A 54,938-nucleotide genomic window follows, 5' to 3' on the forward strand; every position below is an offset into this window, starting at 1 on the left:
TCGTCGCGGAAATCCGGGCGCTGCCCGACGCCCGGGCGAAACTGGCCCGCTACGCCCGGCACCTCAGCGCGACCCAGGCCCGGCAGGTCGACATGATGATCGCCCTCACCGGCGCCGCCAGCGCCGACCCCGACGCAGCCGCCATCTGGCGCAAGAACGTGGCGGAACGCCGGCGCGGCATGGCGATGTTCGCGGCCGAACTCGTCGCCACCGGCTCCGTGCGACCCGACCACGACGTCGACAGCGTCGCCGACGTGCTGTGGCTGGCGATGGACTTCCGCAACTACGACTGGCTGGTGCGGCAACGCGGCTGGCCGGTCGACCGGTTCGAACGCTGGTACGTCGACACCGTCGCTGCCGCCGTGCTGGCCTGAGCCGCCCCGGCCCGCCGAACCGCACCCCCGCCGTCGGGTCTGGGGTGCGCCGTCCGGTCCGGGGGCACGTGGGCATCGATCGAGTCGATGGATCCGAAATGTCTGGAAAGTCCGGATCGGCCGGCCCGGAATCCCTGCCCGCCTCCGGGCGTTGTACATGGCTAGACGCGGTGAGCCGGCCGGAGCCCGTGCCGGTGGAATGCCGGACCCCGCCCGTCGGTTACACCCCCCGAGCCGCCCGAGCGCTCCGAGCAGGTCGCCGCCGCTGACCGCCGGGCCGGGCAGACCCCCGCGGCGCCCCCGTGCCGCACACCCCCGAACCAGAGGAGTCGCATCATGCGTACCGATCTGATCCGCAAGACCGTTCTGACCGCTGCCGGTATCGCCGCCACCGCCGGTGGCATCGCCGGCCCCGCCGTCGCCGCCCAGGCCACCCCGGCCGAGCGCGCCGCCGCCCAGGTCACCACCGACCGCAAGCACGGCGAGCGAGAGCTCGACGTGCGCTACGAAGCCCAGCCCAACTTCTACTTCTGCGGCCCCGCCGCCGCCCGTAACGCGCTGAGCGTGCAGGGCAAGAACATCGACGTGCACGCCATGGCCAAGGAGATGGGCACCACCGAGTCCGGCACCAACTCCATCAACGACATCACCCCCGTGCTGAACAAGGAGACCGGTAAGGACGTCTACAAGTCCACCGAGATCCCCATGGACAAGGCCCGCGACCGCGACAAGGTCGACAAGCTGCGCGCCGACGTGGTACGTACGGTCGACGACGGCCGTGCCGTGGTGGCCAACATCGCCGGCACCGCGACCGACACCGACGGCAACGCCCACTCCTTCGAGGGCGGCCACTACATCAGCGTGGTCGGCTACCGCGACGACGGGAAGATCGTGACGATCGCCGACTCGGCCAACCCGACCCAGGCCTCCTACCGGATGGACGTGGACGAGCTCGCCCGCTGGATCGCCAGCCGCGGCTACAGCTCCTGACCGAACACGAAGGGCCCGACCCCCACCGGGGTCGGGCCCTTCGGCGCGTCCGGGTCAGCCGCCGGAGTCGTCCAGTTCGGCGCCGTCCGGCGGGGTGTCGTCGTCGCGGCTGGCCAGCCACCCGTCGGGCAGGAACACCTTGCCCGGGGAGTTGGTGCGACCGCGCGGCTGGCCCAGGTTCTCCACCGGGAACGGTACGGCCGGGTCGAGCTTGCCGAGCAGGTCGTCGAGCTGTGCCAGGCTCTCGATCATGGCAAGCGAGCGGCGCAGCTCGCTGCCGATCGGGAAGCCCTTGAGGTACCAGGCGACGTGCTTGCGGAAGTCGGTGCAGCCGTCCCGCTCGCCCCGGGCCGGGTTGCGGGCGCCGGCCACGAACTGCTCCACCAGCAGCTCGGCGTGCCGGCGCATGGTCACCGCCACCTCGCCGAGCGAGGGCAGCCGCCGTTCGGGGCTGCCGTTGAACGCGGCCTCCAGGTCGGCGAAGAGCCACGGCCGGCCCAGGCAGCCGCGCCCGATCACCACGCCGTCGACGCCGGTGTGCGCGACCATCCGCAGCGCGTCGTCGGCCTCCCAGATGTCGCCGTTGCCGAGCACCGGCACGTCGAGGGCCGCCTTGAGCGTGGCGATCGCGTCCCAGTCGGCGGTGCCGGAGTAGCGCTGCGCGGCCGTACGCCCGTGCAGGGCGACCGCCGCGACGCCCGCGTCCTGTGCGGCAAGCCCCGCCTCGACGTACGTCAGGTGGTCGTCGTCGATGCCCTTGCGCATCTTGACCGTGACCGGCACCCCGGCGGGTGACGCGGCGTCCACCGCGGCCTTGACCAGCCTGGCGAAGAGCCGGCGGCGCCACGGCAGGGCCGAGCCGCCGCCACGGCGGGTGACCTTGGGTACGGGGCAGCCGAAGTTCAGGTCGATGTGGTCGGCGAGGTCACGCTCGACCACGATCCGCACGGCGGCGGCGGTGATCTCCGGGTCGGTGCCGTAGAGCTGGAGGCTGCGGGGCTGCTCCTCGGCGCCGAAGGCGATCATGCGGAGCGTCTTGGGGTTCCGCTCGACGAGCGCCCGGGTGGTGATCATCTCGCAGACGTAGATGCCGCCGCCCTGCTCGCGGCAGAGCCGGCGGAAGCCGACGTTGGTGATCCCGGCCATCGGCGCGAGCACCACCGGCGGCCACACCTGGTGCGGGCCGATGGTCAGCGCGGGCAGCGTCGGGGCAGTCACCGCACAAGTGTAAGGAAGGGCCCCTTCTTAACGTCTCCGGTAGAGCAGGGGCCCCTTCTTAACAGGACCCATATCACAGCCGGCCCGCCACGAGACGGTTCTCCACACCAGGGCCCGGTGTCCACAGGGCGGGCGAGCGGGCCGGAAGAGAAGCGGTCGAGCGCGCAGGCTGCCGCGCATGCCTGAACAGCCACCCGAACTCAGCGACCTGGCGGAACGCCAGCAGCAGATCGTCACGCGGACGCAGCTTCTCGGCGTCGGATTCGACGACATGTACCTGTACCGGCAGACCCGGCGCGGCCTGTGGCAGCGCGTCCTGCCGGCGACGTACGCGCTCGTCAGCGGCACCCTCACCGACGAGCAGCGACGCATCTCGGCGGCACTCTACGCGGGCGCCGACGCACAGCTCACCGGCCTGGCGGCCCTCATCTGGTACGGCTTCCGGCACAGCCCGCGCACCGCTGACGTACACCTGATCCTGCCGCACCACGTGCGACGCCGCTCGGCCGGTCACGCGGTGATCGCGCGGGCCCTGGAGCTTGATCCGCGCGCCCGGCGGGCCGCGCTGTACCCGGTGTGCTCGCCGGCCCGGGCGGTGGTGGACGCCGCCCGCGACCTGCGCCACCTGCGGCCGGTACGGGCGACGGTGGCCGAGGCGGTGCAGCGCGGTTTCACCGACCTGGCCAGCCTGGACGTGGAGATCCGGCGGGCCCGGCGCAGCCGCACCGCCCTGATCCGGAAGGCGTTCGCGGAGATCACCGACGGGGCCCGCTCGGCGCCGGAGACGGAGCTGCGGGAGTGCCTGGGCAGCAGCCGCGTGCTCACCGAGATCCTGTGGAATCCGCGGCTGTCGGCGGCCGACGGCGCCCGGCTGCCGACGCCGGACGGCTACCTCGCCGAGTGCGCGGTGGCGCTGGAGGTCGACTCGCGGGAGTACCACCTCGGCCCGGCCGACTGGGCGCGGACGCTGGACCGGCACAACGAGCTGAGCCGGCACGGGGTGCTCGTTCTGCACTTCACGCCGGCGCAGATCCGCCGGGAGCCGGGCCGCGTGCGGCGCACGGTGGAGGACGCGTACGCGGCCCGGCGCGGCGTGGGCGGCGGAACCGGGGTACGGGCGGAGCCGATCTCCCCCGGGTGACGGGTGTTAAGAAGGGGCCCCTTCTCTACGCCAGGCGTTAAGAAGGGGCCCTTCCTTACACCGCTCAGCAGCCGGGGAGGCGCTCGATCAGGTAGCGCTCGACCTGGTCCAGCGAGACGCGCTCCTGGGCCATGGTGTCCCGGTTCCGGACCGTCACCGCGTTGTCGTCGAGCGTGTCGAAGTCGACTGTGACGCAGAACGGCGTGCCGATCTCGTCCTGCCGACGGTAGCGGCGGCCGATCGCCTGCGAGTCGTCGAACTCGACCACCCAGCGCTTACGCAGGTCGGTGGCGAGCTGCTTGGCCTTCGGCGACAGCGCCTCGTTGCGCGACAGCGGCAGCACGGCGACCTTGACCGGGGCGAGCCGCGGGTCGAAGCGCATGACGGTGCGCTTGTCCACGCCGCCCTTGGTGTTCGGCGCCTCGTCCTCGTCGTACGCCTCGAGCAGGAACGCCAGCACCGCGCGGGTGAGACCGGCGGCCGGCTCGATCACGTACGGCATCCAGCGCTCGCCCTTGCCCTGGTCGAAGTACGACAGGTCGACGCCGGAGTGCTTGCTGTGCGTGGACAGGTCGAAGTCGGTGCGGTTGGCGATGCCCTCCAGCTCGGCGAACTCGCTGCCGCCGAACCGGAACCGGTACTCGATGTCGACGGTGCGCTTCGAGTAGTGGGAGAGCTTCTCCTTGGGGTGCTCGTAGAAGCGCAGGTTCTCCTCGGACAGGCCGAGGTCGAGGTACCAGTTCCAGCGCTCGGAGAGCCAGTACTCGTGCCACTGCTCGTCGGTGCCGGGCTCGACGAAGAACTCCATCTCCATCTGCTCGAACTCGCGGGTCCGGAAGATGAAGTTGCCCGGGGTGATCTCGTTGCGGAACGACTTGCCGGTCTGCGCGATGCCGAACGGCGGCTTCTTGCGGGCGACCGTCTCGACGTTCTTGTAGTTGACGAAGATGCCCTGGGCGGTCTCCGGGCGCAGGTAGTGCATGCCCTCGTCGCTCTCCACCGGGCCCAGGTAGGTCTTCATCAGGCCGTTGAACATCTTCGGCTCGGTGAAGGTGCCCTTGTTGCCGCAGTTGGGGCAGTTCAGCTCCGTCAGCGAGGTCAGCGGCTTGCCGTGCTTGGCCTCGTACGCCTCTTCCAGGTGGTCGGCCCGGAACCGCTTGTGGCAGGACTGGCACTCGGTGAGCGGGTCGACGAACTCGGCGATGTGGCCGCTGGCCTCCCACACCTTGCGGGCCAGGATGACCGCCGAGTCGAGGCCGACGACGTCGTCACGCTGCTGCACCATGGTGCGCCACCACTGCCGGCGGACGTTCTCCTTCAGCTCGACGCCGAGCGGACCGTAGTCCCAGGCCGACCGGGTGCCCCCGTAGATCTCGCTGGAGGGAAAGACGAAGCCCCGGCGTTTGGCGAGGCTGGTGACGGCGTCGATACGGTCGGCTGGCATGTTTCCTCCTACGCCGGCTGGCGGTCGGCGCGGTTGAGATGGATGGAACCGGGCTGTTCGGGACAACGGTACGACCGCGTTCGTCCCGGGCCCAGCAGAATACCGGGGGCCGGTCAGCTCACCCCGCAGACCTCCACGCCGCCCGTCTGCTGGTCCGGGGCCAGCGTCACGGTCTGCGCCTCCCGCCGGCCGCCGGCCAGCGTGACGTCCACCGGCACGGTGAGCGTGGTGATGTCGACCTCGCCGACCCGGTAGCCGGAGATCTGCGGCTCGGTGGCGACCCGCCGCTCGAACTCCCGCCGGGGCTCGCGTCGGCGGAGGTCGTCGCAGAGCGTGTCGTACGCCTTGGACCACTCCCGGGCCACGAGCGCCTGGTAGTAGTCGCTGGTGACGGCCCGGCCCTGCTCGCCGATCGCCTGGGCGTTGCTCACCGCCAGGCCGACCACCGCCGCGCCGCCCCCGCCGCAGCAGATCAGCACGGCCAGCGCGCCGGCGCCGAGGCCGAGCCAGAGCCGGGTCCGCCCGCCCTCGGTGGGCGGGGCGGCGAACGGCGGCGCGGCGCCGGGACCGGGCGGCGGCGCGGGTGTCCCCGGGTCCGCCGGCGGCGCGGGCGGCACTGACGACGGGGGTGGCGCGGCCGGTCCGGGAGCGGTCATACGCGCCAGGGTAGTGCCCCGGCACTCACCGGTAAGGACCTGCGGCCCGATCGCTGGCGACGACGACGATCTCCCCATCGGGGGCGGCGGCGGCGAGCGTCTCGTACGCCGACGGCTCGTCCACCGATCGGGCGAGCAGCGGCACGGCGGTGACCTTGACGTCGAACCCGCCGAGCGCCCGCCGGTACGCCCCGACCGACTCCCACTCGGTGAGCAGGCACCAGTGGTCCGGGTCGTCGAGCGCCCGCAGCAGCTCGCCGCGCAGGTAGCCGGGGCGGGCGGCGAGCGCGGCCAGCGCGGCGTGCGCCTCCCGGGTGAACTCGTCCACCGTTTCGGCTTCCACCACGAACCGGTTGGTGACCAGCACGGCGTTCCTCCTCGTAGAGTTTGTGGCATGCAGCGTACGCAGAGTCCCGTGCTGTCCCGGTTGGCACGGCTCAACCCGACGGCGGTGTTCCTCGCCGTACTGGCCCTGATGCTGGTCGGCCTCTTCGCGCCCGGCCCGGCGGGCGGCGTCCTGCTGCTGGCGCTGGCCGGCGGCCTGGTCTGGCTGATGTCGGTCACCTGGCCGGTGCAGGCCCCGGCGACCCGCATTCTCCGGCTGGTGATGCTCACCCTGTTGATCACGGTGGCGCTGGCGAAGCTCATGGTCGGCTGACTGCGGGAGCAGAGCCGAGCTGACCTGCGCTGACATGCAATCATGCGTTTTTGACAATAGTTTTCGTTGTCGCGGACAGTTGAGCCCATGACCGTTCGCGCACCTCGCCGTATCCTGACCGCCGCAGCCGCCGCCCTGCTCGCCGCCGCCGGCCTGACCGCCTGCGCGGACGGCACGGGCGCCGCGAGCGAGCCGGGCAAGGTCGGCGTGGTCGCCGCGTTCTACCCGCTGCAGTTCCTGTCCGAGCGGATCGGCGGCGACACGGTCACGGTCAGCAACCTGACCAAGCCCGGCGCGGAGCCGCACGACCTGGAACTCAACCCGCGGCAGGTCGGCCAGGTCGTCGACGCCGACGTGGTCGTCTACCTCAGCGGCTTCCAGCCGGCGGTGGACGAGGCGGTGGAGCAGAACGGCGGCGACCGCGCGTTCGACGTGGCGGGCGTCACGCCGCTGCGGGACGCCGCCGCCGGTGGTCACGACCACGACCACGAGGGTGAGGGGGAGGCCGGGCACTCCGGGGAGGGCGGCGGCAAGGACCCGCACGTCTGGCTCGACCCGACCCGGCTGGCCACCATCGGCGACAAGCTCGCCGAGCGCCTCGGCAAGGCCGACCCGGAGCACGCCGCCGACTACACCGCCCGCGCCGGCGCGCTGCGCGCCGAGCTGACGAAGCTGGACACCGAGTTCACCGACGGGCTGCGCACCTGCACGCGCCGGGAGATCGTGACCAGCCACGCCGCGTTCGGTTACCTCACCGAGCGCTACCGACTGGAGCAGATCGGCATCAGCGGGCTCACCCCGGAGTCCGAGCCGTCCCCGCAGCGCCTCGCCGAGGTCGCCGAGGAGGCCCGCGAGCACCAGGCCGGCACGATCTTCTTCGAGACGCTGGTCAGCCCGAAGGTCGCCGAGACGATCGCGCGCGAGGTGGGCGCGAAGACGGCGGTGCTGGACCCGCTGGAGGGCCCGCCCGCCGACGGCGACTACCTCTCCGCGATGCGCGCCAACCTGCAGACCCTGCGAACCGCCCTGGACTGTTCATGACCTCACCCGTGATCGAGATCGCGCACGCCACAGTCGGCTACGACGGCCGCCCGGTGCTGCGCGACGTCTCGCTGACAGTGACCGCCGGAGAGGTGGTCGCCGTGCTCGGCGCCAACGGCTCCGGCAAGTCGACGCTCGTGCGCGCCGCGCTCGGCCTGGTTCCGGTCGGCGCCGGGTCGGTCGCCCTGTTCGGCACGCCGCAGCGCCGCTTCCGGCAGTGGCACCGCATCGGGTACGTGCCGCAGCGGCTCGGCGCGGGCAGCGGTGTGCCCGCCACCGTGCGCGAGGTGGTGGCGTCCGGGCGGCTGGCCCGCCGCGGCGTGCTGCGGCCCGCCGGGCGGGCGGACCGGGAGGCGGTGGCGGCGGCGCTGGACGCGGTCGGGCTCGCCGACCGGGCCGGTGACCCGGTGTCCACGCTCTCCGGCGGCCAGCAGCAGCGCACCCTGATCGCCCGCGCGCTCGCCGGCGGGCCGGAGCTGCTGGTGCTCGACGAGCCGACCGCCGGGGTGGACGCGGCCAGCCAGGAGGCGTTCGCCGGGGCGCTGCGCTCGTTCCGCGACGGCGGCGGCACGGTGCTGCTCGTCGCGCACGAGCTGGGGCCGCTGCGCCCGCTGATCAGCCGGGCCGTGGTGGTGCACCAGGGCGGCATCGCCCACGACGGCGCGGTGCCGGAGCCGGCCGGCCACCACGCCGACCCGGACCACGAGCACGTGCACCCGCACTGCGACGAGGAGCCCGCCGGGCTCTGGACAGGCATCTGAGATGGACCTCTTCCAGTACGACTTCATGCTCCGCGCTCTGTTCGGCGCGCTGATCATCGGGTTGGCCGCGCCCGCGCTCGGCATCTACCTGGTGCAGCGGCGGCTGGCGTTGATCGGCGACGGGATCGGGCACGTGGCGCTCACCGGCGTCGGCGCGGGCCTGCTGCTCAACCGCTCCCCCGTGCTGGTGGCGGTGATCGCCGCGACGCTCGGCGCGATCGTCATCGAGCTGGTCCGGGCGTACGGGCGCACCTCCGGTGACCTGGCGCTGGCGCTGCTGTTCTACGGCGGCATCGCCGGTGGCGTGGTGCTGGTCGGGCTCTCCGACGCCAGCAGCGGGGCGCTCAACGCGTACCTGTTCGGGTCGCTGACCACCACCTCGCAGGGCGACCTGGTCACCATCGGCGTGCTCGGCGCGGCGCTGCTGGTGACCATGCTGGTGCTGCGCCCGGCGCTGTTCGCGGTCTGCCACGACGAGGAGTACGCGCGCGTCTCCGGCCTGCCGGTACGCGCGCTGAACCTGATCATCGCGGTCGGCACCGCGATCACGGTGACGATCGCCATGCGGGCGGTCGGCGTGCTGCTGATCAGCGCGCTGATGGTGGTGCCGGTGGCCACCGCGCAGCAGGTGACCCGGGGCTTCCGGTCCACCATGGCGGCGGCCATGGCGCTGGGGCTGTTCGCCGCCGGCGCCGGGGTCTGGGTAGCGGCAACCGCGGACACCGCGCCCGGCGCGTCGGTGGTGCTGGTGGCGATCGGCTCGTTCCTGCTGGTCGCGCTCGGGGCGGCCGGTGTGCGGGCGGTGCGGCGCCGGACCGGGAACGACCGGGTCGCGCCGCAGGCCGAGCCCGCCGAGCACGAGGTGCTGCTCGGATGAGGCCCTACCGGCTGACGCAGCTGGGATTGGTTACCGTTACAGGGTGACCGGCACGAACGGGTACGACGCCTTCGAGGGTGCGGGTGACCTGCTGCGCGCGCTATCGGCCCCGATCCGGCTCGCGATCGTGAGCGAACTGGCCGAGGGCGAGCGCTGCGTGCACGAACTGGTCGAGAAGCTCGGCGCGCCGCAGCCGCTGGTCTCCCAGCACCTGCGCGTGCTGCGCGGCGCCGGGGTGGTACGCGGGTCGCGGCGCGGCCGGGAGATCGCGTACGCCCTGGTGGACGACCACGTCGCGCACATCGTGGCGGACGCGGTCAGCCACGCCGGTGAAGGGCCGTCCTGAGGCGCGAAACTGTCTCGTGCCGGGGCGCCCGCGTCGTGGCAGGCTGTCCGGCGTGAAGATTTACGCCGACCGCTTTCCCACCGCTGTCCGCCAGTTCCTCACCGACCTGCTCGTGGTCGCCTGGGTGTACGCGGCGATCCGCTTCGCGATGTGGCTGCACGACGTGGTCGAGAAGCTCGCCGTACCCGGGCAGAAGCTGGAGGGGGCCGGCGGTGGACTCGCCGACAACCTGGCCGACGCCGGCGGCAAGGTCGGCCGGGTGCCGATCGTCGGCGACGAGCTGACCGCGCCGTTCACCCGGGCCGCCGACGCCGCCCGCGCGGTCGCCGAGGCCGGCCGCGACCAGCAGGAGCTGGTCGGGCAGCTGGCGCTCGGGCTGACCATCGCGGTGCTGGTGTTCCCGCTCGGCCTGGTGCTGTTCGGCTGGCTGCCGCTGCGGGTGCGCTGGATGCGCCGGGCCGGCGCGGCGAAGGCCCTGGCCGGCTTGCCGGCCGGCCGGGACCTGCTGGCGCTGCGCGCGCTGGCCGGCCAGCCGCTGTCGAAGCTGACCCGGATCGCGCCGGACGTCGCCGAGGCGTGGCGGCGCGGCGACGACGAGACCGTCGACGCGCTCGCCGCGCTGGAGCTGCGCGGCCTGGGGCTGCGCGGACGCTGAGGCGCGCGACGCCGGGCCGCCCGCGCCCGGCGCGTGGGCGGGGCACGGACGGCTGGTGAGCCGGCGGCCGGCCAGCCGGCGCACGCTCAGCCGGCGGCGGTCGGCGGTCAGCCGGCGGGCGGGATGCGGCGGCGGACGTCCTCGGCGGCCGACGGTCCGGGTTCCCAGCGCGCCACCCAGGGCAGGTCGGTGGGCGGCGTGAGGACGCCGTCCTCCAGCGAGGCGTACCGGCCGGCGACGATGCGCTTGGCGGCGGCCACGTCGACCGAGTCGGTGTTCGACCACAGGCCGGTGAACAGCTCGTCGACGCGCAGCCGGGCCTGGCGGCAGAACAGGTCGGCCAGTTCGACGTTCTCCGGGTGCGCGTCCCGCTCGGCGTGGGCCCGGACGCAGACCGCGCTCATCGCGAACAGCTCCGCGCCGATGTCCACCACCCGGCCGAGGAACGCCTGCTTGCGCTCCATCTTTCCCTGCCACCGCGACATGGCGTAGAACGTCGACCGGGCCAGCTTGCGGGAGGTCCGCTCGACGTGGCGCAGGTGCCCGGCCAGCGGCCCGAACTCCTGGTACGCCCCGGGCGTCTGCCCCTTGCCGACGGCGAGCGTGGGCAGCCACTTCGCGTAGAAGGCGCCGGCCCGCGCGCCCGCCTTGGCCTTGCGGCCCAGCCCGGCGTCGGGGTCGATGATGTCGCCCGCGACGGACAGGTGCGCGTCGACCGCCTCCCGGGCGATCAGCAGGTGCATGATCTCGGTGGAGCCCTCGAAGATCCGGTTGATCCGCAGGTCGCGCAGGAGCTGCTCGACGGCGGCCGGCCGTTCACCCCGGGCGGCGAGCGAGTCGGCCGTCTCGTACCCGCGTCCGCCACGGATCTGGATCAGCTCGTCGGCGATCCGCCAGGCCATCTCGCTGGCGTAGAGCTTGACCAGCGCCGCCTCGATCCGGATGTCGTTGCGGTCGTCGTCGGCGAGCATGCAGGACAGGTCGAGCATGGACTCCATACCGTACGTGGTGGCGGCGATGAACGACAGTTTCTTCGCCACCGCCTCGTGCTCGGCCACCGGGCGGCCCCACTGGACCCGGTCCGCCGCCCATTCCCGGGCCACGTTCAGCGCCCACTTCCCGGCGCCCACGCACATGGCCGGCAGCGAGAGACGGCCGGTGTTCAACGTGGTCAGCGCGATCTTGAGGCCCTTGCCCTCGCCGCCGATCACGTTCTCCTTCGGCACGAAGACGTCGTGGAACCGGGTGAGGCTGTTCTCCAGGCCGCGCAGCCCGACGAAGGAGTTGCGCCGCTCGACGGTGATGCCGTCGCTGTCGCCCTCCACCACGAACGCGGTGATGCCGCCGCGCCGTCCCTCGCCGGCCGGCACCCGGGCCATCACCACGAGCAGGGTGGCGAGCGTGCCGTTGGTGGCCCACAGCTTCACCCCGTTGAGCCGGTAGCCGGTGCCGTCGGCGGTGGGCTCGGCGGTGGTGGCGAGCCGGGCCGGGTCGGAGCCGACGTCCGGCTCGGTGAGCAGGAACGCGGAGACCTCACCGGCGGCGAGCCGGGGCAGGAAGCGTTCCTTCTGCTCGGGCGTGCCGAACATCTTCAGCGGCTGCGGCACGCCGATCGACTGGTGCGCGGAGAGCAGCGCGCTCACCGCCGGGTTCACCGAGCCGACGAGCATCAGCGCCCGGCAGTAGTGCAGGTTGCTCAGCCCGAGCCCGCCGTACCTGCGGTCGATCTTCATACCGAACGCGCCCAGCCCGGCCAGGCCGTGGAACACCTCGTCGGGAATGCGGGCGTCCCGCTCGATCGCCTCGCCGTCCACCTCGGACCCCAGGTACGCGCGCAGCGCGCCGAGGAACTCGTCCGCGCGGGCCACGTCGGCCGGGTCGGGGCGGGGCCAGGGGTCGATCAGGTCGAGGCGGAACCGGCCGAGGAACAACTCCTTGCCGAAGCTGGGCCGGTCCCAGGCCGACTCGCGGGCCGCCTCGGCGACCTGGCGGGCCTCCTTCTCGGTGACCTGGCCCGCCTCCGTGGGCAGCGGCCCCGCGCCGTCGGGGGACTCGGGCCGGCTGTTCTGTGTCGTGGTCACGGCTGCCTCCTCGTCGGTCCGGCTGCGTCGACGCGCTCGACGAAAACGACGCTACCCCCGGGTGTTACCCAGGGGTAGCGCCGTGTGCACGTCCGATTTGGCGGACGGTCAGTCGGTCAGCGACTGAGGGCTGTCGTCCTCGTCGTCGATGTCGTCCTCGCCCCAGTTGCGCCGGCTGAACGGCAGGACCGCCCAGAAGGTCAGGAACCAGACCCCGGTGAGCGCGCTGAGCAGGAACGCGATCGGCCGGTCCAGCACGAAGTCGCTGACCAGCAGGACTGAGCTGACCATCGCGATCAGCATGAAGGCCAGGCCGCCGGTGGCCATCCGGTGGGCGAAGCGCACCAGTTCCGGCTTGCGTCCCTGGCGGAACAGCGCCCGGTGGAACGCGACCGGAGAAATGATCATCGCGGCGGACGCGGCGGCGGTCAGCAGCGCCAGAATGTAGATGTCACGCTGGAACTCGGTGGTCCGGTCGAACCCGGCGCTGAACGGCAGCGTCAGCAGGAAGGCGAACAGGATCTGCACGCCGGTCTGCGCGACCCGCAGCTCCTGCAACAGATCGGCGAAGTTGCGCTGCCAGCGCTGCTTCTCGGATTCCTTCGACACTCTCGGACCTCCCCGGGAGACGGCACGGCCGGCGGGGAAACGCCCACCGGCGCACCGCCTGTGCCCTGTTCGGGCGATCGCGAAACCGGCTCAGGAGCCGCGGCGGATACGTCCTGCGTACCGTGCCTCCAGCTCGGCGTTGTGCTCGTCGCCGCCGGTGATGTTCGCGGACAGGTAGACCGGCGGACGCTCCCCCGCCGCGACCAGCCGGGCCACCACCTCGGTGACGATCTGCTGGGCCAGCAGCGCCGCGGTGATCGACGAGACCGCGCCCACCGCGCCGCCGCCCGGCAGCGGCAGCGTCGCGTCTCCGTACGGCGCGCCGTTGTCCAGCACCACGTCCGCGAAGTCGGCGAGCTTGCGGCCGGACGGGTGCCGCGAGGTCATCCGGCCGGAGTGCTGCGCCGAGGTGATCGCCACCAGCCCGTGCCCGCGTTCCTTCACGATGGACGCGAACTCGACCATCGCGCCGTTCACGCCCGAGTTCGAGGCGAGCACGAACACGTCCTGCGGGCGGATCGGCGCCAGCTCGTAGAGGCGGTGCGCCACCGCCGGGTCGCGTTCCAGCTTCGGGCCGAGCACGTCGGCCGGGTCGCCGCCGACCAGCACCAGGTCACGCAGCGCGATCCGGTTGGTGGGCACCAGGCCGCCGGCCCGCCCGGCGATCTCCATGGCCAGCGCCTCGGAGTGCCCGGTGCCGAACGCGTGCACCACTCCGTCGGCGCGCAGCGCCGCCGCGATCAGGTCGGCCGCGTCCGCGACGTTGCGCCGCTGCTCGGCGGCCACCCGGCCGATCGTCTCCGTCACCACCGCCAGGTACGCCTCGGCGCTCACCGTCATGCCTCCTCCGTTCCTGCGCACCGGGCGAGGATCGCCTCGGCCAGCGAGCCCGGCGCCTCGTCCGGGATCCAGTGGGTGACGCCGGGCAGCGTCACGAACCGGTAGTCGCCGGTGACGTGCGCCGCGCACGCCTGCGCGGCGGTCCGGCCGATCGCCACGTCCTTGTCGCTCCAGACGAACGTGGTCGGCACCCCGACCGGGGCGACAGCCTTCATGTCCGCCCCGGTCATCGCGCGGTACCAGTTCAGCGCCGCCGTCAGCGCCCCCGGCTCGCGCATCGGCTCGGCGTAGCGGGCCACCGCACCGGCGTCGCCCACACCGCTGAGCATCCTGCGCAGCGCGGCGGCGTTCAGCGCCAGCAGTACCCGCTCCGCCGTACCGGGCTTGCGGAACAACGCGATGTAGGCGGACTTGATTTTCTGCCGGGGGTCGGTGGCGAGCGCGTGGCCCATCGCGGCGGGGTGCGGCACCGACACCGCTGTGAGCGTCCGCACCCGCTCCGGGTGCGCCGCCGCCAGGCCCCACGCGACGATCGCGCCCCAGTCGTGGCCGACCAGGTGCGCGCGGGTCACCCCGAGCGCGTCCAGCACGCCTGCCGCGTCGGCCACCAGCTCCGGAATCCGGTACGCCCCGGCGTCCGCCGGCCGTGCGCCGGGTGAGTAGCCACGCTGGTCGAGCGCGTACGTGCGCAGCCCGGCGGCGTGCAGCGCGGGCGTGACCGCGTCCCACTCGCCGGAGTGCTGCGGAAAGCCGTGCAGCAGCAGGACCGGGTCACCGCCCTCGGGGCCGCCGGCGCGTACCTCGAACGTCAGTCCCCGCGCATCCACCAGCATGATCGCCACCATACCGACACTCGCCCTGCTGGGCCGGTGCCCGTGGTCGGTGCTAGCGTCTGCGACGAGACAACTTCACATCCGACAGGGGAGCGCACAGCGCTGAGAGTGCGGGCCGGTGCCCGCAGACCCTCGAACCTGATCTGGGTAATGCCAGCGCAGGGAGTTCGGTCGACCTCCAGCCGCGTCGCCGTCCGGTGACCACCGGGCGCGGCGTGCGTCTTCTCCTGGTTCACCTCGACGAACTGGGAGCCAACCGTGAACCACACCGACAGCAATCGCTGGCGTACCGTCGACATCGTCGTCGCCTCGGTCATCGCCGTCGCCTTCGGCGTCGTCTTCTGGGCCTGGGGCCTGCTCTGGAGCGCCACCGACGCGGCGTTCGCGTTCTTCCCACCGGCGCAGGCAGTGCTCTACGGCGTGTGGCTGGTCCCGGCGGTACTCGCCGGCCTGATCATCCGCAAGCCGGGCGCCGCCCTGTACTGCGAGACGGTGGCCGCGATCATCTCCGCCCTGCTGGGCAGCCAGTGGGCGAGCATCGTGATCCTCCAGGGCCTGATGCAGGGCATCGGCGCCGAGCTGGCGTTCGCCGCGTTCCGGTACCGCTCGTTCCGCCTGCCGGTGGCGGCGCTGGCCGGCGCGCTGACCGGCCTCGGCGCGGCGATCTTCGACTTCGTCTACTGGAACAAGGCGTACGACTTCGCCTCCTACCGCCTCCCGTACGCGCTGATCACGATCGTCAGCGCCACGATCGTCGCCGGCCTGGGCGCGCACGTCCTCACCCGCGCGCTGGCGAACACCGGCGTGCTGGACCGCTTCCCCGCCGGCCGCGACCGCGCCCTGGTCTGACCACTCACCCACCCACCCCACCCCGCCCCGGTGATCAAGGAGTTTGCGTCCGCCGGGCACGGTTTTCCGGACGCGAACTCCTTGATCACGCAGGCTGGGCGGGGAGAGGGGGTGGTGGTCGGTGAGCGGGCTGGTGCTGCGGGGGTTCGGGTGGCGGCACGGGGGGCGGAAACGCTGGGCTCTGCGCGGGGTGGATCTGCGCGTGGAGAGCGGCGAGCGGGTGCTGCTGCTCGGGCCCTCCGGGGCCGGCAAGAGCACGCTGCTGGCGGCGCTGGCCGGGCTGCTGCCGGAGGACTCCGGCGAGCAGGAGGGCGGCGTCGAGATCGACGGGCTGGACCCGCGCAAGGCGCGGGAGCGCGTCGGCATCCTGTTCCAGGACCCGCAGACCCAGCTCGTCATGGCCCGCTCCGGCGACGACGTCGCGTTCGGGCTGGAGAACCGGGGCGTACCCGCCGGGGAGATCTGGCCCCGCGTCGACGAGGCGCTGCACCGGGTCGGCTTCCCGTACCCCCGGGACCGCCCGACCGCCGCGCTCAGCGGCGGTGAGCAGCAACGGCTCGCCCTGGCCGGCACGCTCGCGCTGCGCCCCGGACTGCTGCTGCTCGACGAGCCCACCGCCAACCTCGACCCGGCCGGCGCCGCCCTGATCCGCCAGGCCGTCGCGAACGCGCTCGACGCGGACACCACGATGATCCTGGTCGAGCACCGGGTCACCGAGGCGTTGCCGCTGGTCGACCGCGTGGTGGTGCTGGAACCGGGCGGCGGGGTGCGCGCCGACGGACCACCCGCTGCGGTCTTCGCCGCGCACGGCGACGCGCTGGCCGCCGCCGGGGTCTGGATACCCGGCCACGTCGCGCCACCCCGGCACGCCACCACGCCGCCCGGCGACGTGCTGCTCACCGCCGAGCGGCTCGGCCTGCCACCCCGGCTGGCCTCCACCGACCTCCGGGTACGCGCCGGCGAGGCGCTCGCCGTCCTCGGCCCCAACGGGGCCGGCAAGTCCACGCTGGCGCTGCTCCTGGGCGGCCTGCTGCCACCCGGGACGGGGACCGTCACCGCGTCGGCGGAGCTGGCGGGGCGGGACGCGCGCACTCCACCGCACCGCTGGCGGGCGCCCGCGCTGGTGCGCCGGATCGGTTCGGTGTTCCAGGACCCGGAGCACCAGTTCGTCACCGCCACCGTCCGCGACGAGCTGGCGCTCGGGCCGCGCCGCACCGGTCAGCCCGAGACGGCGGTGACCGCCACAGTGGACGAGTTGCTGCACCGGCTGCGGCTGGACCGGCTGGCCGGCGCCAACCCGTACACCCTCTCGGGTGGCGAGGCGCGGCGGCTGAGCGTGGCGACGGCGCTGGCCACCGCGCCCCGTCTGCTGATCTGCGACGAGCCCACGTTCGGCCAGGACCGGCGCACCTGGCTGGAGCTGGTCGACCTGCTGGCCGAGCTGCGCGACGCGGGACACGGCCTGGTCACTGTGACCCACGACGAGGACTTCGTCGCCGCGCTGGCCGACCGGACGCTCACCCTGGACCGTTCCGCCGCCGGGGCGTCCTCGTGATCAACCTCGAACCGGTCGCCGCGCCGGGCGCCCCGCTGGCGCGGCGCAACCCGGTGGCGAAGCTGGCCGCCGCGATGGTCTTCACGCTGATCCTGGTGGCGACGCTCGATCCGGTGGCTCCGGCCGTCGCCATCGCCGTCGAACTCGCGGTGCTGCCGCTGTTCGGCGTCCGCTACCGGGTGCTGGCCCGCCGCGCCTGGCCGCTGCTCGCCGGTGCCGTCGGCATCCTCGTCACGCTGGTGCTCTTCGCCGCCGACCGCTCCGGCCCGGTACTGCTCCAGGCCGGGCCGGTGCTGGTCACCGAAGGTGTGCTCGTCACGGCGCTGGGTCTGGTGCTCCGGATGCTGGCCGTGGCGCTGCCCGGCATCGTCGTGTTCGCCACCACCGACCCGACCGACCTGGCCGACGCGCTGATCCAGAACGCGAAGGCGCCCGCCCGGTTCGCCATCGGGGCGCTGGCCGCGTTCCGGATGGTGCCGCTGCTGGAGCAGGAGTGGCGGATGATCAGCATGGCGCGGCGGGCCCGCGGCGTGGACGCCGGCCGCAACCCGGTGGCCAAGCTGCGGCTGTTCGGGTCCACCGCGTTCACGCTGCTGGTGGGCGCGATCCGGCGGGGTACCCGGCTGGCAGTGGCGATGGACGCCCGGGGCTTCGACGCGGGTACGCCGCGCACCGTGGCCCGCCGTCAGCGCTTCGTCCTCGCCGACACGCTGTTGATCATTGGAGCGGCGCTGACTGCCGGCGCGGCGCTGACGCTCAGCGTGCTGCTGGGCACCTTCCGCCCGCTGATCGGCTGACCTCCTCCCTCCCGCCCCGCCGATCAGGAGATCGACGATCTCCTTCCGTGATCGTGGTCAATATTGTTAGCCTGGCCCGGTGCTTGATCACCTGGACATCGCGCTGCGTTGCCTGATCGGCGTGGTCTTCCTGGCCGCGACGTTCGGCAAGGTCCGCAGCCGCGCGTCCTGGCGCGAGTTCGTCGCCTCACTCGCCGCCATGCGGGTGGTGCCGACGCGGCTCGTCCCCGCCGTCGCCGGTGTGGTCGGCCTGGCCGAAGCCGCCGTCCCGGTCCTGCTGCTGGTGCCGCCGACCCGTCGGCTCGGCCACGTGCTCGCGGCCCTGCTCCTGGTCGCCTTCAGCATCGGGATCGCCGTCACGCTGAGCCGCCGGCAACGGGTGGCCTGCCGCTGCTTCGGTGCGACTGGTGCACCGCTCGGCCGGCGGCACCTGCTCCGCAACGGCCTGCTGATCACTGCCGCGTCGGTGGGAGTGGCAGCCGCCGGCGCCACCGGCGACGTGCCCCCGGCGGGCGTCGCCGTGGCTGCGGTGGCCGGTGCGGTGGGCGGGCTGCTCTTCGTGTGGTTCGACGACATCACCGACCTCTTCGTCGCCCAGCCTGCCCGGCCCACCGCCGGACGCCGTGGCGTTCCCGACGGCGGCCACAGGGGTGCCGGTGGACCAGTGACCCCGAGGTAGTCGAGCACTCCGACAAGCACGAAGGAGCAACCCCATGGCGTATCTCGCCGCTGCCGTCATCGTCGTCGGCATCATCGGCCTGCTGAACCTGATCCTCGCCTTCGGGGTGATCAGGCGGCTCCGCGAGCACACCGTGCGACTCACGGCTCTTGAGGCCGGGCACGGGCACAGCGACCAGATCATGCTCGGCGCCGGAAGCACCGTCGCGCCGTTCCAGGCGGTCACCGAGGACGGCGTGACAGTCACCCGGGACGGGCTGACCGGGCGCACCCTCGTCGCGTTCTTCTCCCCGGACTGCACCCCCTGCCGGGAGCGCATGCCGCAGTTCATCCGGTACGCAGCCGAGCACCCCGGCGGCCGGGACCACGTCGTCGGGGTCGTGGCGAGCGACCGGGACGCCGCCGGCGAGTACGTCGCCGCGCTGACCCCGGTGGCACGGGTCGTCGTCGAATCCGACGGAGGGCCGCTCTGCACCGCCTTCGGGGTGCAGGGCTTCCCGGCGATCGGCCTGATCGACGAATCCGGCGTCGTCGTCGCCAGCGGCTCCCTGATCGAAGACCTCTCGGCCCCCGTGGCCGGATGAGTCCACCGGGCGACGCCGACCCCCTCGGCCGATCGGCCGGATCGCCCGAGGACCCGCCGGGCAGCGCACCTCACGCGACCGGTCGACGGCGGCGGCCGCTGCTGGCCGCTGCCGTCATGGGCGCGCGCCTGGTCCGACGCGGGGCGCTCCTGGCCACGACCGCCTACGGCCTTGTCACGTTGGCGAGCGGGGTACTGCCGATCGTCACCGCCTGGCTGCTCAAGGTCGTCCTGGACGCGGTCGGCAGTGGGGCGGCCTGGGGCACCGTACTCGGCGCCGGGGCCGGGCTGGCCGTCGCCGGGCTCGGCACCGCCCTGCTGCCGCAGCTCGGCGCCTATCTGACCGGTGAGATCGGACGGAACGTCGCCCTCGTCGCCGACGACGAGCTCTACCGTTCGGTGGGACGCCAGGTCGGGTTGGCGCGGCTGGAGGACCCGGTCTTCCTGGACCGGCTGCGGTTGGCCCAGGACGCCGCGGCCATGCCGGTCCAACTGGTGGAGGCAGCCTTCGGCCTGGTGCGTGGGGTGCTGCTGGTCGGCGGCTTCGTCGGATCGCTCGCCCTGCTCAGTCCGGCCCTCACCGGGCTGGTCCTGCTGGCCGCCGTACCCGTGTTCCTGGCCGAGTTGGCCCTCGCCCGGCGGCGGGCCCGCGTGCAGTGGCAGGTCGGCCCGTGGGAGCGCACCGAGATCGTCTACCGGGGCCTGCTCCAGGACGTGCAGGCGGCGAAGGAGATCCGGCTGTTCGGCCTGGAGGACTTCCTGCGCGGGCGGATGCTGCGGGAGCGGCGCCGGGCCAACCAGGCATTGCGTCGGGTCGATCGGCGGGAGCTGCTCATCCAGGGCGGGCTGGGGGTGCTCGCGGCGGTGGTCGGCGGGGCCGGGCTGCTCTGGGCGGTACGGGCGGCGTACGCGGGCGAGCTGACCGTCGGCGACGTCTCGATCGTGATCGCCGCGCTCGCGGGCGTGCAGACCGGGCTCAACGCGCTGGTGCGTGCCGTCGCCAGCGGACACGAGCAACTGCTGCTCTTCGACCACTTCGCAGTGATCGCCACCGGTCCGGTGGATCTGCCGCTCGCCGTCGATCCGGCGCCGGTACGGCCACTGCGCCGGGGCATCGAGCTGCGGGACGTCTGGTTCCGCTACAGCGACGAGCTGCCCTGGGTGCTGCGCGGCGTCGACCTGTTCCTGCCGGCGGGTCAGGCGGTGGGACTGGTCGGGCTCAACGGCGCGGGCAAGAGCACGATCGTCAAGCTGCTCTGCCGCTTCTACGACCCGAGCCGGGGGGCGATCCTCTGGGACGGCGTCGACCTGCGCGACCTCGACGTGGCAGAGCTGCGCCGCCGGATCGGCGCGGTCTTCCAGGACTACATGGCCTACGACCTGAGCGCGGCGGAGAACATCGGGGTCGGCAACCTCGCGGCGTCCGACGACCGGGACCGGCTGGTCCGGGCGGCCCGGAAGGCCGGGGTGCATCCGGTGGTCGAGGCGCTGCCGTACGGCTACGACACCCTGCTCACCCGGATCTTCTTCGGTGAGTCGGACCAGGGCGACCTGCAGACCGGGGTGCGTCTCTCCGGTGGGCAGTGGCAGCGGATCGCCCTGGCCCGCGCCTACCTGCGGGAGGAACACGACCTGATGATCCTCGACGAGCCCAGCTCCGGCCTCGACCCCGACGCCGAGTACGAGGTGCACAACGCGCTGCGTGCCCACCGGTCCGGCCGTACCAGTGTCCTCGTCTCGCACCGGCTCGGATCCATCCGCGACGCCGACCGGATCGTGGTGCTCGCCGACGGGCGGGTGGCCGAGCAGGGGACGCACACCGAGCTACTGGCGGCCGGCGGCGCGTACGCCGAGCTGTTCCGTCGTCAGGCTGACGGCTACCAGCTCGATCCGGTACCGGAGGAGGCACTGTGACCAGGCCGATCGCCGTGGCCGCCGCGCTCGTCGCAGCCGTGGCGGCGCCGGTCGCGGTGGTGTGGTGGCTGCGTGAGCGGTACGTGCTGGTCACCGTCCACGGTGAGAGCATGCTCCCGACGTACCGCCCCGGGGACCGGGTGCTGGTGCGGCGGGTGCCGCCCTCGGCTCTGCGTACCGGCCAGATCGTGGTCGCCGGATGGCCGGGTGAGCGGCAGGCGCCCCCTCGGCGGTCCCGCGGGGGCAGGTCGGTGGTGGACGAGGGTTGGCTGATCAAGCGGATCGCGGCCCTGCCCGGCGATCCGGCGCCACCGGACCTGCCCGGCCCGGTCGAGGACGGGCCGCCGGCGACCGTGCCGCCGGGACTGCTGGCGCTGATCGGCGACAACCGGGCGGCAAGCCACGATTCGCGGCAGGTCGGCTACTTCGCCCACTCGGATGTGCTCGGCGTAGTGAAACGCAGGATCGCTTCATCAGTACATCGAATGTCATAAACATGTATGATCATCGAATCCTGCCTGCCGGTGGGATGAACATCGATAAGGAGGAGCCCGATGATCCGACTGATCGAATCACTGGGCGACCGGGTGCTCAGCCTGGTCGTCCCGAAGACCACGGCCGCCGCGGCGGCGGCGTGCACGAGCGGCTGGGGCGCCTACTGCGACTGCCGGTCCGGGAAGCCCTACTACCTGTACTGCCGCTGCGTGAACGGCATCCGGCGCTGCGACTGCACCGCCCGGAACGGGATCGGTACCTGCTGATCCTGCCTCACCCCGTGAGCCCGCCCTGCCGGTGACGGCAGGGCGGGCTCACTCCTTCCCGCCCTCTCGCCCGCCAACCCCGTTGATCATGAAGTTGACGGCTCCGACGGGTCTGCCGGTCAGCTCCGACGGAACGCGTAGAACCGGGTCTGGCCGGCACGCTGGCTACGTCCGCCGAGCCGGGCCTGCCGCCCCGCCGGCGGGCCGGACCTCGGCGGCTCCGCGGCACCGGGCAGGACCGGAGCCTTCGGGAGCGCCACCTCCGGCGCGGTCACGGCGGGTGACACCGCTGGCGCGGCCACAGTGGGCGTCACCGGCTCCGTCGGGAGCGCCACCGCGGACTGCGCCACGGTAAGCGCGTCGAGCGCCGGCGGGGTCACCTGCGGCGAGGACTGCTTGCGGGACTTCTTCGGATTGCGCTTCGCGGGCATTCGCGGGCCTCCTGTGATGCGGGCGCGCCGACCGGGACGCGCCGAGCGAGGGCTCCGGTGCGAACCGATCACGACAGACACCGCGACCGACGGCGGCGGGGAAGGGATGCGGACGCCCGGAGCAGGACGGGTCCACGGCACTGGCGGCGGTGGACCGGGCTCGGAGGTGGGGCGTCACTTACGCATGCCGTAACGCTATCCCGCCGACCGGCCGCCCCGCACCCGAATTACCGCGACCACCCCGCGGGACGTACGGCCACCCACCCGTCACGCCCTGTGGACACCGTGGCCCACTTCCTCGACGACCGCGATACGGTCGCAGCACGGCAGTACGGACGAGAGGTGGCGGTACGCATGGCAGAGCAGGCGACGGCGCAGATCGGGGTCACCGGTCTGGCGGTGATGGGTCGCAACCTGGCCCGGAACCTGGCCCGCAACGGCTTCGCCGTGGCGGTGCACAACCGATCGCCGGAACGTACCCGCACCCTGGTAGCCGAACACGGCGACGAGGGCACGTTCGTGCCGTCGGAGTCGCTCGCGGACTTCGTCGGCTCGCTGGAGCGGCCCCGCGCGGTGATCGTGATGGTGAAGGCCGGCGCGCCCACCGACGCGGTGATCGACGAGCTGGTTCCCCTGCTGGAGGAGGGGGACATCGTCGTCGACTGCGGCAACGCGCACTTCGCCGACACCCGCCGCCGCGAGGAGGCGCTGCGCGAGCACGGGCTGCACTTCGTCGGCACCGGCGTGTCCGGCGGCGAGGAGGGCGCGCTGCTCGGCCCGAGCATCATGCCGGGCGGCTCGGCCGAGTCGTACCGCAAGCTGGGGCCGATCTTCGAAAAGATCGCCGCGCACGTGGACGGCGAGCCCTGCTGCCGGCACGTCGGGCCGGACGGCGCGGGCCACTTCGTGAAGATGGTGCACAACGGCATCGAGTACGCCGACATGCAGCTCATCGCCGAGGCGTACGACCTGTTGCGGGCCGGGCTGTCGGCGAGCCCCGCGGAGATCGCGGAGATCTTCCGGGAGTGGAACGGCGGCGAGCTGGGGTCGTTCCTCATCGAGATCACCGCCGACGTGCTCGGCCACACCGACGCGGCCACCGGTCAGGCGTTCGTCGACGTGGTGCTCGACCAGGCCGAGCAGAAGGGCACCGGCCGCTGGACCGTGCAGAGCGCACTCGACCTGGGCATCCCGATCACCGGCATCGCCGAGGCCACGTTCGCCCGGTCGCTGTCCGGCCACGCCGACCAGCGCGAGGCCGCCCGCCGGGTGTTCGCCGACGCGGGCGACAAGTGGCAGGTGGACGACCGGAACGCGTTCGTCGAGGACGTGCGCCGCGCGCTGCTGGCCAGCAAGATCGTCGCGTACGCGCAGGGGTTCGACCACATCCGCGCGGGCAGCCGGGAGTACGACTGGAACATCGACCTGGGCGGCACGGCCACCATCTGGCGGGGCGGCTGCATCATCCGGGCCGGTTTCCTGGACCGGATCCGGGAGGCGTACGACGCGGAGCCGGACCTGGCGACGCTGCTGGTCGCGCCGTGGTTCGCCGAGCGGGTCAGCGCCGGCGTACCGGCCTGGCGACGGGTGGTGGCCGACGCGGCCCGGGCGGGCGTGCCGGCGCCGGCCTTCGGGTCTTCACTGGCCTACTTCGACGCGCTGCGGGCACAGCGGCTGCCGGCCGCGCTGATCCAGGGGCTGCGGGACAACTTCGGCGCGCACACCTATCACCGGGTGGACCGGGACGGCTCGTTCCACACGCTCTGGGCGGGCGACCGCTCCGAAGTGGAGGCGTGAGCCGCACCGTCAGTCCCGCCGGACGGCTCACCAGGCTCGCGGGACGTGCGGGTCGGGCGCCCAGCCGGCGGCCGGCTCGCCGGCCGCCAGTTCGCCGATCTCGCCGGAGCGGACCGCCGGGGTGTGCCCCATCTCGGCGCACCACCGCTGCGCCACCTCGGCGCACAACCCGGCGACCGCGTCCCGGCGGTCCGGTTCCACCAGGTCGGCGGCGGCCAGGACAGCAGTCATCTCGTACCGGAGCTCGCGCATCCTCCACCCCCGTGGCGGGCGCACACCCGGCGGCGCGCCCTGCGCCGATCGTAGAGCGGAACGCCCCGCGCCCGGCCGGAAAGCCGGATGCGGGGCGTACCGGTCGGGCCGGACGTCGCAGGTCAGAAGAACCGGCGGCGCTTGGCCTTCTGCGGCCGGACCAGGTCGGCGCCCTTGGTCAGCAGACGGCTCACCCCGGACGGGCCGCGACGGGCCTCCAGGGTGTGGCTGAGCCGGCGCGCGCCGGCCGCCGCCAGCGGCACGGCGACCGCCATGACCGCCCACTGCGCGATCCGCTTCTGAATCATGTGGTTCACCTCCGCGTTAGCTGTCTACCGTTACCGGTACCCAGCGCGGCGCGTCGGTAAGCCTGACCTCAGGCGCCCGGGGCCACCGGGTTGGGCAGGGCGCCGCCGAAGCGCCGGTCGCGCTGGGCGTACAGCTCGCAGGCGTACCAGAGGTGGCGGCGGTCGAAGTCGGGCCAGAGCGTGTCCAGGTAGACCAGCTCGGCGTACGCGGTCTGCCAGAGCAGGAAGTTGGAGATGCGCTGCTCGCCGGAGGGGCGCAGGAACATGTCGACCTCGGGCACCTCGGGGTGGTAGAGGTACCGCGCCACCGTCTTCTCGTTCACCTTGGCCGGGTCGAGCCTGCCGGCGGCGACGTCGCGGGCGATCCCGGCGGCGGCGTCGGCGATCTCCGCCTGGCCGCCGTAGTTGACGCAGAACTGCAGCGTCAGCGTCGAGTTGCCGCGCGACATCTCCTCGGCGGTCTGCAGCTCGGAGATGACGCTCTTCCACAGCCGGCCCGCGCGGCCCGACCAGACCACCCGGACGCCCAGGTCGACGAGCTGGTCGCGGCGGCGGCGGATGACGTCGCGGTTGAAGCCCATCAGGAAGCGGACCTCGTCCGGCGAGCGCCGCCAGTTCTCGGTGGAGAACGCGTACGCCGACAGGTAGGGAATCCCCATCTCGATCGCGCCCTCGACGGTGTCGAAGAGGCTGTGCTCGCCCTGCTCGTGCCCCTTGGTGCGGGGCAGGCCGCGCTCCTTGGCCCAGCGGCCGTTGCCGTCCATCACGATGGCGACGTGCCGGGGCACCGCCGCGGGCGGCAGCGCCGGCGGGCGGGCGCCGGAGGGGTGCGGGGTCGGCGGCACCGGCTCGCGGCGGGTCGCCCTCGTCGATCGGATCACTCGGTCATCTCCCTGTTCACACCGGCGACGGGCCCGGCGCCGGAGCGCGGCGGGACCACATCCGGCCCCGCGCCGCCGGGCGACGGGACCGCGCCGGACGCCGGGGTGCCCCGGTCGACCAGCGGCAGCGAGCGTAGCGCGCGTTCCAGATGCCACTGGAGGTGCGCCGCGACCAGCCCGCTGCACTCGCGGCGTACGCCGGTCTCGGCCGCGTCGGCGTACCCCCAGTCGCCGGAGGTCAGCGCGGACATCAGCTCCAGCGTGGCGGGCGCGGGGTGGGCGGCGCCGGGGGGCCGGCAGTCCGGGCAGACCGCGCCGCCGGCCGGTACGGAGAACGCGCGGTGCCGGCCCGGCTCGCCGCAGACGGCGCAGGCGGCGAGCGCCGGCGCCCAGCCGGCGAACGCCATGCCGCGCAGCAGGTACGCGTCGAGCACCAGCGTGGTGGCGTGTTCGCCGCGGGCCAGCGACTTCATCGCGCCGAGGGTGAGCTGGAACAGCCGCAGCGACGGCTCGCGCTCGATCGGGGTGAGCCGCTCGGCGGTCTCGGCGATCGCGCTGGCCGCCGTGTAGCGGGGGTAGTCGCCGAGGAACCGTTTGCCGTACAGCTCGATCGCCTCGACCTGGCTGACTGTGTGCAGGGAGCTGCCCTGGTTGCCCTTGGGGTCACCGGCGAGCTGAAGGTCGACGTGCCCGAACGGCTCCAGCCGGGCGCCGAACCGGCTCATGGTGCGCCGCACGCCCCGGGCCACCGCGCGCAACCGGCCGTGCCGGCGGGTGAACAGCGTGATGATCCGGTCGGACTCGCCCAGCTTCTGCACACGCAGCACCACCGCGTCGTCGCGGTAGAGCTGTCGGCGGTACCCGGCCATCAGGCCATTCTCCCTCCGGGTGCGATCTCAGGGTCGGCTCGGGGTGGACCGTCGGGCGATCCCGGATGTGCCGGCCGCCCGGCCGGCCCTACTGTGCTGGCCATGGCTTCGCTCCGCACCGCGGTGGCCGCGACCGCTGCCGCCACGCTCATCGTTCTCTCCGGGTGTGACACCCTCTCGTTCCGACGGCTCGACTACGACCACACCGAGCAGGCGAAGATCACCCGGATCAGCGTGACGGAAGACGGCGCCGGGGACGTCGTGGTCCGGGCCAACGGCCCGGCCGACCAGGTACGGATCAAGCGCGTCGTCCGCTACCAGGGCGACGAGCCGACCAGCCGGTACGAGATCAAGGGCGACGAACTCGTGCTGCCCACCGACTGCGGCCACCGGTGCAGCATCTCCTGGGAGGTGACCGCGCCGCCCGGCGTGACGGTGAAGGGCGGGACCGCCTCGGGCAACGTCGACCTCACCGACGTCGGGGCGGTGGAGTTCACGCTCAGCTCCGGCGATCTGACCATCCGGGGCGTCACCGGCGAGGTCCGCGCGTCCACCACGTCGGGCAACATCCGGGTGGTCGAGGCGGCCGGCCCGGTGCGGCTGCGGGCCCGCTCGGGCGACATCGAGGCCCGCCGGCTCGCCTCCGCCGTCGACGCGGAGACCACCTCCGGCAGCATCGTCGTCGAGCTGGACCAGCCGGCTCCGGCCCGGGTGCACGCCACGAGCGGAGACGTCGACCTGTCCGTACCGGCCGGCCGCTACCGGGTGCGCGCCACCGCCACGTCGGGCGACAAGGACGTCCGCGTCACCGACGACCCGACCGCGTCGGTGCAGCTCGAAGCGTCCACCACGAGCGGCAACGTCACGGTCAGCACCCGCTGAGCCGGCGGGGGCGGCCGGCCGCTCAGTCGCCGCCGGACGCGTCCCGCCGATTCGCCGCGCGGCCGTCGTCCCGGCCGGGGTCCTCGGCCGCGCGGCGCGGCGCCGGGATCCGGGCGCCGGCGCCCACCAGCCCGTCCTGTGCGCCGGCGGGAGCCGGGCTGGCCGGGGCGGCCGCCGCCCGCTCGACCACGGTCCGCCGTGGCTTGCCGGGGAGCATTTCCGGGGTACGCCGGGCGGCCACGTCCTCGACCCAGCCGACCATCAGCGTCACCACGCCGACCAGCGCGAAGACCAGCCCCACCCGCAGCCACAGGCCGACCGGGTCGCGCGGCGACCAGCCGACCAGGCCGACGAGCGGGGTGAGCGCCACCACGAACGGCATGTGCCAGAGGTAGATGGTCAGCGCGCGCCGGTTCACCACTGTCACAGCGCGGCCGAGCGCCGGCACGCGGTCGACCCAGGTCACCCCGACCGGCGCCCGACCGATCACCACCAGGATGAACGCGGCCGACCAGAGCGCGTTGCCCAGCGGGATGTCGTTGATGTCGTACCCCCGGGGGCCGGGGTGGGTGACGATCCAGGCCAGGCCGGCGGCGCCGACGACGGCGGCCACCGGCAGCAGCACCCGGTTGCGCATCCGGCGCAGCAGCCCGTCGTGGTGGGCGAAGCCGAGCAGCCAGGCGCCGAAGTAGAGGCCGAACTCGCGCAGCACCGTCGGCGGGTTCGCCAGGATGCCGGCCTCGATGGCGACCAGGAGCACGTACGGGGCGGCGAGCGTGGGCAGCGGCGCCCGGCGGAACAGCCACAGCACGAGCGGCGAGGCGAGCACGAACCACAGGTAGTCCCGCAGGTACCAGATCGGGCTGAGCGCCAGGCCGCCCCAGTAGTTGGCCGGCGGGTCAGTGATCGGGAAGAGCCAGAGCAGCACCCTCGGGCTGAACGGCAGCCCGGTGAGCAGCATGGCCGGCACGAAGACGGCGGCGACCACCCACAGCGACGGCAGCAGCCGGCGCAGTCGCCGCCCGACCGAGCGCACCCCGCTGCGGTCCAGCGACGCGGCCATCAGCGACCCGGCCAGGGCGAACATCACCGACATCGCCGGGAACACCAGCGTGAGCGTGGCGTAACCGGTGACGTGGTACGTGACGACGCGGAGGATGGCCAGGAAGCGCAGCAGGTCGAGATAGCGGTTTCGCATCAGCTCGCGGCGGGGTCCGGGGTCAGAGACAATGGTCCCTACCCTGCTCCTGGACGACGCCAAACAACCACAGACGCCTATGGAAAGTGAGATGTCCCATAGGCCTGACTGATCCTGATCACCTGTCGCCGGGCACCCCCGGCCGCGGCTCAGAAGCCGAGCTTGCGCAGCTGCTTCGGGTCGCGCTGCCAGTCCTTCGCCACGCGCACGTGCAGGTCGAGATAGACCCGGGTGCCGAGCAACTCCTCGATCTGCCGGCGGGCGGTGGTGCCGACGTGCTTGAGGCGGCTGCCCCGGTGGCCGATGACGATGGCCTTCTGGCTCGACCGCTCGACGTACACGTCGGCGTAGATCTTGGTGAGGTTGCCCTCCGGGATCATCTCCTCGACCACCACCGCGATGGAGTGCGGCAGCTCGTCGCGTACGCCCTCCAGCGCCGCCTCGCGGACCAGCTCCGCCACGAGCACCTGCTCCGGGTCGTCGGTGAGCATGCCGTCCGGATAGAGCTGCGGTGACTCCGGCAGATAACCGGTCATCACGTCGACGAGCGTGTCGACCTGGTGCCCGGAGACGGCGCTGACCGGCACCACCGCGGCGAACTCGCCCATCTCGCTCACCGCGAGCAACTGCTCGGCCAGCCGCTTCTTGTCGACCAGGTCGGTCTTGGTGACCACCGCCAGCACGGTGGCCTTCAGGCTGGCCAGCTCACCGGTGATGAAACGGTCGCCCCGGCCGACCGGCTCGTTCGCCGGCACGCACAGGCCGATCACGTCGACCTCGCTCCAGGTCTCCCGGACCAGGTCGTTGAGGCGCTCGCCGAGCAGCGTCCGGGGGCGGTGCAGGCCCGGGGTGTCCACGAGCACGAGCTGCGAGTCCGGCCGGTGCAGCACCGCCCGGATGATGTGCCGGGTGGTCTGCGGCTTGTTCGAGGTGATCGCGATCTTGGTGCCGACGATCGCGTTCGTCAGCGTCGACTTGCCGGCGTTCGGCCGTCCCACGAAACAGGCGAAACCGGCTCGGTAGGGACGCGCCTCGGGCGTGGTCACTCGACCACCGTGCCGAGGACGGCGCCGTCCGGCGCGGCCACGTGGATCGGCGCGTCGGCGGACAGGTCACGTACCGCCGCGTGCCCCGCCCCGTCCAGCGTCGACGCCTCGGTCACCACCACAGCGGCCTCCAGCCGGCTCGCGCCGGCCGCCACCGCCGAGGCGACCGCCAACTGGAGCGCGGTGAGCGTCAACGACGGCAGCGCCACGCTCGCCGCCGCGTACGTCCGGCCGTCCTGGTCGCGGACCGCGGCGCCCTCCACAGCAGCCACCCGGCCCCGCGCGCCCCGGGCCAGGACGACGAGCTTGGCGTCCTCGGCGCTCAGCTCGGCCGGATCAGCGGGGGTGGGCAGGGCGGCGGGCACGGCGGGTGACTCAGGCATCGGCGGATTGCCTCTCCTCGGAACGGTTGTTGTCGCCACGGGAATCGGGCGGGTCGTGTCGGTTCGTGCCCTCCGGCGTGTCGCCCCGGTCGACCCGGCTCACCAGAACCGTGTCGATCCGGTTGCGCCGGCCGGTGGTGCCTTCGGCCATCAGCCGCAGGCCGGCCACCTCGGCCTCGGCGCCCGGGATGGGCACCCGGCCGAGCGCCTGGGCCAGCAGGCCACCGACTGTCTCCACCTCATCGGTGGGCAGCTCGGTGTCGAACAGCTCGCCCAGATTCTCCACCGGCAGCCGCGCGGTCACCCGCACGGCCCCGTCCGCCAGGTGCTCGACCGGCGGGCGCTCGACATCGTACTCGTCGGTGATTTCCCCGACGATCTCCTCCAGGATGTCCTCGATGGTGACCAGCCCACCGGTGCCGCCGTACTCGTCGACGACGATGACCAGGTGGTTGCGGGCCGCCTGCATCTCCGAGAGCAGGTCGTCCACCGGCTTGGACTCCGGCACGAACGTGGCCGGGCGCATCAGCTCGGCCACCGGCATCTGCCGGGCCTCCTGATCGCCCTGAACCCGCCGGATCAGGTCCTTGAGATAGAGCAGACCGAGCACGTCGTCGACGTTCTCGCCGATCACCGGGATGCGGCTGAACCCGGAGCGCAGGAACAGCGCCAGCGCCTGGGCGAGCGTCTTGCGTTCCTCGATCCACACCATCTCGGTACGCGGCACCATCACCTCCCGGGCGATGGTGTCGCCGAGCGCGAAGACCGAGTGGATCATCTGGCGTTCGCCGTGCTCCACGACGCCGCGCTGCTCGGCCAGGTCGACCAGTTCGCGCAGCTCCACCTGGGTCGCGAACGGGCCCTCCCGGAAGCCCTTGCCCGGGGTGACCGCGTTGCCGATCAGGATCAGCAGCGACGCCAGCGGGTTGAGCGCGCGGCCCAGCCAGCGCACCAGCGGCGCGACCGCCCGGCCGACCGCGTACGCGTGCTGGCGGCCGATCGTGCGCGGCCCGACCCCGACCACCACGAAGCTCACCACCGTCATCGCGCCGGCGGTCACCAGCGCCGCCCGCCAGCCCGCGCCGAACGTGTCCACAGCCACCAGCGCGACGAGCGTGGTGGCGGTCAGCTCGGCCAGCAGGCGCAGCAGGAGCAGCAGGTTCAGATGGCGGACCACGTCACCGGCGACCACCTGGAGCGCCCGCCCGCCGCGCGCTCCGTCCCGGGTCATCTCCGCGGCGCGGGCCGGGGAGACAGCGGCCAGCGCCGCCTCGGTCATCGCGATCAGGCCGGCGAGCACCACCAGCCCGGCGGCGAAGACCAGGAGTTGGAGATCGGGCAGGCCGGCGGGCGCGCGGACCGCCGCCAAGGCGTCCATCACCGCGACCGGGTCGACCGCCAGCTGGCCAGCAGCCGGGCCTGGAGACCGAACATCTCCCGCTCCTCCTCGGGCTCGGCGTGGTCGTAGCCGAGCAGGTGCAGCACGCCGTGCACGGTGAGCAGGTGCAGCTCGTCGGCCGCCGAGTGCCCGGCCACGGCGGCCTGCTTGGCCGCCACCTCCGGGCAGAGCACGATGTCGCCGAGCAGGGCCGGCTCACCGCCGGCCGGGGCGCTCTCGCCCGGCCCGTGGTCGACGCTGCCCTCGTCCATGGGGAAGGCGAGCACGTCGGTCGGGCCGTCGCCGCCCATCCAGCGGTGGTTCAGCTCCGTCATGTACTCGATGTCGACGAGCAGCACGGACAGCTCGGCGAGGGGGTTGACCCCCATCTCGTCGAGGGCGTGCCGCGCGACGGCGAGCACGGCGTCGGTGTCGACCTCGACACCCGACTCGTTGGCGATCTCGATGGACAACTGTCTTCCTCTGGTGGTGTTACGGCTTCCGCCGGTGGTCAGCGGCGCCGGCCGGCCCGGCCGCCCTGGGCGGTCCGCCCGGGTACGGCGTGCACGCTCTGGGCCTGCTGGTTCTCCCGCTCGGCGTCCCAGCGGGCGTACGCGTCGACGATCTCACCCACCAGCTTGTGGCGGACCACGTCGGAGCTGGAGAGCTGGGCGAAGTGCACGTCCTCGACGTTGTTCAGGATCTCCCGGACCACCCGCAGGCCGCTCGTCGTCCCGCCGGGAAGGTCCACCTGGGTGACGTCACCGGTGACGACGATCTTGGAGCCGAAGCCGAGCCGGGTGAGGAACATCTTCATCTGCTCGGGCGTGGTGTTCTGCGCCTCGTCCAGGATGATGAACGCGTCGTTGAGGGTGTTGTGGGTCAACAGGAAGTCGTCGGTGACGTAGAGCGAGTCCTCCGCCGCGACCTGGATGCACATCGTCTCCCGCACCCCGGTCGGGACGATTGAGTCGATGAACCGCATCGGCCGGCCACCGCCGCGCTCGTCGTAGAGCCGGCGCTTACGCGAAAGGCGGAACGGCGCGACACCGGCGGGTAGCCGGATCTCCACCACGTAGGCGTCGGACCGGTACGGAACCGGCCGGCCCTTCGCCAGGCCGGGCTTGCGTCCCTCGGCCGGACGAACCCGCGCCGTGGCCACCCCTCCGAGCGACTCGACCAGGTGGACCACGTCGTCGCACAAGCGGGGGGAAGTGGTCGAGTACTGCACACGGCACGTGCGCCCGGCCTGGGTGACCGGCCCGCCGTCGGTGTCCAGCAGCCCTTGCAGGACCGCCAGCCGGACGCCGACGCTGTTGTTCTTGTAGACCTCGGGGACGAACTTCGTGGCCGAGGTGGCCCCGGCCAGCCCCAGTTCGCGGACGGCCACCGTCACCGGGTTCGCCACGATCACGCCGCCGCGGTGCCCGTTGACGTGCCGGAGGACGTAGTCGTAGTCACCCTTGCGGACCAGTTGGATGTCGACGAGCGCCTCCTCCAGCGCGGTCGCCAGCTCCGGGTCGGCGGTGCAGAAGGCCGGCGTGGCGCGGGACGAGATCGCGCCGTCGCCGAGCAGCAGCCCGAGCGCGTACGGGTCGAGCGGAACCGCCCGCGGCTCCATCTGCACCGGCGCGACGAGCGGGAGTTCGTAGCGACGGGTGTGGCCTCGCCACTCCTTGCCGATCATCTCCTGCGTCTCGATCGTGCGCCGGCGCCCACGCCGCTTGTCGTCCGGCGTGGCGACGGTCCACAGGTGCTCGCCGCAGCAGAGCGTGGACGCGCCGTCCTGCGTGGTGACCCGGTAGGTCTGCTTCGGCCCCTGGGGGTAGATGCCGATCACCGGCGTGGGCGTCCCGTCCGAGCCGATGACCAGGTCGCCGACCTGGAGCGAGCCGAACGGCCGGAAGCCCTCCGGGGTCAGCACCCGGGCGTCGTACGGCTGGGCCCGCCCGCGCATGTATGCCAGCGGCGCGACCTCGATCGTCCCGGCGGCCATCAGCTTCGGGATGGTCTCCGGGTCGAGCATGTCGTGCAGCGCGTCGTAGAGCGGGCGCAGGTAGGGGTCGATCTTCTCGTTCAGGGTGCCGGGCAGGAAGCCGAGCCGCTCCCCCGCCTCGACCGCCGGCCGGGTCAGGATGATCCGGTTGACCTGCTTGGCCTGGAGCGCCTGCACGGCCTTCGCCATGGCCAGGTAGGTCTTGCCGGTACCGGCCGGGCCGATGCCGAAGACGATGGTGTGCGCGTCGATCGCGTCGACGTACTTCTTCTGCCCGAGCGTCTTGGGACGGATGGTGCGGCCGCGCCGGGAGAGGATGTTGAGCGTCAGAACCTCGGCGGGCCGCTCGGCGCCGCCCTGCTCGAGCATGCCGACGGTACGCCGTACGGCGTCTGTGGTCAGGGTCTCGCCTTTCTCGATCAGTTCGAGGAGTTCACTGAAGAGACGCTCGGCGAGGGCGTTGTCGGCGGGCGCGCCGGTGATGGTGATCTCGTTGCCGCGCACGTGGACGTCGCTGTTGACCGAGCGTTCGACGAGTCGCAGGATCTCGTCGCCCGCGCCGAGCAGGTTCACCATGATCTTCTGGTCGGGGACCGTGATCCTGGTCTGCACGCGCGGCGTGCCGGGAGGTGGGGTGCCGGTCATAGGTCGGGCCCGCGGGCCCTGCGCCACCTGCTCTCCGCTTCTCGGTGCCGGGCCCTGCTGGCGCGGCGTACGGTTACCTCCCATCGTATCGGGTCGGCACCGCGCACACCGCGCCCATTTCCGGCGCTCGCCGATCAGTCACCGACGCGGAAGTCGTACCCGTCGAAGGTCTCCTGGCGGCGGGTGAAGCGGTAGGTGGCCCAGTGCATCCGGACCACCACGCCGCGCTCGTCGCGCGTCAGCCGCAGCAGCTCCCCCACCTCGCGTCCGGAGACCGTGCGGAACACGTCCGGCCGGTCCGGCAGCGGCGCGAACACCGCGGGTGGCTTCCCGGCCGGGTCGTCCGCGCCCCGGGCCCGCAGGGTCCCGTCGTGCCAGGAGAAGACGTACTCGAAACCCTCGCCCCACCAGCGGCCCAGCATGCCGCGCAGGTGCGCCGGGGCGGGCGGGCCGGGACGCCACGGCTCGATCTCCGCCGGGTCGTGCTCGGCGGCGGCGGCGAGCAGCCGGTGCACCAGGTCGAACACCTCCACGCCGGTGCCGGACGAGCCGAGCACCGCGGCGCCCATCGCCGCGGCGGTGCCCTGCCCGCCGCGCCGCCCGTAGACGGCGGCCAGGAATCCGGGCATCGCGCCGTCGTGCCCCACGTGGGTCACCCGCTCCGGCTGCGGAACCAGGATCAGCCCGAGACCGAAGCCGGCCGCCCAGAGCGACTCGTCGGTGGTGGTCAGCGGCCAGCGCATCTCCTCGACGGTGGCCGCGGCGAGCACCGTGCCGTCCGGGTCGAGCGCCGCCGGGTCGGCCAGGAACGCGGCCCAGCGGGCCATGTCCGGCGCGGTGCTCCACAGCTGCGCGGCCGGCGCCACCGCGCCGAAGTCGGCGGGTGGCTCCGGGCGGGCCTCGTCGGAGTACGCGTCGACCAGGAACCCGGTCGCGGCACGCCCGGTCGGGTGCGTGTAGGTGGCGGTCAGCCCGAGCGGGGCGAGGACCCGGTCGGCCAGCACCTCGGCCCAGGTGCCGCCCCGGAGCCGGGCGGCCATCTCGCCCAGCAGCGCCATGCCGAGGTTGGAGTAGTGGAAGCGCCGCCCGGTGGGCAGCACCCGCTCGACCCGGGCCAGGTCGGCCAGCAACTCCTCGACGGCCGGGGCGCGCAGGCTGTCCCACACGTCGCCGTGGGGCTCGCGTTGCAGGCCGGCGGTGTGCGACAGCAGCCGGCGTACGGTCAGCTCGCCGTGCGCGGGCAGGTCGAGGTGCCGCCCGACCGGGTCGTCCAGGTCGAGCAGGCCGTCGTCTCGGCACTGCATGACCAGCGCCGCCGTGAAGGTCTTGGTGACCGAGCCGATCCGGAACACCGTCTCCGGCCCGAGCGCGGTGTCGTTGCCGGTGTCGCCCACGGCGCAGGTCCAGAGCGGCCGGTCGGCGCGGTGCAGGGCGGCCGACACCGCCGGGATGCGCCCGGTGGCCTGCGCCTGGCGCACCATCCGGCCGAGCCGGTCCGGGACGTCGGTCATCGGCAGAGCATCGGTCCGAGCGGCGCACCGCCGAGCAGGTGGGCGTGCACGTGGAAGACCTCCTGGCCGCCGTACGGCCCGGTGTTGAACATGAGCCGGAACCCGTCGACGGTCAGGCCCTCCTCCTCAGCCACCACGGCGGCGGTCTGGAGCACCTCACCGGCCAGCTCGGGCGCGCCCTGGGCCAGCGTGGCCACGTCCACGTAGTGCTCCTTCGGGATCACCAGCACGTGGGTGGGCGCCTTCGGGTCGATGTCCCGGAAGGCGAGGGTGGTGGCGGTCTCGCGGACGATGGTGGCCGGGATCTCCCCGGCGACGATCCGGCAGAACAGGCAGTCCATCGCAGCAGTGTAAGGAGGGGCCCCCGCTTAACGCCTCCGGTATGCGAAGGGGCCCTTCTCAACACCCCGGGCCGGTGCGGCAGGATGGCCGCCATGTCGGGACGGGCAGTGCTGGTGACGGGGGCCTCGCGGGGCATCGGGCGGGCGGTGGCGCGGGCGTTCGCCGCAAGTGGAGACCGGGTGGCGATCCACCACCGGGACTCGGCCGAGCTGGCGGAGCGGCTGCGCGCCGAACTGCCGGGCGACGGGCACGTCGTGGTCCGCGCCGACCTGGCCGACCCCGACGCCGTACGCGCCATGGTGGACGAGGCGGCCCAGCGGCTCGGCGGCCTCGACGTGCTTGTCAACAACGCCGGCGTGTTCGGGCCGGCCGATCCCCCGCACCCGGTCTTCGAGAGCAGCTACGAGCAGTGGCGGGCGCGGTGGCAGGAGGTGCTCGACACCAACCTGGTCGGCGCGGCGAACGCGGCCTGGTGCGCAGCGCAGCACATGCGGGAACGCGGGGGCCGGATCGTCAACGTCTCGTCCCGGGGCGCGTTCCGGGGCGAGCCGGCCAACCCGGCGTACGGGGCCAGCAAGGCCGGGATGAACGCGATGGCCCAGTCGCTCGCGGTGGCCCTGGCCCCGTACGGCATCGCCGTGGCGTGCGTGGCGCCCGGCTTCGTCGAGACCGACATGACCAACGAGCATTTGAAGAGCGAGCGGGGCGAGGCGGTACGCGCACAGTCCCCGTTCCACCGGGTGGCGCGGCCGGAGGAGATCGCCGCAGCGGTGCACTGGCTGGCGAGCCCCGAGGCCGAGTGGGCGTCAGGCACCATCATCGACCTGAACGGCGCCTCCTACCTCCGCTCCTGACCCGCCCCTCCCTCACCCCCGCGATCTTGCACTTTCGGCCCCGGTGAAGCACCACAAAAGGGACGCAACGCGGGCCGAAACTGCAAGATCGGCGCGCAGGAAAGGGCGCGGGGCGCGGGTTACCAGTGGGTCAGGCGGGTGGCCAGGACTGTGAGGGCGGCCACGCCTGCTGTGGACGTGCGCAGCACCGACGGGCCCAGGCGGACCGTGCGGGCGCCCGCCTCGGCGAAGGTGGCCAGTTCGTGGTCGGCGATGCCGCCCTCCGGGCCCACCACCAGGACGATCTCCCCGGCCGTCGGCAGGTCGACTGTGGTCAGCCGGTCCTGCGCGCCCTCGTGCAGCACGAACGCGGCGGCCGCGCCGGCGATCCGGCAGGCCACCGTCGCGGTGGACTCGTCCGGGGCGCCGGCCACCACCGGCAGCCACGGGCGGCGGGCCTGCTTGGCGGCCTCCCGGGCGGTGGCCACCCACTTCTGGCGGGCCCGTACGCCCCGGTCACCGCGCCACTGCGCCACCGAGCGGGAAGCCGCCCAGGGCACGATCTCGTCCACCCCGACCTCGGTCATCGCCTGCACGGCGAGTTCGCCCCGGTCGCCCTTGGCGATGCCCTGCACCACGACCAGCCGGGGGACGGGCGCGTCCGCGTACCCCCGGCTGGTGACGCGCAGGTCGAGCGTGCCCCGGCCGACGGCGGTGACCACCGCGGCGGCGGTGCCGCCCCGGCCGTCGGCGAGCAGCAATTCCTCACCGACGCGCAGCCGCTGCACGGTGGCCGCGTGATGGCCCTCCGGGCCGTCCAGCGTCAGCGCGTCACCGGTGGGCAGCGCATCGACCAGGAACAGCGGGGCGGACACCTCAGGCGTGCCCGTTGAAGGCGTCGCGCATCCGGGAGAAGAAGCCGCCCTGCTTGCTCAGCTCGGCGACCTCCTCGCCGCGGGTCTTGGCGAAGTCGCGCAGCATCCGCTCCTGGTCGGCGTCGAGCTTGGTCGGGGTACGCACGTCCAGGTGCACGTAGAGGTCGCCCCGGCCGGTGCCGCGCAGGTGCGGTACGCCCCGGGCGCGCAGCCGCAGCGTGCTGCCGGGCTGGGTGCCGGGCTTGACGTCGACAGCTTCCTCGCTGTCGAGCGTCTTGATGGTCAGCCGGGTGCCGAGCGCGGCGGCGGTCATCGGCACGGTGACCCGGCAGTGCAGGTCGTCGCCCTTGCGGGAGTAGACGTCGTGCGGCCGCTCGTGGATCTCCACGTAGAGGTCGCCGGCGGTGCCGCCGCCCGGGCCGACCTCACCCTGCTGGGCGAGGCGGATCCGCATGCCGTCCTCGACGCCGGCCGGGATCTTGACGGTCAGCGAGCGGCGGGTACGCACCCGGCCCTCACCGGCGCAGGTCGGGCAGGGGTGCGGGATGGTGGTGCCGTAGCCCTGGCAGACGGTGCACGGCCGGGCGGAGACCACCTGGCCGAGGAACGTGCGCTGCACCGACTGCACCTCGCCCCGGCCGCCGCACGCCTCGCAGGTGGCCAGGTGGGTGCCGGCGGCGGTGCCGGCGCCGGAACAGGTGGTGCAGAGCACCGCGGTGTCGACGGTGATCGGCGCCTCGACGCCGAACGCGGTCTCGTTGAGGTCCAGTTCCAGGCGCAGGATCGCGTCCGCGCCGGGCCGGGTGCGCGGCCGGGGACCCCGGCTGCCGCCCGCCGCGCCGCCGAAGAACGCGTCCATGATGTCCTGGAAGCCGACGAACGGACCGGCGCCGCCGGGCCCGCCCGGGCCGCCCATGCCACCGCCGCCGGGGGCGAGCGGGTCGCCGCCGAGGTCGACGATCTGCCGTTTCCGGTCGTCCGAGAGGACCTCGTACGCGGCGTTGATGTCCTTGAACTTCTCCTGGGCCTCCGGGTCCGGATTGACGTCCGGGTGGTACTGCCGCGCCAGCTTGCGGTAGGCGCGCTTGATCTCGTCGTCGGAGGCGTCCCGATTCACACCGAGAATGCCGTAGTAGTCCCTGGCCACTGCGTTAGGTGTCCTCATGTTCGTCTCGCGTCGCTCCGGTCGTCGGCCGCAACCGGCCGTCGGCCCTGACTGGTCAGTTCTGGGCCAGCAGTTCGCCCACGTAGCGTGCCACGGCCCTCACCATGGCGATATTGCCGGGGTAGTCCATCCGGGTCGGCCCGAGCACGCCGAGCCCACCGACGATCGTGCTGCCCGGTCCGTAGCCGGTGCTGACCACCGAGGCGGCCCGCAGGTTGTCGAACTCGTTCTCGTCGCCGATCAGCACGCGGGTGGTGCTCGGCTCCGTCTCGCCGATCAGTTTGAGCAGCACGACCTCTTCTTCGAGCGCTTCCAGGATCGGCCGCAGCGAGCCCTGGAAGTCGAGCAGGCCGCCCCGGGTGAGGTTGGCCTGCCCGGCCAGCGCGAGGCGCTCCTCGTGCCGTTCCACGAGCGTCTCCAGCAGCACCGTGGAGAGCGTGGTCATGGCCGGGCGCAGATGCGGCGCGGACTCTTCCACCAGGGCCTGCACCAGCGGCGGCGTCTCGGAGAGCTGGCTGCCGACAAGCTTCTCGTTCACCAGCCGGCGCAGGTCGGTCACGTCGTCGGCGGGAACCGGGGCGGGCAGCTCGACGAGCCGCTGCTCGACCCGGCCGGTGTCGGCGATCATGACGACCATCAGCCGGGTGGTGGAGATCGGCACCAGTTCCAGGTGACGCACCTTGGACCGGGCCAGGCTCGGGTACTGCACCACGGCGACCTGCCGGGTGAGCTGGGCGAGCAGCCGGACCGTGCGGTGCACCACGTCGTCGAGGTCGACCGCGCCGACCAGGAAGCGCTCGATGGCCCGCCGCTCGGCCGGGCTGAGCGGCTTGACCCGGGAGAGCCGGTCCACGAAGAGGCGGTAGCCGCGGTCCGTGGGCACCCGGCCGGCGCTCGTGTGCGGCTGCCGGATGTAGCCCTCCTCCTCCAGCACCGCCATGTCGTTGCGCACTGTCGCCGGGGAGACGCCGAGCTGGTGCCGCTCGACCAGGGCCTTGCTGCCCACCGGTTCCTGCGTGGCGACGTAGTCCTCGACGATCGCGCGCAGCACGGCGAGTTTGCGGTCGTCGAGACCCATGTCCCCACCTCCTGACACACCTCGGCCGGGCCGGCACGCGGCATCCGCCGGGCGGCTGGCACTCGACTGTAGCGAGTGCCAGTCTACGTCGGCACCCCCGCCGATGCGATGATCACCTGACGGACCTGCGGTGCGGCCCACCACACCGCGCGGTACGCCCGGCCGAACAGCCGGTCACGCTGGGTCTGTGTCGCTCTGGTGCCACTTGCCCGGTGGCCCTACCGTGACGTCATGACTGAACCTCCTCGCCCTCCCGGAGCAGGGGACTCCGGCCCCCAGCCCGACCCGTCGGCGCCCTACGGCTCCGGCGAGCCGCCCACCGCTCCACTGTCCGGCGCGCCGGGCGCAGGCGGGTATCCCCCGCCCGGTGACTATCCGCCCCCGGGCGGCTACCCGCCTCCCGGCGGGCAACCCCCGCCGGGCGACTACCCGCCCCCTGGTGGTTACCCCCCGCCGGGCGGCACGCCGGGCTACGGCGCCGGCTACCCCGCCGGTGGCGGCTATCCCGGCGGTAGCGGCTACGGCCCGGCCGGGTACGCCAACAACGACGAGAAGACGTGGGCCCTGGTGGCGCACTTCGGTGGCGCCGCGGGCGTCATCGTCGGTGGCGGTCTGCTCGGCTGGGTCGCCCCGCTGATCGCGATGATGACCCGCGGTCAGCAGTCGCCGACCGTACGCGCCCACGCGGTCGCGGCGCTGAACTTCCAGATCACCTGGACCATCGCGAGCGTGCTCGCCTGGGTGATCACGGTCGTCACCTGCGGGATCCTGTTCTTCATCCCGATGCTGGTCTGGCTGGTGCCGCTGATCTTCGGGATCATCGGCGGGATCAAGGCCAACGAGGGTGTGCTCTACCGCTACCCGATGACCTACAACTTCATCAAGTGACACCGTCGGCCGGCCGAGGGGGACGGCCGGCCGGCGCCGCTCACGGCAGCAGGTCGCGGACCACCGCGTCGGCCAGCAGCCGTCCGCGCAGCGTCAGCACCACGAGCCCCCGCGCGTACGCCCCGGCGTCGAGCAGCCCGGCGTCCCGGGCCCGCTCGGCGCCCGCCCGACCGGGCTCGTCCAGCACGTCCAGTGGCAGGCCGGAGGCGAGCCGCACCCGCAGCATCACGTCCTCCATGTGCTGTTCGTCCGGGCTGAGCACTTCCCGGGCCAGCGCCGGTGAGACGCCCTCGGCCAGCCGCGCCGCGTACGCGCTCGGGTGCTTGACGTTCCACCAGCGCACGCCGCCGACGTGGCTGTGCGCCCCCGGGCCCAGGCCCCACCAGTCGGCGCCGGTCCAGTAGAGCAGGTTGTGCCGGCACCGGGCCGCCGCCGAGCGGGCCCAGTTCGACACCTCGTACCAGGAGAAGCCGGCCGCGCCGAGCGCCGCCTCCGCGGCCAGGTAGCGGTCCGCCGCCACGTCGTCGGAGGGGTACGGCAGCTCGCCCCGGCGCATCCGCGCGGCCAGCCGGGTGCCGTCCTCCACGATCAGGGCGTACGCGCTGACGTGGTCGACCCCGGCGTCGACCACCTGGGCCAGCGAGGCGGCGAAGTCCTCGGCCGTCTCCCCCGGCGTGCCGTAGATCAGGTCCAGGTTCACGTGCTCGAACCCGGCGTCGCGCGCCTCCAGCGCGGCGGCGGTGGCCCGGCCTGCGCTGTGCCGCCGGTCGAGCACCGCGAGCACCCCGGGCGCGGCCGACTGCATGCCCAGCGAGATCCGGGTGTAGCCGGCCGCCCGCAGCGTCTTGAGCGACTCCGGGGTCACCGACTCGGGGTTGGCCTCGGTGGTCACCTCCGCGTCGGCGGCCAGCCCCCAGACGCGGTCGATGCCGTCCAGGATGCGGGCCAGGTCGTCGGCGGGCAGCAGGGTCGGCGTGCCGCCGCCGACGAAGACGGTGTCCACCCGCTGCGGCGGCGAGTCGCCCAGCACCCGGGCGGCCAGCGCCAGCTCGGCCAGCACGGAGTCGGCGTACGTCTCCCGGCTCGCCCCGCCGCCCAGCTCGGCGGCGGTGTACGTGTTGAAGTCGCAGTAACCGCACCGGGAGGCGCAGAACGGGACGTGCACGTACACGCCGAACCCGCGCGCGCCGACGGTGCGACGGGCGGTGGCGGGCAGCGATCCGTCGCGCGGGACGGGTTCGCCTTCTGGAAGGACGCCGGGCATGGCCACTAGTGTGCCCGGCATGACCTCTCCGGACGCTCTCGTGCGAGTCGCCACGGCCCGTGGGGTGACCACCCTCACCCTGGACAGCCCGCACAATCGCAACGCGCTCTCCACGCCCCTGATGACCCAGCTGCTGGCCGGGCTGGCCGACGCGGTCGCCGACGACGCGGTACGCGCGATCGTGCTCGACCACACCGGCCCGGTCTTCTGTTCCGGCGCCGACCTGAAGGAGACCGCCGCGGCGTACGCCAGCGGCACGGTGCCCGCCGGAATGCTCGGCGACGTGCTGGTCGCGGTGCGGGAGTGCCCGAAGCCGGTGCTGGCCAAGGTGGCCGGGCCGGCCCGGGCCGGTGGGCTGGGCCTGATCGCCGCCGCCGACCTGGCGGTCTGCGCGCAGGAGGCGACGTTCGCGTTCACCGAGGTACGGATCGGGGTGATCCCGGCGGTGATCTCGGCGACCGTGCTGCCCCGGCTGGACCAGCGGGCCGCCGCCGAGCTGTACCTGACCGGCGACACGTTCGACGGCCGCCGCGCCGCCGAGGCCGGCCTGGTCACCGCCGCGGTGCCGGCCGACGAGCTGGACGCCGCCGTCGAGCGCTACTGCGCCTCGCTCGTCAAGGGCGCGCCGGGGGCGCTGGCCGGGGCGAAGGAGCTGCTGCGCCGGCCCGCCGCCACGGACCTGCGGGCCGAGATCGCCGAGTTGGCGGCGCTGTCCACGGGGTACTTCCTCTCCGACGAAGGACGTGAGGGCGTCATGGCGTTCCGGGAGAAGCGGCCCGCCGCCTGGGTGCCCGCCGGGGACTGAGGTGCGCGGCGGGGCCCGCCTCGACGCCTTCGGTGGCGGCGGGCCCCGCCCGGCGGCACGGCGTGGCCGGTCACGTGGCGACGGGACGGCCACTCGGACGAGAGGCGCGGGCGCGGGGCCGACGTACGCTTGTCGGACTGTCGGGACAGGGGGTGCGGGTGCGGACGCGAGCGGCGATCGTGGCATCTGGTGTTGCGGTGTGCGTACTGGCTCTGCTCGCGGTCTATGTCGTGACCAAGCAGTTCGGGGAGCACCTGCGGCTCCCCCTGGCCAGCCGGACCTGCACGGTGCAGGCCGACGGCGAGGTGGTGCTCGGCGCCGACCAGATGGCGAACGCGGCGACCATCGCGGCCATCGGGATGCAGCGCCGGATGCCCGAGCGGGCGGTGGTGGTGGCGCTGGCGACCGCGTACCAGGAGTCGCACCTGCGCAACATCGCGCACGGTGACCGCGACTCGCTCGGCCTGTTCCAGCAGCGACCCAGCCAGGGCTGGGGCACCCCGGAGCAGGTCCAGGACCCGCGCTACGCGGCGAACAAGTTCTACGCCGCGCTGAAGAAGGTCAAGGGGTGGGAGCGGATGCGGGTCACCGACGCCGCCCAGCGGGTGCAGCGGTCGGCCTTCCCCGAGGCGTACGAGAAGTGGGCCGACGAGTCGGAGGTCCTGACCCGCGCGTTGCTCGGCCACGCGACCGGCGCGGTGGCCTGCACGGTGAGTTCGCCGCCGACGATGCGCGGGCCGGCCGCCGCCAGCGCCGTGCTGGAGAGCCTGTCGCTGGACTGGGGGCTGCCCCGGCTGGCCACGGCGACGGACCTGACCGCGCTCACCGTGCCGGCGGGCGACGACCGCAACGGCTGGCGGTACGCGCACTGGCTGGTGTCGCACGCCGACGACCACGGCGTGAAGAAGGTCCGCTTCGGCAACCTGGAGTGGACGGCCGAGCAGGGTTCCTGGGCCCGGGTGAAGGGCGATCCGGCCACCGAGGTACGCGCCGAGGTGTTCGCCGCGGCCTGACCGGCCGCCCTCTCAGCCCTTCACCGCTCCGGCGACCAGGCCGGAGACCATCCGGCGCTGCACCAGCAGGAAGAAGATGATCACCGGCAGGGTGAACAGCGTGGACGCGGCCATGACCGACCCCCAGGCGGTGTCGTCCCGGCCGAAGAAGAACGTCATAGCCACCGGCAGCGTGTACTTCTGCTGGTCGTTGATGAAGGTCAGCGCGAAGATCAGCTCGTTCCAGGCGGTGATGAACGAGAAGATGCTGGTGGCGACCAGCCCGGGCGCGACCAGCGGGAACAGCACCTTGCGGAACGTCTGGGCCCGGCTGGCCCCGTCGATGGCGGCGGCCTCCTCCAGTTCCTTCGGCACCGCGGCGACGAAGCCACGCAGCATCCAGACCGCGAACGGCAGCGAGAAGCCGAGGTACGTGAGGATCAGGCTGGGCAGCGTGTTGTAGAGGCCGAGCCGCTGAATCATCAGGAACAGCGGGATGACCAGCGCCTCCAGCGGGATCATCTGCACCACCAGCAGCATGATCAGGAACGTGGTGCGCAGCTTGAACCGGAACCGGGCCACGGCTGTCGCGGCGAGCAGCGCGACCAGCCCGCTCAGCAGCACCGTCGCCAGCGCGACAAGCGCGCTGTTGAGGAAGAAGTCGGTGAACGTCACGCCCGGGATCAGGTTGCCGGTGAGGATCTCCCGGTAGTGCTCCAGCGTCGGCTCCGCCGGCACCGGCCGGGGCGTGGACGAGAAGATCTCCCGGTTGGGCTTCAGCGACGTCGCCACCATCCAGTAGACCGGGAACGCGGCGAAGAGCGCGACCAGCAGGCCCGCGCCGTTGAGGGCGATCTTCTTCATCATCCGTCCTCCTGCCGCAGCACCATGCGGACGTACAGGCCGGTCACCACGAGCAGGATCACGGTGAGGATCACGGCGATGGCGGAGCCGAGGCCGTACTTGGGCGGCGGCGAGAACGCCTCCGCGTACGAGTAGATCGACAGCATGAACGTCGACCGGTCCTGGGTGCCGCCGGCCAGCACGAACTGCTGGGTGAAGACCTTGAAGTCCCAGATCGTGGAGAGCACCACGAGGATGCCGAAGACCGGCCGCAGGATCGGGAAGGTGACCGACCAGAAGACCTTCCACGGGCCGGCGCCGTCGACCCGGGCCGCCTCCTGCAACTCCGTCGGCACGCTCTTGAGCCCGGCCAGCACGCTCACCGCGATGAACGGGAACGAGTGCCAGACCACCACGAGCGTCAGGATGGCGAAGAACATCAGCGGGTCGTTGAACCAGCCGTACCCGGTCCAGTCGCTGCGCCCGAACAGGGCCGTGGACAGCCCGTCGGGGAGCTTGTTGAACAGCCAGGTGACCAGGCCGCTCGTGTCGTCGAAGATCCACTTCCAGACGATGGTGCCGGTCAGCGCCGGGGTGGCCCAGGCGAGCATCACGCAGCTCGCCACGAACGTGGCCATCTTCTTGCCCAGGCGGTTGAGCAGCAGCCCGACCAGGGTGCCGAGGATCATCGTGAGCGCCACGTTGGCGACCGCGAACAGCACGGTGTTGCGCAGCACCGTACGGAAGAACGGGTCGCCGAGGATCTGCGCGTAGTTGGCCAGGCCGACCCACGGCCACTCGCGGTCGCCGCGCAGCTGCCGGACGCTGTCCAGCTTGTGGAAGGACATCCACACGACCTGGCCGAGCGGCCAGAGCAGCAGCACGGCGATGATCGCCAGGCAGGGCAGGAGCAGAACGTACGGAAGGTGATCCACCCGGCGACGACGCCGCCGCGCGGGGGTCTCCCGCGCGGCGGCCTCGCCGGTGGCCTCGGTCAGCGTGGTCACTTGGCGTTGAGGATGCTTTCCATCTCGGTGGCCGCGTCGGCGGTGGCCTTCTCGACCGTCTTCTGGCCCTTGATGACCGAGCTGTTCATCGCCTGGGTCACCGTCTTGGTCCGGCTGACCTCGACCCACTTCGGGGTGAGCGGGGTCAGCTTGGTGTTCTGGATGGCCGTGGCGAACGCGGCCATCACCTTGTCGTTGGCGTAGTTGCCGCCGCTGACCAGGTCCTTGTAGACCGGGAAGAAGCCGAGGCTGCCGGCGAACTCCTGGTCCTTCTGCTTGCTCAGCAGCACTGTCATGTAGTCCCAGGCCAGCGACTGCCGCTCGCTGTCCTTCCAGATGGCGATGTCGGAGCCGCCGGCGAACGCCGGGGCGGCCTTGCCGTCCGGGCCGGGGATCGGGAACGTGCCCCAGACCTTCTCGATGTCCGGGTTGTCCTTCTTCATCGCGCCGCCCTGCCAGCTTCCGGCGAACGCCATGGCGGCCTTGCCGGTGGCGAACTGGGTACGGGCGTCGACCTCGTTCCACCCGGCGGCGGCCGGCGGGGCGACCTTGTGCACGGTCACCAGGTCGGTCCAGAACTTGACCGCCTTCTGCGCCTCGGGGGTGTTGTAGCCGGACTTCCAGGAGTCGCCCTCCTTGGTGGCGATCTCCGCGCCGGCACTCCAGAGGAAGGAGTAGAACGGCAGCTCGGAGTTGCCGGGCAGGGCGATGCCGTAGGTGCCGGGCTTCTTGGCCTGGACGGTCTTCGCGGCGGCGACCATCTCGTCCCAGTTCGTCGGCGGCTTGACGCCGGCCTCGGCGAACCAGTCGGTCCGGTAGTAGACGGCGCGCACGCCGGCGTACCACGGCACGCCGTACTGCTTGCCGTCGAGCTGGGCGTTCTTGACCAGGTCGGGCAGGATGTCCTTGCCCTCGGACCAGCCGTTGAACTTGTCCGTGACGTCGGCGAGGGCCTCCTGCGCGGCCCAGCCCTGGGTCTCGGTGTTACCGAGCTCGGTGACGTCCGGGCCCTCCCCGCCGGCGAGCGCCGCCTGGAACTTCTTCGGCGCCTCGAGCCAGGGGATGTACTGCACCACGACGTCGGTCTCGGGGTGCTTCTTCTTGAACTCCGCCTCGACGCCGTCGAGGAACGCGGTCTGGGCGTCGCCGCCCTCACCCATCATCCACACAGTGAGCTTGCTGTTGTCGGCGGCCTTGTCGTCGTCGCCGGAGCCACCGCACGCGGTCAGCACCAACGCGGCCGACGCCACGATGGCGGTGACCGGAGCCAGCCGCTTCCACCTGTTCACGCCATATCTCCCTCAGGGCCGTTTGGCACTAACCTTCTCCGCCGCACCTTAGTAGGAAAATTTCCTTTACAACAGGGGGTGTTCGCGACGGAGGGCAGAGGCGACCGTATCGCAGCCGAGGGCCCGGCGAACATCGATGCCGTCCGGGCAGTTCAGAGACCCACGAACGCCGACGGGCGCCCGGCCGGTGAGGCCGGGCGCCCGTCGAGGCGCGTGGTGCGGGGTCAGTAGCGCGAGACGCCGCGGCGACGGCCGACGCCGGCCACCAGGGCCACGCCGATCGCAGCGAAGAGCACCTGCAGCATCAGCTCGCGCCAGTCGATACCGGCGGTCTCGGCGAAGCCGGAGGCCCGGGCCACGATCGTGCCCAGAAGCGCGGCGCCGACACCGATCAGCATGTGCAGCCAAATCGGCATGTTCTGACGGCCCGGCACGACCAGCCGGCCCAGCGCGCCGACGATCAGACCAACGACCAGCGCCGTGATGATGCCCCAAACGGTGAGCTCCATGGTCGCCCTCCTCCTTAAGATCGGGTCACACATTTTTGTGTGGTTACTGTCGTGATCGCTAAGTTCCCGACCGCCCGGAAATCCAAACCGACTCCGATGACGAATTGTTCAGACGTACGCTGAACTGCTGTTTCTCCTCGAAACCAGGCGCGGCGAGCGGCAGGGACGCACGGACGGGGTTCAATGCCGAAAGCGCCGACGGGCGCCCGGCCAGGTGGCCGGGCGCCCGTCGAGGCGCGTTCGTGCGCGGGTCAGTTACCGCGAGACGCTGCGGCGGCGGCCGACGCCGGCCACCAGGGCCACAGCGATGGCGGCGAGCACGACCTGCACGGCCAGCTCGGCCCAGTCGATGCCGGCGGTCTGCGTGGCGATGCCGAGCGCCCGGGCCAGGACGGTGCCCAGCAGGGCGGCGCCGACGCCGATCACCATGTGCAGCCACATCGGCATGTTCTGCCGGCCCGGCACGACCAGCCGGCCCAGCGCGCCGACGATCAGACCCACGACCAGCGCGGTGACGATGCCCCAGACGGTGAACTCCACGGTCGGTCCTCCTAAGCGATTTCGCACGTTCTGTGCGTTTGCTGTCGTGACCGCTAAGTGCCCGACGCATCGAAAACCGAAACCGGCGGCATCGACCACCGCTCCCCCCGCGACCGCGAACCTGCAGGTGGGAGCGCTGCCACCGGCTGAAAATTTCCTGGGTACGCGAACCGGCCGGCGCCCTCGGACGAGGACGCCGGCCGGTCACGAAGCCTTGGCTGTTACTTCTTGCCGGTGGGCTTGCCGTCGCCGGAGTCGGACGAGAGCGCCGCGATGAACGCCTCCTGGGGGACCTCCACCCGGCCCACCATCTTCATCCGCTTCTTGCCCTCCTTCTGCTTCTCCAGCAGCTTGCGCTTACGGCTGATGTCACCGCCGTAGCACTTGGCGAGCACGTCCTTGCGGATCGCGCGGATGGTCTCCCGGGCGATCACCCGGCTGCCGATCGCCGCCTGGATCGGCACCTCGAACTGCTGGCGCGGGATCAGCGAGCGCAGCTTCGCCGCGATCGTCGTGCCGTACGCGTACGCCTTGTCCTTGTGCACGATCGCGCTGAACGCGTCGACCGGCTCGCCGTGCAGCAGGATGTCCACCTTCACCAGGTCCGACGCCTGCTCGCCGGAGGGCTCGTAGTCGAGCGAGGCGTAGCCCTTGGTGCGGCTCTTGAGCTGGTCGAAGAAGTCGTAAATGATCTCGGCCAGCGGCAGCGTGTAGCGCAGCTCCACCCGGTCGGCGGAAAGGTAGTCCATGCCGAGCAGGCTGCCCCGGCGGCCCTGACACAGCTCCATCACCGCGCCGACGTAGTCGTTCGGGGTCAGCACTGTCGCCCGCACCGTCGGCTCGTACACCTCGGCGATCTTGCCGGTCGGGTACTCGCTCGGGTTGGTGACCACGATCTCCTCGCCGTCCTCCTGGATGGCCCGGTAGACCACGTTCGGCGCGGTGGAGATCAGGTCGAGGTTGAACTCCCGCTCCAGCCGCTCCCGGATGATCTCCAGGTGCAGCAGGCCGAGGAAGCCGCAGCGGAAGCCGAAGCCCAGCGCGCCGGAGGTCTCCGGCTCGTAGACCAGCGCTGCGTCGTTGAGCTTGAGCTTGTCCAGCGCCTCGCGCAGGTTCGGGTAGTCCGAGCCGTCGATCGGATAGAGGCCCGAGTAGACCATCGGCTTCGGGTCCTTGTAACCGCCGAGCGCCTCCTTGGCCGGGTTGTTGTTGATGGTGACGGTGTCACCGACCCGGGACTGGCGCACGTCCTTCACGCCGGTGATCAGGTAGCCCACCTCGCCGACGCCGAGCGCGTCGGCCTTGACCATCTCCGGCGAGATGACGCCGATCTCCAGCAGCTCGTGGACCGCGCCGGTGGACATCATCTTGATCCGGTCCCGGGCCGAGATCCGGCCGTCGATCACCCGGACGTACGTGACCACGCCCCGGTAGACGTCGTACACCGAGTCGAAGATCATCGCGCGGGCCGGGGACTCGGCCTCGCCCACCGGCGGCACGAACTGCCGGACGATCTCGTCCAGGAGGTAGGGCACGCCCTCACCGGTCTTACCGGAGACCCTGATGCAGTCCGCCGGGTCGCCGCCGATCAGGTGCGCCAGCTCCTCGGCGTACTTCTCCGGCTGGGCGGCCGGCAGGTCGATCTTGTTGAGGACCGGGATGATGTGCAGGTCGTTCTCGAGCGCCAGGTAGAGGTTGGCGAGCGTCTGCGCCTCGATGCCCTGCGCGGCGTCGACGAGCAGGATCGCGCCCTCGCAGGCGGCCAGCGAACGGGACACCTCGTAGGTGAAGTCCACGTGGCCCGGGGTGTCGATCATGTTGAGCACGGCTGTCTCACCGGTCCGGTCGCCCTCGCGGATCGTCCACGGCATCCGCACGGCCTGGCTCTTGATGGTGATGCCGCGCTCGCGCTCGATGTCCATCCGGTCCAGATACTGCGCGCGCATGTGCCGGGGGTCGACCACACCGGTGAGCTGCAACATCCGGTCGGCCAGGGTCGACTTCCCGTGGTCGATGTGGGCGATGATGCAGAAGTTCCGGATGCGCGCCGGGTCGGTGGCACCAGGAGCGTTCGCGCCGGGATCGAGCGTCGGTGGCACAGCGGTCCGTTCTGGTCGGCTGACGTGAGCGGGCCGGCGCGCCGCCGGCCCCCTCCATGGTCCCACGTCGCCCGGAGCGCGCCCGGACTCCCCCTTTACTCCGTCCTACTCCACGGGTGGCTCGACGAAGAGCGCGGCCAGCCTCGGCAGCCGGCGGCGGGCCTCCTCCTCGTCGTCGAAGTCCCAGAAGTCGTTCAGGTCGGGCACCGGCACCGGGTCACGCTCGGCCGGCAGGTCGGCCGCGGTGGCCTTCCGGTACGCGTCCCACGGCACCGCAAGCATCTGCTCGCACTCGAACTCCTCGCCGCTGAGCGCCGCCGCCCGGACCTGCGGCAACTCGGCGAGCGAGTCCGGGTCGCCGACCGCCTTGGCGAACACCGCCCGGCCCTGGGTCATCAGCCAGCCCCGGAAATACTCGAAGCCGTCGTCGGACGCGCCCCCGTTGATCAGGTACGCCGCGCCCCAGAGGTCGACCTGGTAGGAGGCGGCGAGCACCCGCCGCTGGTGGTGGGCGTACCCGACGATCTCCTCCGGGTCGCGCTCGGCCAGCAGCGCGACCGCCCGGGCGGCGACCGCGTCGGGCTCTCCCCCGGCCCCGGCGCGGGCCTCGTCGATCAGCTGCCAGAACTCGTCGGTCCTCATGGTGGGCAGTCTGGCAGAGCCCTCCGACGCGCCGGGGCGGCGCGCTCCGGTACGGCAGCATGGTGCGGGTGCGTGCGATCTCACTTCCACCGGTTCCGTACGGGTCCACGGCCGTGCGGCCGGGCTGGACCGACCTGCCGGCCGGGCTGCGGGAAGCGCTGGCCGCCCGGCTCGGCGGCTCACCGGCGGCGGTCCGGGTGGCCGCCGGCGGGTTCACCAGCGGCTTCGCCGCCGTACTGACAGGTCCCGCCGGTGCGCGCGTGTTCGTCAAGGCGGCGGCGCTGGACGGGCAGCGGCACCTGGTCGACTGGTACGCCCACGAGGCGGCGATCCTGGCCCGGCTCCCGGCCGGCCTGCCGGCGCCCCGGCCACGCTGGGCGCTCACCGAGTCCGGCTGGTACGCGCTCGCGCTCGACGCGATCGACGGGCACACCCCCCGGCTGCCCTGGGCGCCGGCCGAGCTGGACGCCGCCCTGGCCGCGTACGCCGAGGTGGCCGCCGCCCTCGCCGACCCGCCCGCGGAGCTGGTCGCGCTCCCGCTCCCCCGGCTCGCGGACCTGGCCCGCGACGACATCCTCTGGTGGGGCGAGGTGGCCGCCGGACGTGAGCCGCTGCCCGAGCCGGCGGCCGGCGCCCCGCTGGCCGAGCTGGTGGCGCTGGAGTCACGCCTGCCCGGGTACGCCGACGCCGCACCCGGACTGGCCCACGGCGACCTGCGGGTGGACAACCTCCTGATCGACTCCGACGGGCGGGCCTGGCTCTGCGACTGGCCCTGGCTCTGCCACGGGCCGGGCTGGTTCGACCTGGCCGGGCTGCTGCTCACCGCGTACGCCAGCGGCCTGGACGCGGACGCCGCGTTCGCCGGACACCCGGCCGCAGCAGGCGCGCCCCGGGACGCGCTGGACGTGACGCTGGCCGCGCTGGCCGGCTACTACCTGACCGGGGCCGCCGCCGGACCGTCGACGGCGTCCCCGCACCTGCGCGCCCACCAGCGCTGGAGCGGCGAGCAGGCGCTCGGCTGGCTGGCCGAGCGGCGAGGCTGGCCCTGGGCACGCCCCGCACTTCCCTCTTAATTTCTCTCCCCCCCGCCCTTTGATCCACACCAGTACGGGGAAGTGGCGGCATCACACGGGCCCTGACCACACCACCTCCCCGAAGTGGTGCTGCTGAACCTGCCTGGAAGGCCGCGTGATCCCTGGCTGCGACGGCGCGCGAGGGCGGGGGCGGGTGGGCCGGCCGGAGGCGTTTTGGCTCGTCCGGGACCGACCTGGTAGCCTGGCTTTTCGCGCGGCGGTGACGCATGCTCGTCGTGCGCGAAAGCAGACCAACCCGAGCTATCAAGACGAGGCTGTCGCGTGGCGAACATCAAGTCCCAGATCAAGCGCAACCGGCAGAACGAGAAGCGCCGGCTGCGTAACAAGTCGGTCAAGTCGTCGCTGAAGACCGCCATCCGGAAGTTCCACGAGGCTGCCGAGGCGGGCGACGCCGAGAAGGCCACCGTGCTGATGCGTGAGGCCACCCGGAAGCTGGACAAGGCTGCCAGCAAGGGTGTCATCCACGCCAACCAGGCGGCCAACCGCAAGTCGGCGATCGCCAAGCGCGTCGCCTCGTTCTCTGCCTGACCGGCACCGCAGATACGACGGGAAGCCCCGGGGCCATCGAGCCCTGGGGCTTCCGCCTGTCCACACTCCGATCACGCCGCGGATCCTGGTACGAAATGGGCCCTCGGATGGGCGGTTCCGTACCAGGATCCCCGCACGGCGCGGCACGTGGCGTCGTGATCGCGGGCGCATCTTCGGCTGCCGCTGACCGGTGGGAGGGCCTGGCGGCGGGAGGCGCAGCTACCGCCCGCCCGGGCGGTCGAACGTCGCGCGTTGCGGATGGTGGTAGCGGACGCCCCGGGAGTCGGTGGTCGCGCCGCCCGGCAACGACCGAACGCTCTGGGCCGTGCCACCCGGCAACGCGCGGGCGCTCGCGGGCACCCGGGCCCGGCCGACCACCGGCTCCATCTGCCGCCGGAAGCGGTCCCGCTCCTGCTCGGGCACCAGCGCCGCGGTGCGGACGACCATCTCGGCGACCACGTCGTTGAGCTTGACCATCGCGGCCACCGCGACCGGCAGCACCAGCACCGCCCACCAGCTCACCAGTTCGGCGAGCGCGAGCAGCACGGCGAGCGCCATCGCGCCCTCGAAGAACAGGAAGCAGAGCACCCCGCCCGGGTTGACGAAGCGCAGGCCCAGCACCCGGGCGTAGAGCGGGCGGTACCGCTCCTCGTCCGTGGCCACCGTCGACCACGCTCGGGTCACCGGGCGCCGCCCTGCCGGGCCGCGGCCACCGCGAACACGGCTCGCTCCAGCGCGTACGCCCGGTCGTCGGCGCCGCCCTTGACCGCCGCGTTGCACTCGGCGGCCACCTGCATCGCCTCGACCAGGCCCTCGGGCGTCCAGCCCCGGGCACGCACCTGAGCCTTCTCGATCTTCCAGGCCGGCATGCCCAGCGTCTTGGCCAGCTGAAACGGGCTTCCCCGACCGGCGGCTGCGACCCGGGCCACGGTGCGTACGCCGTCGGCCAGCGCGTCGGCGATCGGCACCGGATCGACACCGACGTGCAACGCCCACCGCAGCGCCTCCAGCGCGCCGGGCACGTCGCCGACCATCGTCGCGTCGGCCACCGTGAAGCCGGTCACCTCGGCCCGTCCCCGGTAGTAGCGGGCCACCGTGTCCGCGCCGATCCGCCCGTCCGTGTCGGCGAGCAGCTGCGAGCAGGCGGCGGCCAGCTCCCGCATGTCGTTCCCGACCGCCGCGACCAGGGCGTCAGCCGCGTCCGGCGTGCACTTGCCACCGTTGCGGCGGATCTCGTCGCGCACGAAGGCGGCCCGCTCCCGGTCGCCCTTGAGCTTCATCGCCGGCACCACTGTGGCGCCGGCCGCCCGCAGCCCGTCGGCGAACGCCTTGCCCTTGGCCCCGCCCAGGTGCAGCACCACGAGCTGCACGTCCGGGTCGGGATTCTTCGCGTACGCCAGCAGCGCGGTGGACAGGTCCTTGCGGGCGTCCTGACCGGAGCGGAGCACCAGCACCCGGCGGCCGCCGAACAGCGACGGGCTGAGCATCTCGGCGATCTCGCCGACGGTCAGCGTGCCGGCCTGGTATTCCCGCACGTCCACGTCGGGGTCCACCTCGCGGGCCCGGGCGACGGCTTCGGTCACCGCTCGCGTGGCGAGCAGCTCCTCGTCGCCGAGGACGAGCACAATAGGGGGCAGGTCGGCGGGGGTCACGTCGCCCATACTCGCACGCCCTCCGACCCGATCGGACCTGGTCATCGAGGACTGTGACGGCGCAGCCCGCACTCAGCGCAAATCCAGACATTTGCCTTGATCCACCATCTATCCCAACAAGATTCGCCACCTCACCGCTGTCGTACCGGGTCGGGGCCGCGCGTCACCACGGCGAGGCCGGCGCCGACGCGAACAGCGGCCAGGTCACCGCCGGTGTCGGTACGCAGCACCCGCGCGCCGCCCCGGGTCAGCCGGTCCAGCAGCCCGGCGTTGGGATGCCCGTAGTCGTTGTCGACGCCGACGCACACCAGCGCCACCGCCGGGCGCACCGCGCCGATGAACTCCGGATCCTGGTACGCCGAGCCGTGGTGGGCCACCTTCAGCACGTCGGCCCGGATCGCGGCGGCCGGCATCGTCTCCAGCATCGCCCGCTGCTCCTCCGTCTCGGCGTCACCGGCGAGCAGGATCCGTACCCCGGCCACGGTGGCGGTCAGGACGAGCGAGTTGTTGTTCGGATCCGACCGGCTGCCCCGCAGCGGGTATGGCGGCCCGATCGCGACCAGGTCCACCGCTCCCGCCCGCCATCGCCAGCCCGCCTGGGCGGCAGCGAGCGGCGCACCGGCCCGGCGGGCCGCCTCACGGACCTGGGCGGCGCCGTAGGGCGGCTCGGACCAGGACGGACCCACCACCGCGCCCACCCGCCGGCCCCGGAACACCCCGGCCACGCCGCCGATGTGGTCGACGTGGAAGTGACTGACCACCAGCAGCGACACCTCGCGTACGCGGAGGCGGCGCAGACAGGCGTCCACGCCGGACGGGTCCGGTCCGGCGTCCACCACCACGGCCCGGCCGGCCGCGACCGGCAGCACGACCGCGTCCCCCTGCCCCACCGCGCACGCCACCACCACCCAGCCGCGCGGCGGCCAGCCGGAGGCCAGCAGCCGGACCGGCACCGCGCCCAGCACGACCGCCACCGCGACGACCACGATCAGCCGCCGGGCCCGGCGTCGGCGGAAGGCGAGCAGCAGCGCCGCGCTCACCGCCGCCAGCAGCAGGGCGCCGGCCACGCCGCCCGCCCAGGGCAGGTTCCCGGCCGGCAGGTCCGCCCCGTACGCGGCGACCGCCACCAGCCAGCGCGCCGGCCAACTCGCCAGCCAGGCCAGGAACTCCGCACCGCCCGGCCACACCGGCGACAGCACCGCCGCCAGCACACCGAGCACAGTGGCCGGCGCGACGGCCGGCACCGCCAGCAGGT

General features: G+C 72.7%; 59 protein-coding genes, 3 pseudogenes and 1 riboswitch (2 of these 63 cut by a window edge). Of the genes and pseudogenes, 25 read left to right on the forward strand and 37 right to left on the reverse strand.

Annotated elements, in window-relative coordinates:
- Positions 1-374: the 3' portion of a TetR family transcriptional regulator gene (locus FHU28_RS27395; protein WP_311773663.1), read on the forward strand. It extends 262 nt beyond the left edge of the window; 374 of the gene's 636 nt are visible here — the last part of the coding sequence; its start codon lies off the left edge, out of view; it ends in the stop codon at positions 372-374.
- A gap of 336 nt (positions 375-710) precedes the next feature.
- Entirely contained in the window at positions 711-1,364 is a 654-nt protein-coding gene (locus FHU28_RS27400) for a C39 family peptidase (protein ID WP_184687432.1), read from the forward strand.
- 54 nt (positions 1,365-1,418) lie between these two features.
- Here FHU28_RS27400 and dusB read toward each other — a convergent pair whose 3' ends face one another.
- Complete coding sequence (dusB, locus tag FHU28_RS27405) at positions 1,419-2,582, reverse strand: tRNA dihydrouridine synthase DusB (protein ID WP_184687434.1); 1,164 nt, start codon at positions 2,580-2,582, stop codon at positions 1,419-1,421.
- 178 nt (positions 2,583-2,760) lie between these two features.
- On the opposite strand from dusB, the gene FHU28_RS27410 reads away from it, so the two are divergent.
- Positions 2,761-3,723, forward strand: coding sequence for a type IV toxin-antitoxin system AbiEi family antitoxin domain-containing protein (locus tag FHU28_RS27410; protein WP_184687436.1), 963 nt, complete (start codon positions 2,761-2,763; stop codon positions 3,721-3,723).
- A gap of 64 nt (positions 3,724-3,787) precedes the next feature.
- On the opposite strand, the gene FHU28_RS27415 is transcribed toward FHU28_RS27410, so the two are convergent.
- From FHU28_RS27415 to FHU28_RS27425, 3 genes are all read right to left on the reverse strand, one after another.
- Positions 3,788-5,167 carry a glycine--tRNA ligase gene (locus tag FHU28_RS27415; RefSeq protein ID WP_013475540.1) on the reverse strand — a complete coding sequence of 460 codons (1,380 nt, stop codon included), beginning with the start codon at positions 5,165-5,167 and terminating at the stop codon, positions 3,788-3,790.
- A 113-nt stretch (positions 5,168-5,280) separates the two neighbouring features.
- Positions 5,281-5,823: a hypothetical protein gene (locus FHU28_RS27420; RefSeq protein ID WP_221453303.1), complete on the reverse strand. Its 543-nt coding sequence runs from the start codon at positions 5,821-5,823 to the stop codon at positions 5,281-5,283.
- 25 nt (positions 5,824-5,848) lie between these two features.
- A complete protein-coding gene (locus FHU28_RS27425; RefSeq protein WP_184687438.1) occupies positions 5,849-6,190 on the reverse strand; it encodes an antibiotic biosynthesis monooxygenase family protein in 342 nt (113 codons plus the stop codon).
- 27 nt (positions 6,191-6,217) lie between these two features.
- Here FHU28_RS27425 and FHU28_RS27430 point away from each other — a divergent pair, with 27 nt between their 5' ends.
- From FHU28_RS27430 to FHU28_RS27455, 6 genes are all read left to right on the forward strand, one after another.
- Complete coding sequence (locus FHU28_RS27430; RefSeq protein ID WP_073831194.1) at positions 6,218-6,481, forward strand: DUF6703 family protein; 264 nt, start codon at positions 6,218-6,220, stop codon at positions 6,479-6,481.
- Between the two features lie 87 nt (positions 6,482-6,568).
- Positions 6,569-7,522, forward strand: coding sequence for a metal ABC transporter substrate-binding protein (locus tag FHU28_RS27435; RefSeq protein WP_184687440.1), 954 nt, complete (start codon positions 6,569-6,571; stop codon positions 7,520-7,522).
- A complete protein-coding gene (locus tag FHU28_RS27440; protein WP_184687442.1) occupies positions 7,519-8,283 on the forward strand; it encodes a metal ABC transporter ATP-binding protein in 765 nt (254 codons plus the stop codon). The genes FHU28_RS27435 and FHU28_RS27440 overlap by 4 nt, the downstream gene beginning before the upstream one ends.
- 1 nt (position 8,284) lies before the next feature.
- The gene (locus FHU28_RS27445) at positions 8,285-9,160 is read left to right on the forward strand and encodes a metal ABC transporter permease (RefSeq protein ID WP_184687444.1); all 876 of its coding nucleotides are present in this window, start codon (positions 8,285-8,287) and stop codon (positions 9,158-9,160) included.
- A 43-nt stretch (positions 9,161-9,203) separates the two neighbouring features.
- On the forward strand, positions 9,204-9,506 hold the full coding sequence (locus FHU28_RS27450) for an ArsR/SmtB family transcription factor (protein WP_030503145.1): 303 nt from the start codon (positions 9,204-9,206) through the stop codon (positions 9,504-9,506).
- Positions 9,507-9,558: 52 nt separating this feature from the next.
- Positions 9,559-10,161 (forward strand): hypothetical protein, encoded by a 603-nt coding sequence (locus FHU28_RS27455; RefSeq protein ID WP_184687446.1) that lies wholly within the window; start codon positions 9,559-9,561, stop codon positions 10,159-10,161.
- A gap of 107 nt (positions 10,162-10,268) precedes the next feature.
- Here FHU28_RS27455 and FHU28_RS27460 read toward each other — a convergent pair whose 3' ends face one another.
- From FHU28_RS27460 to FHU28_RS27475, 4 genes are all read right to left on the reverse strand, one after another.
- The gene (locus FHU28_RS27460; RefSeq protein ID WP_184687448.1) at positions 10,269-12,242 is read right to left on the reverse strand and encodes an acyl-CoA dehydrogenase family protein; all 1,974 of its coding nucleotides are present in this window, start codon (positions 12,240-12,242) and stop codon (positions 10,269-10,271) included.
- 108 nt (positions 12,243-12,350) lie between these two features.
- Positions 12,351-12,851, reverse strand: coding sequence for a DUF6328 family protein (locus FHU28_RS27465; protein ID WP_184687450.1), 501 nt, complete (start codon positions 12,849-12,851; stop codon positions 12,351-12,353).
- Positions 12,852-12,941: 90 nt separating this feature from the next.
- A complete protein-coding gene (locus tag FHU28_RS27470; RefSeq protein ID WP_184687453.1) occupies positions 12,942-13,691 on the reverse strand; it encodes a sugar isomerase domain-containing protein in 750 nt (249 codons plus the stop codon).
- Positions 13,688-14,524 (reverse strand): alpha/beta fold hydrolase, encoded by an 837-nt coding sequence (locus FHU28_RS27475; RefSeq protein WP_184687455.1) that lies wholly within the window; start codon positions 14,522-14,524, stop codon positions 13,688-13,690. The genes FHU28_RS27470 and FHU28_RS27475 overlap by 4 nt, the downstream gene beginning before the upstream one ends.
- Before the next feature lie 76 nt (positions 14,525-14,600).
- Positions 14,601-14,707: riboswitch (TPP riboswitch) on the forward strand.
- Between the two features lie 75 nt (positions 14,708-14,782).
- On the opposite strand from FHU28_RS27475, the gene FHU28_RS27480 reads away from it, so the two are divergent.
- From FHU28_RS27480 to FHU28_RS27515, 8 genes are all read left to right on the forward strand, one after another.
- On the forward strand, positions 14,783-15,373 hold the full coding sequence (locus tag FHU28_RS27480; protein ID WP_184687457.1) for an ECF transporter S component: 591 nt from the start codon (positions 14,783-14,785) through the stop codon (positions 15,371-15,373).
- A 121-nt stretch (positions 15,374-15,494) separates the two neighbouring features.
- The gene (locus FHU28_RS27485; RefSeq protein ID WP_184687460.1) at positions 15,495-16,928 is read left to right on the forward strand and encodes an ABC transporter ATP-binding protein; all 1,434 of its coding nucleotides are present in this window, start codon (positions 15,495-15,497) and stop codon (positions 16,926-16,928) included.
- Positions 16,925-17,725, forward strand: a complete 801-nt coding sequence (locus tag FHU28_RS27490) for an energy-coupling factor transporter transmembrane component T family protein (protein WP_184687463.1) — start codon at positions 16,925-16,927, stop codon at positions 17,723-17,725. The genes FHU28_RS27485 and FHU28_RS27490 overlap by 4 nt, the downstream gene beginning before the upstream one ends.
- A 79-nt stretch (positions 17,726-17,804) precedes the next feature.
- Positions 17,805-18,404, forward strand: a complete 600-nt coding sequence (locus FHU28_RS27495) for a MauE/DoxX family redox-associated membrane protein (protein ID WP_184687465.1) — start codon at positions 17,805-17,807, stop codon at positions 18,402-18,404.
- A gap of 34 nt (positions 18,405-18,438) precedes the next feature.
- Positions 18,439-18,987 (forward strand): TlpA disulfide reductase family protein, encoded by a 549-nt coding sequence (locus FHU28_RS27500; RefSeq protein ID WP_184687469.1) that lies wholly within the window; start codon positions 18,439-18,441, stop codon positions 18,985-18,987.
- A gap of 116 nt (positions 18,988-19,103) precedes the next feature.
- Positions 19,104-20,900, forward strand: coding sequence for an ABC transporter ATP-binding protein (locus FHU28_RS27505; protein WP_184687472.1), 1,797 nt, complete (start codon positions 19,104-19,106; stop codon positions 20,898-20,900).
- Entirely contained in the window at positions 20,897-21,394 is a 498-nt protein-coding gene (locus tag FHU28_RS27510) for a S26 family signal peptidase (protein WP_221453305.1), read from the forward strand. Before FHU28_RS27505 ends, FHU28_RS27510 begins: the two co-directional genes overlap by 4 nt.
- A gap of 60 nt (positions 21,395-21,454) precedes the next feature.
- Positions 21,455-21,661, forward strand: coding sequence for a hypothetical protein (locus FHU28_RS27515; protein ID WP_174536552.1), 207 nt, complete (start codon positions 21,455-21,457; stop codon positions 21,659-21,661).
- 119 nt (positions 21,662-21,780) lie between these two features.
- Here FHU28_RS27515 and FHU28_RS27520 read toward each other — a convergent pair whose 3' ends face one another.
- Complete coding sequence (locus tag FHU28_RS27520) at positions 21,781-22,092, reverse strand: hypothetical protein (RefSeq protein ID WP_184687474.1); 312 nt, start codon at positions 22,090-22,092, stop codon at positions 21,781-21,783.
- Positions 22,093-22,446: 354 nt separating this feature from the next.
- Here FHU28_RS27520 and gndA point away from each other — a divergent pair, with 354 nt between their 5' ends.
- A complete protein-coding gene (gene gndA, locus FHU28_RS27525) occupies positions 22,447-23,889 on the forward strand; it encodes an NADP-dependent phosphogluconate dehydrogenase (RefSeq protein WP_184687476.1) in 1,443 nt (480 codons plus the stop codon).
- Between the two features lie 27 nt (positions 23,890-23,916).
- Here the strand turns inward: gndA and FHU28_RS27530 are convergent, their stop codons facing one another.
- The 4 genes from FHU28_RS27530 to recO form a co-directional block, all read right to left on the reverse strand.
- Positions 23,917-24,141: a thioredoxin reductase gene (locus FHU28_RS27530; protein ID WP_184687479.1), complete on the reverse strand. Its 225-nt coding sequence runs from the start codon at positions 24,139-24,141 to the stop codon at positions 23,917-23,919.
- A gap of 122 nt (positions 24,142-24,263) precedes the next feature.
- A complete protein-coding gene (locus tag FHU28_RS27535) occupies positions 24,264-24,449 on the reverse strand; it encodes a hypothetical protein (RefSeq protein WP_073831832.1) in 186 nt (61 codons plus the stop codon).
- A gap of 68 nt (positions 24,450-24,517) precedes the next feature.
- Entirely contained in the window at positions 24,518-25,294 is a 777-nt protein-coding gene (locus FHU28_RS27540; RefSeq protein WP_184689967.1) for an isoprenyl transferase, read from the reverse strand.
- Positions 25,295-25,326: 32 nt separating this feature from the next.
- Positions 25,327-26,199 carry a DNA repair protein RecO gene (recO, locus tag FHU28_RS27545; protein ID WP_073831833.1) on the reverse strand — a complete coding sequence of 291 codons (873 nt, stop codon included), beginning with the start codon at positions 26,197-26,199 and terminating at the stop codon, positions 25,327-25,329.
- A gap of 102 nt (positions 26,200-26,301) precedes the next feature.
- Here recO and FHU28_RS27550 point away from each other — a divergent pair, with 102 nt between their 5' ends.
- Entirely contained in the window at positions 26,302-27,081 is a 780-nt protein-coding gene (locus tag FHU28_RS27550; RefSeq protein WP_184687481.1) for a DUF4097 family beta strand repeat-containing protein, read from the forward strand.
- Positions 27,082-27,103: 22 nt separating this feature from the next.
- Here FHU28_RS27550 and FHU28_RS27555 read toward each other — a convergent pair whose 3' ends face one another.
- The 10 genes and pseudogenes from FHU28_RS27555 to FHU28_RS27590 all read right to left on the reverse strand — a co-directional run bounded on the left by FHU28_RS27555 (position 27,104) and on the right by FHU28_RS27590 (position 35,579).
- The gene (locus FHU28_RS27555) at positions 27,104-28,279 is read right to left on the reverse strand and encodes an acyltransferase family protein (protein ID WP_184687483.1); all 1,176 of its coding nucleotides are present in this window, start codon (positions 28,277-28,279) and stop codon (positions 27,104-27,106) included.
- A 149-nt stretch (positions 28,280-28,428) separates the two neighbouring features.
- Positions 28,429-29,325, reverse strand: a complete 897-nt coding sequence (gene era / locus FHU28_RS27560) for a GTPase Era (protein WP_184687484.1) — start codon at positions 29,323-29,325, stop codon at positions 28,429-28,431.
- Positions 29,322-29,708, reverse strand: a complete 387-nt coding sequence (locus FHU28_RS27565; RefSeq protein WP_073831837.1) for a cytidine deaminase — start codon at positions 29,706-29,708, stop codon at positions 29,322-29,324. The genes era and FHU28_RS27565 overlap by 4 nt, the downstream gene beginning before the upstream one ends.
- Complete coding sequence (locus tag FHU28_RS27570; protein WP_184689970.1) at positions 29,701-31,110, reverse strand: hemolysin family protein; 1,410 nt, start codon at positions 31,108-31,110, stop codon at positions 29,701-29,703. Before FHU28_RS27570 ends, FHU28_RS27565 begins: the two co-directional genes overlap by 8 nt.
- Positions 31,086-31,559, reverse strand: coding sequence for an rRNA maturation RNase YbeY (gene ybeY, locus FHU28_RS27575; protein WP_073831839.1), 474 nt, complete (start codon positions 31,557-31,559; stop codon positions 31,086-31,088). The genes FHU28_RS27570 and ybeY overlap by 25 nt, the downstream gene beginning before the upstream one ends.
- 38 nt (positions 31,560-31,597) lie before the next feature.
- Positions 31,598-31,960: pseudogene (locus FHU28_RS32890) on the reverse strand (PhoH family protein); the annotation flags it as partial.
- 264 nt (positions 31,961-32,224) lie between these two features.
- A pseudogene (locus tag FHU28_RS33145) lies at positions 32,225-33,043 on the reverse strand (LAGLIDADG family homing endonuclease); the annotation flags it as partial.
- A pseudogene (locus tag FHU28_RS32900) lies at positions 33,032-33,727 on the reverse strand (PhoH family protein); the annotation flags it as partial. The pseudogenes FHU28_RS32900 and FHU28_RS33145, both read right to left, overlap by 12 nt.
- 134 nt (positions 33,728-33,861) lie before the next feature.
- Positions 33,862-35,238, reverse strand: coding sequence for a serine hydrolase domain-containing protein (locus FHU28_RS27585; protein ID WP_184687486.1), 1,377 nt, complete (start codon positions 35,236-35,238; stop codon positions 33,862-33,864).
- Positions 35,235-35,579: a histidine triad nucleotide-binding protein gene (locus FHU28_RS27590; protein WP_073831842.1), complete on the reverse strand. Its 345-nt coding sequence runs from the start codon at positions 35,577-35,579 to the stop codon at positions 35,235-35,237. The genes FHU28_RS27585 and FHU28_RS27590 overlap by 4 nt, the downstream gene beginning before the upstream one ends.
- A 93-nt stretch (positions 35,580-35,672) precedes the next feature.
- Here FHU28_RS27590 and FHU28_RS27595 point away from each other — a divergent pair, with 93 nt between their 5' ends.
- A complete protein-coding gene (locus FHU28_RS27595; protein WP_184687488.1) occupies positions 35,673-36,434 on the forward strand; it encodes an SDR family NAD(P)-dependent oxidoreductase in 762 nt (253 codons plus the stop codon).
- Between the two features lie 119 nt (positions 36,435-36,553).
- On the opposite strand, the gene FHU28_RS27600 is transcribed toward FHU28_RS27595, so the two are convergent.
- The 3 genes from FHU28_RS27600 to hrcA all read right to left on the reverse strand — a co-directional run bounded on the left by FHU28_RS27600 (position 36,554) and on the right by hrcA (position 39,531).
- Complete coding sequence (locus FHU28_RS27600; RefSeq protein WP_184687490.1) at positions 36,554-37,288, reverse strand: 16S rRNA (uracil(1498)-N(3))-methyltransferase; 735 nt, start codon at positions 37,286-37,288, stop codon at positions 36,554-36,556.
- Between the two features lies 1 nt (position 37,289).
- Positions 37,290-38,435, reverse strand: coding sequence for a molecular chaperone DnaJ (gene dnaJ / locus FHU28_RS27605; RefSeq protein WP_184689976.1), 1,146 nt, complete (start codon positions 38,433-38,435; stop codon positions 37,290-37,292).
- Positions 38,436-38,508: 73 nt separating this feature from the next.
- A complete protein-coding gene (gene hrcA / locus FHU28_RS27610; protein ID WP_184687492.1) occupies positions 38,509-39,531 on the reverse strand; it encodes a heat-inducible transcriptional repressor HrcA in 1,023 nt (340 codons plus the stop codon).
- A gap of 231 nt (positions 39,532-39,762) precedes the next feature.
- Here hrcA and FHU28_RS27615 point away from each other — a divergent pair, with 231 nt between their 5' ends.
- Entirely contained in the window at positions 39,763-40,419 is a 657-nt protein-coding gene (locus FHU28_RS27615) for a DUF4870 domain-containing protein (RefSeq protein WP_184687494.1), read from the forward strand.
- 40 nt (positions 40,420-40,459) lie between these two features.
- Here the strand turns inward: FHU28_RS27615 and hemW are convergent, their stop codons facing one another.
- Positions 40,460-41,683: a radical SAM family heme chaperone HemW gene (gene hemW / locus FHU28_RS27620; RefSeq protein WP_184689978.1), complete on the reverse strand. Its 1,224-nt coding sequence runs from the start codon at positions 41,681-41,683 to the stop codon at positions 40,460-40,462.
- A gap of 19 nt (positions 41,684-41,702) precedes the next feature.
- On the opposite strand from hemW, the gene FHU28_RS27625 reads away from it, so the two are divergent.
- Positions 41,703-42,488 carry an enoyl-CoA hydratase-related protein gene (locus FHU28_RS27625; RefSeq protein WP_184687496.1) on the forward strand — a complete coding sequence of 262 codons (786 nt, stop codon included), beginning with the start codon at positions 41,703-41,705 and terminating at the stop codon, positions 42,486-42,488.
- A gap of 152 nt (positions 42,489-42,640) precedes the next feature.
- On the forward strand, positions 42,641-43,501 hold the full coding sequence (locus FHU28_RS27630) for a hypothetical protein (protein WP_030503116.1): 861 nt from the start codon (positions 42,641-42,643) through the stop codon (positions 43,499-43,501).
- A gap of 12 nt (positions 43,502-43,513) precedes the next feature.
- Here the strand turns inward: FHU28_RS27630 and FHU28_RS27635 are convergent, their stop codons facing one another.
- The 7 genes from FHU28_RS27635 to FHU28_RS27665 form a co-directional block, all read right to left on the reverse strand.
- On the reverse strand, positions 43,514-44,347 hold the full coding sequence (locus FHU28_RS27635) for a carbohydrate ABC transporter permease (protein ID WP_030503115.1): 834 nt from the start codon (positions 44,345-44,347) through the stop codon (positions 43,514-43,516).
- Positions 44,344-45,330, reverse strand: a complete 987-nt coding sequence (locus FHU28_RS27640) for a carbohydrate ABC transporter permease (protein ID WP_184687498.1) — start codon at positions 45,328-45,330, stop codon at positions 44,344-44,346. The genes FHU28_RS27635 and FHU28_RS27640 overlap by 4 nt, the downstream gene beginning before the upstream one ends.
- Positions 45,327-46,619 (reverse strand): sugar ABC transporter substrate-binding protein, encoded by a 1,293-nt coding sequence (locus FHU28_RS27645; protein ID WP_184687500.1) that lies wholly within the window; start codon positions 46,617-46,619, stop codon positions 45,327-45,329. The genes FHU28_RS27640 and FHU28_RS27645 overlap by 4 nt, the downstream gene beginning before the upstream one ends.
- A 224-nt stretch (positions 46,620-46,843) precedes the next feature.
- Positions 46,844-47,128, reverse strand: coding sequence for a GlsB/YeaQ/YmgE family stress response membrane protein (locus FHU28_RS27650; protein WP_013287983.1), 285 nt, complete (start codon positions 47,126-47,128; stop codon positions 46,844-46,846).
- A gap of 255 nt (positions 47,129-47,383) precedes the next feature.
- Positions 47,384-47,668, reverse strand: a complete 285-nt coding sequence (locus tag FHU28_RS27655) for a GlsB/YeaQ/YmgE family stress response membrane protein (protein ID WP_184687501.1) — start codon at positions 47,666-47,668, stop codon at positions 47,384-47,386.
- A 221-nt stretch (positions 47,669-47,889) separates the two neighbouring features.
- Positions 47,890-49,767, reverse strand: coding sequence for a translation elongation factor 4 (gene lepA / locus FHU28_RS27660; RefSeq protein WP_184687503.1), 1,878 nt, complete (start codon positions 49,765-49,767; stop codon positions 47,890-47,892).
- A 105-nt stretch (positions 49,768-49,872) separates the two neighbouring features.
- Positions 49,873-50,409, reverse strand: coding sequence for a DUF4240 domain-containing protein (locus tag FHU28_RS27665; protein ID WP_184687505.1), 537 nt, complete (start codon positions 50,407-50,409; stop codon positions 49,873-49,875).
- A gap of 68 nt (positions 50,410-50,477) precedes the next feature.
- On the opposite strand from FHU28_RS27665, the gene FHU28_RS27670 reads away from it, so the two are divergent.
- Positions 50,478-51,482, forward strand: coding sequence for a phosphotransferase family protein (locus tag FHU28_RS27670; protein WP_311773664.1), 1,005 nt, complete (start codon positions 50,478-50,480; stop codon positions 51,480-51,482).
- A gap of 282 nt (positions 51,483-51,764) precedes the next feature.
- Positions 51,765-52,031, forward strand: coding sequence for a 30S ribosomal protein S20 (rpsT, locus tag FHU28_RS27675; RefSeq protein ID WP_030503107.1), 267 nt, complete (start codon positions 51,765-51,767; stop codon positions 52,029-52,031).
- Positions 52,032-52,250: 219 nt separating this feature from the next.
- Here the strand turns inward: rpsT and FHU28_RS27680 are convergent, their stop codons facing one another.
- The 3 genes from FHU28_RS27680 to FHU28_RS27690 all read right to left on the reverse strand — a co-directional run.
- Positions 52,251-52,715 carry a hypothetical protein gene (locus tag FHU28_RS27680; protein ID WP_184687509.1) on the reverse strand — a complete coding sequence of 155 codons (465 nt, stop codon included), beginning with the start codon at positions 52,713-52,715 and terminating at the stop codon, positions 52,251-52,253.
- The gene (gene holA / locus FHU28_RS27685; protein ID WP_184687511.1) at positions 52,712-53,692 is read right to left on the reverse strand and encodes a DNA polymerase III subunit delta; all 981 of its coding nucleotides are present in this window, start codon (positions 53,690-53,692) and stop codon (positions 52,712-52,714) included. Before holA ends, FHU28_RS27680 begins: the two co-directional genes overlap by 4 nt.
- A 122-nt stretch (positions 53,693-53,814) precedes the next feature.
- Positions 53,815-54,938, reverse strand: the 3' end of a protein-coding gene (locus FHU28_RS27690; RefSeq protein WP_184687513.1) for a ComEC/Rec2 family competence protein. Its footprint extends 1,291 nt past the window's final position; the window shows 1,124 of its 2,415 coding nt (coding positions 1,292-2,415); its start codon lies off the right edge, out of view; the stop codon is at positions 53,815-53,817.

It is taken from the genome of Micromonospora echinospora (assembly GCF_014203425.1).
In the GTDB taxonomy this organism is placed as follows: domain Bacteria; phylum Actinomycetota; class Actinomycetes; order Mycobacteriales; family Micromonosporaceae; genus Micromonospora; species Micromonospora echinospora_A.

Bases quoted from the DNA above. Each gene is read 5' to 3' on its own strand.
- holA (WP_184687511.1), bottom strand. From the start codon at position 53,692: ATGGGCGACGTGACCCCCGCCGACCTGCCCCCTATTGTGCTCGTCCTC.
- recO (WP_073831833.1), bottom strand. From the start codon at position 26,199: ATGGCCGGGTACCGCCGACAGCTCTACCGCGACGACGCGGTGGTGCTG.
- FHU28_RS27565 (WP_073831837.1), bottom strand. From the start codon at position 29,708: ATGCCTGAGTCACCCGCCGTGCCCGCCGCCCTGCCCACCCCCGCTGAT.
- FHU28_RS27535 (WP_073831832.1), bottom strand. From the start codon at position 24,449: ATGATTCAGAAGCGGATCGCGCAGTGGGCGGTCATGGCGGTCGCCGTG.
- FHU28_RS27530 (WP_184687479.1), bottom strand. From the start codon at position 24,141: ATGCGCGAGCTCCGGTACGAGATGACTGCTGTCCTGGCCGCCGCCGAC.
- hemW (WP_184689978.1), bottom strand. From the start codon at position 41,683: ATGCCCGGCGTCCTTCCAGAAGGCGAACCCGTCCCGCGCGACGGATCG.
- FHU28_RS27585 (WP_184687486.1), bottom strand. From the start codon at position 35,238: ATGACCGACGTCCCGGACCGGCTCGGCCGGATGGTGCGCCAGGCGCAG.
- FHU28_RS27470 (WP_184687453.1), bottom strand. From the start codon at position 13,691: ATGACGGTGAGCGCCGAGGCGTACCTGGCGGTGGTGACGGAGACGATC.
- FHU28_RS27415 (WP_013475540.1), bottom strand. From the start codon at position 5,167: ATGCCAGCCGACCGTATCGACGCCGTCACCAGCCTCGCCAAACGCCGG.
- FHU28_RS27420 (WP_221453303.1), bottom strand. From the start codon at position 5,823: ATGACCGCTCCCGGACCGGCCGCGCCACCCCCGTCGTCAGTGCCGCCC.
- FHU28_RS27435 (WP_184687440.1), top strand. From the start codon at position 6,569: ATGACCGTTCGCGCACCTCGCCGTATCCTGACCGCCGCAGCCGCCGCC.
- FHU28_RS27625 (WP_184687496.1), top strand. From the start codon at position 41,703: ATGACCTCTCCGGACGCTCTCGTGCGAGTCGCCACGGCCCGTGGGGTG.
- FHU28_RS27430 (WP_073831194.1), top strand. From the start codon at position 6,218: ATGCAGCGTACGCAGAGTCCCGTGCTGTCCCGGTTGGCACGGCTCAAC.
- FHU28_RS27650 (WP_013287983.1), bottom strand. From the start codon at position 47,128: ATGGAGCTCACCGTTTGGGGCATCATCACGGCGCTGGTCGTTGGTCTG.
- hrcA (WP_184687492.1), bottom strand. From the start codon at position 39,531: ATGGGTCTCGACGACCGCAAACTCGCCGTGCTGCGCGCGATCGTCGAG.
- FHU28_RS27595 (WP_184687488.1), top strand. From the start codon at position 35,673: ATGTCGGGACGGGCAGTGCTGGTGACGGGGGCCTCGCGGGGCATCGGG.
- FHU28_RS27555 (WP_184687483.1), bottom strand. From the start codon at position 28,279: ATGCGAAACCGCTATCTCGACCTGCTGCGCTTCCTGGCCATCCTCCGC.
- FHU28_RS27500 (WP_184687469.1), top strand. From the start codon at position 18,439: ATGGCGTATCTCGCCGCTGCCGTCATCGTCGTCGGCATCATCGGCCTG.
- FHU28_RS27635 (WP_030503115.1), bottom strand. From the start codon at position 44,347: ATGATGAAGAAGATCGCCCTCAACGGCGCGGGCCTGCTGGTCGCGCTC.
- FHU28_RS27520 (WP_184687474.1), bottom strand. From the start codon at position 22,092: ATGCCCGCGAAGCGCAATCCGAAGAAGTCCCGCAAGCAGTCCTCGCCG.
- FHU28_RS27505 (WP_184687472.1), top strand. From the start codon at position 19,104: ATGGGCGCGCGCCTGGTCCGACGCGGGGCGCTCCTGGCCACGACCGCC.
- gndA (WP_184687476.1), top strand. From the start codon at position 22,447: ATGGCAGAGCAGGCGACGGCGCAGATCGGGGTCACCGGTCTGGCGGTG.
- FHU28_RS27410 (WP_184687436.1), top strand. From the start codon at position 2,761: ATGCCTGAACAGCCACCCGAACTCAGCGACCTGGCGGAACGCCAGCAG.
- FHU28_RS27475 (WP_184687455.1), bottom strand. From the start codon at position 14,524: ATGCTGGTGGATGCGCGGGGACTGACGTTCGAGGTACGCGCCGGCGGC.
- FHU28_RS27665 (WP_184687505.1), bottom strand. From the start codon at position 50,409: ATGAGGACCGACGAGTTCTGGCAGCTGATCGACGAGGCCCGCGCCGGG.
- FHU28_RS27590 (WP_073831842.1), bottom strand. From the start codon at position 35,579: ATGGACTGCCTGTTCTGCCGGATCGTCGCCGGGGAGATCCCGGCCACC.
- FHU28_RS27550 (WP_184687481.1), top strand. From the start codon at position 26,302: ATGGCTTCGCTCCGCACCGCGGTGGCCGCGACCGCTGCCGCCACGCTC.
- FHU28_RS27445 (WP_184687444.1), top strand. From the start codon at position 8,285: ATGGACCTCTTCCAGTACGACTTCATGCTCCGCGCTCTGTTCGGCGCG.
- FHU28_RS27440 (WP_184687442.1), top strand. From the start codon at position 7,519: ATGACCTCACCCGTGATCGAGATCGCGCACGCCACAGTCGGCTACGAC.
- FHU28_RS27615 (WP_184687494.1), top strand. From the start codon at position 39,763: ATGACTGAACCTCCTCGCCCTCCCGGAGCAGGGGACTCCGGCCCCCAG.
- FHU28_RS27515 (WP_174536552.1), top strand. From the start codon at position 21,455: ATGATCCGACTGATCGAATCACTGGGCGACCGGGTGCTCAGCCTGGTC.
- FHU28_RS27400 (WP_184687432.1), top strand. From the start codon at position 711: ATGCGTACCGATCTGATCCGCAAGACCGTTCTGACCGCTGCCGGTATC.